The sequence below is a fragment of the Micromonospora orduensis genome (assembly GCF_006228125.1).
GTDB lineage: Bacteria > Actinomycetota > Actinomycetes > Mycobacteriales > Micromonosporaceae > Micromonospora > Micromonospora orduensis.
On sequence record NZ_VDFY01000172.1, the window covers coordinates 1 to 53,266 of the forward strand.

General features: G+C 72.2%; 52 protein-coding genes and 1 tRNA gene. 20 read left to right on the plus strand and 33 right to left on the minus strand.

The window, feature by feature from the left end:
- A partial coding sequence (locus tag FHG89_RS18270; protein WP_244295596.1) for a class F sortase occupies positions 1-794 on the plus strand: 794 nt, incomplete at its 5' end.
- 12 nt (positions 795-806) lie between these two features.
- Here FHG89_RS18270 and FHG89_RS18275 read toward each other — a convergent pair.
- Positions 807-1,343 (minus strand): HNH endonuclease, encoded by a 537-nt coding sequence (locus FHG89_RS18275; RefSeq protein WP_139585598.1) that lies wholly within the window; start codon positions 1,341-1,343, stop codon positions 807-809.
- Between the two features lie 283 nt (positions 1,344-1,626).
- On the opposite strand from FHG89_RS18275, the gene FHG89_RS18280 reads away from it, so the two are divergent.
- The 3 genes from FHG89_RS18280 to FHG89_RS18290 all read left to right on the plus strand — a co-directional run bounded on the left by FHG89_RS18280 (position 1,627) and on the right by FHG89_RS18290 (position 4,778).
- Positions 1,627-2,667 (plus strand): mechanosensitive ion channel family protein, encoded by a 1,041-nt coding sequence (locus FHG89_RS18280; protein ID WP_482809821.1) that lies wholly within the window; start codon positions 1,627-1,629, stop codon positions 2,665-2,667.
- A gap of 232 nt (positions 2,668-2,899) precedes the next feature.
- Positions 2,900-4,273: an MFS transporter gene (locus tag FHG89_RS18285; protein WP_139585644.1), complete on the plus strand. Its 1,374-nt coding sequence runs from the start codon at positions 2,900-2,902 to the stop codon at positions 4,271-4,273.
- A gap of 76 nt (positions 4,274-4,349) precedes the next feature.
- Positions 4,350-4,778 carry a globin gene (locus tag FHG89_RS18290; protein WP_139585599.1) on the plus strand — a complete coding sequence of 143 codons (429 nt, stop codon included), beginning with the start codon at positions 4,350-4,352 and terminating at the stop codon, positions 4,776-4,778.
- 34 nt (positions 4,779-4,812) lie between these two features.
- Here FHG89_RS18290 and FHG89_RS18295 read toward each other — a convergent pair whose 3' ends face one another.
- From FHG89_RS18295 to ettA, 4 genes are all read right to left on the minus strand, one after another.
- Positions 4,813-5,397, minus strand: coding sequence for a type III secretion system chaperone family protein (locus FHG89_RS18295; RefSeq protein ID WP_139585600.1), 585 nt, complete (start codon positions 5,395-5,397; stop codon positions 4,813-4,815).
- A gap of 131 nt (positions 5,398-5,528) precedes the next feature.
- Positions 5,529-6,260 carry a DUF8185 domain-containing protein gene (locus FHG89_RS18300; RefSeq protein WP_139585601.1) on the minus strand — a complete coding sequence of 244 codons (732 nt, stop codon included), beginning with the start codon at positions 6,258-6,260 and terminating at the stop codon, positions 5,529-5,531.
- Positions 6,257-6,703 (minus strand): acyl-CoA thioesterase, encoded by a 447-nt coding sequence (locus FHG89_RS18305; RefSeq protein WP_139585602.1) that lies wholly within the window; start codon positions 6,701-6,703, stop codon positions 6,257-6,259. Before FHG89_RS18305 ends, FHG89_RS18300 begins: the two co-directional genes overlap by 4 nt.
- A gap of 12 nt (positions 6,704-6,715) precedes the next feature.
- A complete protein-coding gene (ettA, locus tag FHG89_RS18310) occupies positions 6,716-8,392 on the minus strand; it encodes an energy-dependent translational throttle protein EttA (RefSeq protein ID WP_139585603.1) in 1,677 nt (558 codons plus the stop codon).
- Positions 8,393-8,723: 331 nt separating this feature from the next.
- Here ettA and FHG89_RS18315 point away from each other — a divergent pair, with 331 nt between their 5' ends.
- A complete protein-coding gene (locus tag FHG89_RS18315) occupies positions 8,724-10,124 on the plus strand; it encodes an alpha,alpha-trehalose-phosphate synthase (UDP-forming) (protein WP_139585604.1) in 1,401 nt (466 codons plus the stop codon).
- A gap of 41 nt (positions 10,125-10,165) precedes the next feature.
- Positions 10,166-12,727 (plus strand): trehalose-phosphatase, encoded by a 2,562-nt coding sequence (gene otsB, locus FHG89_RS18320; protein WP_139585645.1) that lies wholly within the window; start codon positions 10,166-10,168, stop codon positions 12,725-12,727.
- A gap of 65 nt (positions 12,728-12,792) precedes the next feature.
- Here otsB and FHG89_RS18325 read toward each other — a convergent pair whose 3' ends face one another.
- A complete protein-coding gene (locus FHG89_RS18325; protein WP_139585605.1) occupies positions 12,793-13,074 on the minus strand; it encodes a hypothetical protein in 282 nt (93 codons plus the stop codon).
- On the minus strand, positions 13,062-13,274 hold the full coding sequence (locus FHG89_RS18330; protein WP_139585606.1) for a hypothetical protein: 213 nt from the start codon (positions 13,272-13,274) through the stop codon (positions 13,062-13,064). Before FHG89_RS18330 ends, FHG89_RS18325 begins: the two co-directional genes overlap by 13 nt.
- A gap of 283 nt (positions 13,275-13,557) precedes the next feature.
- Here FHG89_RS18330 and FHG89_RS18340 point away from each other — a divergent pair, with 283 nt between their 5' ends.
- On the plus strand, positions 13,558-13,749 hold the full coding sequence (locus FHG89_RS18340) for a hypothetical protein (RefSeq protein WP_139585608.1): 192 nt from the start codon (positions 13,558-13,560) through the stop codon (positions 13,747-13,749).
- Between the two features lie 95 nt (positions 13,750-13,844).
- Here the strand turns inward: FHG89_RS18340 and cobA are convergent, their stop codons facing one another.
- The 3 genes from cobA to cobC are packed head-to-tail and all read right to left on the minus strand — an operon-like array spanning position 13,845 to position 17,346.
- On the minus strand, positions 13,845-15,095 hold the full coding sequence (gene cobA / locus FHG89_RS18345) for a uroporphyrinogen-III C-methyltransferase (protein WP_139585646.1): 1,251 nt from the start codon (positions 15,093-15,095) through the stop codon (positions 13,845-13,847).
- A gap of 35 nt (positions 15,096-15,130) precedes the next feature.
- Entirely contained in the window at positions 15,131-16,261 is a 1,131-nt protein-coding gene (gene cobT / locus FHG89_RS18350) for a nicotinate-nucleotide--dimethylbenzimidazole phosphoribosyltransferase (protein WP_139585609.1), read from the minus strand.
- Entirely contained in the window at positions 16,261-17,346 is a 1,086-nt protein-coding gene (gene cobC, locus FHG89_RS18355; RefSeq protein WP_139585610.1) for an Rv2231c family histidinol phosphate aminotransferase CobC, read from the minus strand. The genes cobT and cobC overlap by 1 nt, the downstream gene beginning before the upstream one ends.
- Positions 17,347-17,467: 121 nt before the next feature.
- On the opposite strand from cobC, the gene FHG89_RS18360 reads away from it, so the two are divergent.
- Positions 17,468-19,600: a transglycosylase domain-containing protein gene (locus FHG89_RS18360; protein ID WP_139585611.1), complete on the plus strand. Its 2,133-nt coding sequence runs from the start codon at positions 17,468-17,470 to the stop codon at positions 19,598-19,600.
- A 12-nt stretch (positions 19,601-19,612) separates the two neighbouring features.
- Here the strand turns inward: FHG89_RS18360 and FHG89_RS18365 are convergent, their stop codons facing one another.
- Positions 19,613-20,182: a GNAT family N-acetyltransferase gene (locus FHG89_RS18365; RefSeq protein ID WP_139585612.1), complete on the minus strand. Its 570-nt coding sequence runs from the start codon at positions 20,180-20,182 to the stop codon at positions 19,613-19,615.
- Positions 20,179-21,582 (minus strand): cobyrinic acid a,c-diamide synthase CobB, encoded by a 1,404-nt coding sequence (locus FHG89_RS18370; protein WP_139585613.1) that lies wholly within the window; start codon positions 21,580-21,582, stop codon positions 20,179-20,181. Before FHG89_RS18370 ends, FHG89_RS18365 begins: the two co-directional genes overlap by 4 nt.
- 173 nt (positions 21,583-21,755) lie before the next feature.
- On the opposite strand from FHG89_RS18370, the gene FHG89_RS18375 reads away from it, so the two are divergent.
- The gene (locus FHG89_RS18375) at positions 21,756-22,577 is read left to right on the plus strand and encodes an SURF1 family cytochrome oxidase biogenesis protein (protein WP_139585614.1); all 822 of its coding nucleotides are present in this window, start codon (positions 21,756-21,758) and stop codon (positions 22,575-22,577) included.
- 10 nt (positions 22,578-22,587) lie between these two features.
- On the opposite strand, the gene FHG89_RS18380 is transcribed toward FHG89_RS18375, so the two are convergent.
- The 5 genes from FHG89_RS18380 to FHG89_RS18400 form a co-directional block, all read right to left on the minus strand.
- On the minus strand, positions 22,588-24,180 hold the full coding sequence (locus FHG89_RS18380; RefSeq protein ID WP_208761012.1) for an ATP-dependent DNA ligase: 1,593 nt from the start codon (positions 24,178-24,180) through the stop codon (positions 22,588-22,590).
- Positions 24,181-24,263: 83 nt separating this feature from the next.
- Positions 24,264-24,470, minus strand: a complete 207-nt coding sequence (locus FHG89_RS18385; protein WP_139585616.1) for a hypothetical protein — start codon at positions 24,468-24,470, stop codon at positions 24,264-24,266.
- 71 nt (positions 24,471-24,541) lie between these two features.
- The gene (locus FHG89_RS18390) at positions 24,542-25,900 is read right to left on the minus strand and encodes a dipeptidase (RefSeq protein WP_139585617.1); all 1,359 of its coding nucleotides are present in this window, start codon (positions 25,898-25,900) and stop codon (positions 24,542-24,544) included.
- Between the two features lie 21 nt (positions 25,901-25,921).
- Positions 25,922-27,061 carry a M48 family metallopeptidase gene (locus FHG89_RS18395; RefSeq protein ID WP_139585618.1) on the minus strand — a complete coding sequence of 380 codons (1,140 nt, stop codon included), beginning with the start codon at positions 27,059-27,061 and terminating at the stop codon, positions 25,922-25,924.
- 68 nt (positions 27,062-27,129) lie between these two features.
- Complete coding sequence (locus FHG89_RS18400) at positions 27,130-27,789, minus strand: uridine kinase family protein (protein WP_244295604.1); 660 nt, start codon at positions 27,787-27,789, stop codon at positions 27,130-27,132.
- Between the two features lie 218 nt (positions 27,790-28,007).
- Between FHG89_RS18400 and FHG89_RS18405 the strand changes: the two genes are divergently transcribed.
- Positions 28,008-28,409 carry a rhodanese-like domain-containing protein gene (locus FHG89_RS18405; protein ID WP_139585648.1) on the plus strand — a complete coding sequence of 134 codons (402 nt, stop codon included), beginning with the start codon at positions 28,008-28,010 and terminating at the stop codon, positions 28,407-28,409.
- A gap of 125 nt (positions 28,410-28,534) precedes the next feature.
- Here the strand turns inward: FHG89_RS18405 and FHG89_RS18410 are convergent, their stop codons facing one another.
- From FHG89_RS18410 to FHG89_RS18420, 3 genes are all read right to left on the minus strand, one after another.
- On the minus strand, positions 28,535-30,076 hold the full coding sequence (locus FHG89_RS18410) for a cobyric acid synthase (protein WP_139585619.1): 1,542 nt from the start codon (positions 30,074-30,076) through the stop codon (positions 28,535-28,537).
- Entirely contained in the window at positions 30,073-31,101 is a 1,029-nt protein-coding gene (locus FHG89_RS18415) for a cobalamin biosynthesis protein (protein ID WP_139585620.1), read from the minus strand. Before FHG89_RS18415 ends, FHG89_RS18410 begins: the two co-directional genes overlap by 4 nt.
- A 233-nt stretch (positions 31,102-31,334) precedes the next feature.
- A complete protein-coding gene (locus FHG89_RS18420) occupies positions 31,335-32,108 on the minus strand; it encodes a single-stranded DNA-binding protein (RefSeq protein ID WP_139585621.1) in 774 nt (257 codons plus the stop codon).
- A 296-nt stretch (positions 32,109-32,404) separates the two neighbouring features.
- Here FHG89_RS18420 and FHG89_RS18425 point away from each other — a divergent pair, with 296 nt between their 5' ends.
- On the plus strand, positions 32,405-32,809 hold the full coding sequence (locus tag FHG89_RS18425; protein ID WP_139585622.1) for an HPF/RaiA family ribosome-associated protein: 405 nt from the start codon (positions 32,405-32,407) through the stop codon (positions 32,807-32,809).
- A 103-nt stretch (positions 32,810-32,912) separates the two neighbouring features.
- Entirely contained in the window at positions 32,913-33,977 is a 1,065-nt protein-coding gene (locus FHG89_RS18430) for an alpha/beta hydrolase (protein ID WP_139585623.1), read from the plus strand.
- 9 nt (positions 33,978-33,986) lie between these two features.
- On the opposite strand, the gene FHG89_RS18435 is transcribed toward FHG89_RS18430, so the two are convergent.
- Positions 33,987-34,682 carry a hypothetical protein gene (locus tag FHG89_RS18435; RefSeq protein ID WP_139585624.1) on the minus strand — a complete coding sequence of 232 codons (696 nt, stop codon included), beginning with the start codon at positions 34,680-34,682 and terminating at the stop codon, positions 33,987-33,989.
- A gap of 158 nt (positions 34,683-34,840) precedes the next feature.
- On the opposite strand from FHG89_RS18435, the gene FHG89_RS18440 reads away from it, so the two are divergent.
- Positions 34,841-34,913: transfer RNA gene (locus tag FHG89_RS18440), tRNA-Arg, on the plus strand.
- A 113-nt stretch (positions 34,914-35,026) separates the two neighbouring features.
- Here the strand turns inward: FHG89_RS18440 and FHG89_RS18445 are convergent.
- Both FHG89_RS18445 and FHG89_RS18455 read right to left on the minus strand, forming a co-directional pair.
- Complete coding sequence (locus FHG89_RS18445; protein WP_167517457.1) at positions 35,027-36,796, minus strand: NACHT domain-containing protein; 1,770 nt, start codon at positions 36,794-36,796, stop codon at positions 35,027-35,029.
- A gap of 824 nt (positions 36,797-37,620) precedes the next feature.
- A complete protein-coding gene (locus FHG89_RS18455; protein ID WP_167517458.1) occupies positions 37,621-38,613 on the minus strand; it encodes an SIR2 family protein in 993 nt (330 codons plus the stop codon).
- A 326-nt stretch (positions 38,614-38,939) separates the two neighbouring features.
- Between FHG89_RS18455 and FHG89_RS18460 the strand changes: the two genes are divergently transcribed.
- A complete protein-coding gene (locus FHG89_RS18460) occupies positions 38,940-39,452 on the plus strand; it encodes a hypothetical protein (protein ID WP_139585628.1) in 513 nt (170 codons plus the stop codon).
- 28 nt (positions 39,453-39,480) lie between these two features.
- Here FHG89_RS18460 and FHG89_RS18465 read toward each other — a convergent pair whose 3' ends face one another.
- Both FHG89_RS18465 and FHG89_RS18470 read right to left on the minus strand, forming a co-directional pair.
- Complete coding sequence (locus tag FHG89_RS18465; RefSeq protein WP_139585629.1) at positions 39,481-39,912, minus strand: VOC family protein; 432 nt, start codon at positions 39,910-39,912, stop codon at positions 39,481-39,483.
- Between the two features lie 45 nt (positions 39,913-39,957).
- On the minus strand, positions 39,958-40,971 hold the full coding sequence (locus FHG89_RS18470; RefSeq protein ID WP_139585630.1) for a hypothetical protein: 1,014 nt from the start codon (positions 40,969-40,971) through the stop codon (positions 39,958-39,960).
- Between the two features lie 109 nt (positions 40,972-41,080).
- Between FHG89_RS18470 and FHG89_RS18475 the strand changes: the two genes are divergently transcribed.
- From FHG89_RS18475 to FHG89_RS18495, 5 genes are all read left to right on the plus strand, one after another.
- Positions 41,081-41,476 (plus strand): VOC family protein, encoded by a 396-nt coding sequence (locus tag FHG89_RS18475; protein WP_139585631.1) that lies wholly within the window; start codon positions 41,081-41,083, stop codon positions 41,474-41,476.
- A 118-nt stretch (positions 41,477-41,594) separates the two neighbouring features.
- Positions 41,595-42,773 (plus strand): sensor histidine kinase, encoded by a 1,179-nt coding sequence (locus FHG89_RS18480; protein ID WP_139585649.1) that lies wholly within the window; start codon positions 41,595-41,597, stop codon positions 42,771-42,773.
- A gap of 31 nt (positions 42,774-42,804) precedes the next feature.
- Positions 42,805-43,959, plus strand: a complete 1,155-nt coding sequence (locus FHG89_RS18485; protein ID WP_139585650.1) for a hypothetical protein — start codon at positions 42,805-42,807, stop codon at positions 43,957-43,959.
- Entirely contained in the window at positions 43,932-44,645 is a 714-nt protein-coding gene (locus FHG89_RS18490; RefSeq protein WP_139585632.1) for a response regulator transcription factor, read from the plus strand. The genes FHG89_RS18485 and FHG89_RS18490 overlap by 28 nt, the downstream gene beginning before the upstream one ends.
- Positions 44,646-44,716: 71 nt before the next feature.
- Entirely contained in the window at positions 44,717-45,439 is a 723-nt protein-coding gene (locus tag FHG89_RS18495; protein WP_139585633.1) for a hypothetical protein, read from the plus strand.
- On the opposite strand, the gene FHG89_RS18500 is transcribed toward FHG89_RS18495, so the two are convergent.
- From FHG89_RS18500 to FHG89_RS18525, 6 genes are all read right to left on the minus strand, one after another.
- Positions 45,321-46,301, minus strand: coding sequence for a GlxA family transcriptional regulator (locus FHG89_RS18500; RefSeq protein ID WP_139585634.1), 981 nt, complete (start codon positions 46,299-46,301; stop codon positions 45,321-45,323). The two genes, FHG89_RS18495 and FHG89_RS18500, sit on opposite strands and share 119 nt — an antisense overlap.
- Positions 46,302-46,305: 4 nt before the next feature.
- Positions 46,306-46,914: an isochorismatase family protein gene (locus FHG89_RS18505; RefSeq protein WP_208761013.1), complete on the minus strand. Its 609-nt coding sequence runs from the start codon at positions 46,912-46,914 to the stop codon at positions 46,306-46,308.
- 84 nt (positions 46,915-46,998) lie between these two features.
- Complete coding sequence (locus tag FHG89_RS18510; protein WP_139585635.1) at positions 46,999-47,751, minus strand: lysophospholipid acyltransferase family protein; 753 nt, start codon at positions 47,749-47,751, stop codon at positions 46,999-47,001.
- A 94-nt stretch (positions 47,752-47,845) separates the two neighbouring features.
- A complete protein-coding gene (locus FHG89_RS18515) occupies positions 47,846-49,906 on the minus strand; it encodes an amylo-alpha-1,6-glucosidase (protein WP_139585636.1) in 2,061 nt (686 codons plus the stop codon).
- Complete coding sequence (locus tag FHG89_RS18520; RefSeq protein WP_139585637.1) at positions 49,906-50,277, minus strand: SCP2 sterol-binding domain-containing protein; 372 nt, start codon at positions 50,275-50,277, stop codon at positions 49,906-49,908. The genes FHG89_RS18515 and FHG89_RS18520 overlap by 1 nt, the downstream gene beginning before the upstream one ends.
- 204 nt (positions 50,278-50,481) lie before the next feature.
- A complete protein-coding gene (locus FHG89_RS18525; protein ID WP_139585638.1) occupies positions 50,482-50,898 on the minus strand; it encodes a CBS domain-containing protein in 417 nt (138 codons plus the stop codon).
- 175 nt (positions 50,899-51,073) lie between these two features.
- Here FHG89_RS18525 and FHG89_RS18530 point away from each other — a divergent pair, with 175 nt between their 5' ends.
- Positions 51,074-51,655, plus strand: a complete 582-nt coding sequence (locus tag FHG89_RS18530; RefSeq protein WP_167517459.1) for a nucleotidyltransferase family protein — start codon at positions 51,074-51,076, stop codon at positions 51,653-51,655.
- 9 nt (positions 51,656-51,664) lie between these two features.
- On the opposite strand, the gene FHG89_RS18535 is transcribed toward FHG89_RS18530, so the two are convergent.
- Both FHG89_RS18535 and FHG89_RS18540 read right to left on the minus strand, forming a co-directional pair.
- Positions 51,665-52,105 carry a PPOX class F420-dependent oxidoreductase gene (locus tag FHG89_RS18535; RefSeq protein WP_139585640.1) on the minus strand — a complete coding sequence of 147 codons (441 nt, stop codon included), beginning with the start codon at positions 52,103-52,105 and terminating at the stop codon, positions 51,665-51,667.
- Between the two features lie 114 nt (positions 52,106-52,219).
- Positions 52,220-53,245: an aspartate-semialdehyde dehydrogenase gene (locus tag FHG89_RS18540; RefSeq protein WP_139585641.1), complete on the minus strand. Its 1,026-nt coding sequence runs from the start codon at positions 53,243-53,245 to the stop codon at positions 52,220-52,222.
- Positions 53,246-53,266: the final 21 nt, after the last annotated feature.

The following is a 53,266-nucleotide window of genomic DNA, read 5'->3' on the forward strand; positions in this document are numbered from 1 at the left end:
GCGCCCGCTTCCGGGCCGGGGCGGCGCTGCGCGCGTCCGGCCGGCTGGTGGCCCGCGCCTCGCGCCGGCTGCGCCGGGTCGCCGGGCAGGCCGTCTCGGCCAGCGTCGCCACCACCGACCCGTCCGCCCGCCCGCTGCCGCCGAAGCGGATGGCCGCACCGCCGTTGATGCGCGGACGGTTCGGCACCGGACCGGGACTGCCGGTGCTGGCCATCGCAGGGCTGATGGTGCTGATCGTGGCGATGCTCGGCGTCGAGCAGGCCACCGGGGTGAGCATCCTGCCCGACCGGCTCAGCGCCGGCCTGCGGCCACCGCCGAAGAAGTTCCCGGTCCTGCCGGCCAGCCATCCGGTGAGCCTCACCATCGACACGATCGACCTGCGGGCGGCGGTGCACGACGTGGGCATCGCCGCCGACGGCACCATCGCCGTGCCGGACGCGGCCCGCGCCCAGGAGGCCGGCTGGTACGACCAGGGCCCCACACCCGGCCAGTACGGCCCAGCGGTGATCGTCGGCCACGTCGACACCACAAGCGGCCCGGCGGTGTTCCACCAACTGCGTGAGCTGCGCTCCGGCGACCAGATCGAGGTGACGCGCACCGACCACAGCGTGGCGGTCTTCGAGGTGGACTCGGTGCAGCGCTTCGACAAGGGGCAACTGCCGGTCGACGAGGTGTACGGCGACTTCAGCCGCCCGAGCCTGCGCCTGATCACCTGCGGCGGTCGCTGGGTCGGCGGCGAGACCGGCTACTCGGACAACGTGGTGGTATTCGCGTCCCTGGTCAAGGCGCGGTAGGGGGCGGCCGGGTCAGGCGGCGGCTTCGGGCTCCCGCAGGTCGAGCCAGTCTGCCCAGCGGGGGTCCGGTGCGCGGTGCCCGAGGACCCGCCACGCGGTCCCTTTCGGGGCGGCCGGCAGCGCGTGCAGTCGCCAGCCCAGCTCGGCCGGGGTCTTGTCGCCCTTGGTGTGGTTGCAGCGGGCGCACGCGGCCACCACGTTCTCCCAGGCGTGCCGGCCACCCCGGCTGCGCGGGAAGACGTGGTCGATGGTCTCGGCCGGGCCCCGGCAGTAGGCGCACCGCCAGCCGTCCCGGGCGAAGATCGCCCGACGGGACAGTCCGACGTGCGTGCGGTACGGGACCCGGACGAAACGGGTCAGCCGGACCACCGACGGCACCGGGAGCACGTCGCGGGCACTGTGCAGGATGCCGTCACCGTCGGCGACGCAGACCGCCTTCGCGGACAGGACGAGGATCGCGGCTCGACGCACCGACACGACACACAGCGGCTCGTAGGTGGCGTTGAGGACCAACGCGCCGGAGCCCACCGTGGGTCGTATGTCAGGCATCGCGCTCACCCTCCCGGTTCAGCGGCTGCTGCGTGCCGCCGTCGACCGGGGTCGGGCATGACGACCCACACGGTCGACGCCGGCCGATCACCGACGTCCGTTGCGCCAATAGTCCCTGATCGGACCCCGGATTGCACGCACTAATCCGGGGCCGGACATGAAGCTCTCTACCGCACCTGTCAGGATGGCCGGTTCGCCCCGCTCCGGCGTCGCGGTCGGCGGCACGTCACCCGGCCGGTGGGTCGGCGACGGGCGGTCCGGTTCGTTGCGGTACGAAGACAGGGTGAGTGCCGCCAGCATGATGCCCCTCGCCCTGTCCACCGCCGGGTCGGTGAACTGCCAGGGCAGTTCCTCCTGCGAGTTCATCTACGAGCTCACCCGGTCGGACTGGTTCGCCGAGGGCAGTTACTGGATCCTGCTCAAGCCGCTGCGGGTGCTGCTGATCCTGGTCGTGGCGATGGTGGCCCGCTGGGCGCTGCACCGGACGATCAACCGGCTGGTGCGGACCACCACCGACGGTGCGGTGCCGACCATGCTTCGGCCGCTGCGCGAGCGGGTGCCCACCGCCGCGGTCGACCCGGCCGAGTTCGTGCCGGAGCGACGGCGGCAGCGGGCCGAGGCGATCGGCTCGGTGCTGCGCAGCCTCACCACGGCGTTCGTCTTCGGGATCGCGCTGCTGATGATCCTGCGCGAGTTCAGCTTCGACCTGGCCCCGCTGCTGGCGAGCGCCGGGATCGTCGGCGTCGCGCTGGGCTTCGGCGCGCAGAGCCTGGTCAAGGACCTGATCGCCGGTCTGTTCATGCTCATCGAGGACCAGTACGGCGTGGGCGACAACGTCGACCTGGGCGAGGCGACGGGTGTGGTGGAGTCGGTCGGACTGCGGGTCACGACGGTCCGTGACGGTCGGGGCGTGCTCTGGTACATCCGCAACGGCGAGATCATCCGGGTGGGCAACAAGAGCCAGGGCTGGGCTCTGGTGGTGGTGGACCTGCCGATCGGGTTCAGCAGCACCGAGGAGGCCACTGCCGTCCTGCGGACCGCGGCCGCGTCGATCGCGATGGACCCGGAGCTGTCGCCGGAGATCGTCGAGGCGCCCGAGGTGCTGGGCGTCGAGCAGATGACGGTGGACGGCGCGGTGATCCGGACGGTGGTGAAGACGACCGCCGACGGGCAGTTCGCGGTGGGCCGGGAGCTGCGCCGACGGCTTGCCGAGGCGCTGGAGAACTCGGGGATCACCGCCCAGATAGCCGCTGCCCGCATCTATCCCGGCGTACCGAGCCGGTCCCTGCCCGAGGGCGAGACCGGTCAGGGCGGCGCCACCTGACCCGGACAGCCTGTCCGGTCGATACAGGGGTCGCGGTCCACCCGGCCCCTCAGGTATCGTCCGTTCGTTCAGTCGGGGATGCGACGAACGAGCCGTTCGCCCTAGCTAGTTGTCAGACGATCGGGCAGAATTCGGTGCACGCGTTCCCGCCGGAGCGTGGTCACATCCTCGCTGATCCGTAGATCTGACGAGTGTTCCCGGCCGGCTGCCACGAGCGGTGCGCCGGGAGCCGATGGAGGCGACGGTGCCCGACGAGCGACCTTCCGCGGAAGGCCCGGCCACATTTCGCGAAGTGTTCGCCCAGCGCGAGTTCCGGGCTGTCTTCGCGGCCGGTGCCCTCTCGTGGATCGGTGACTACGTGGCGAAGGCCGCCGTCACCCTTCTGGTCTACCAGCAGACCGAGTCCGTCGCGCTCTCCGCCGCCGCCTTCGCCGTGAGCTTCCTGCCGTGGCTGCTCGGTGGCCCCCTGCTCGCCGCGCTGGCCGAGCGATACCCGTACCGACGGGTGATGGTCGCGTGTGACGTGATCCGGATGGCGCTGATGCTGCTCATCGCCATCCCGAACCTGCCGGTCCAGGCGGTGCTGATGCTCATCTTCGCCGCCACGCTGGCCAACCCGCCGAGCCAGGCGGCGAAGTCGGCCCTGATGCCGCAGATCCTCACCGGCGACCGGCTGGTGGTCGGCCTGTCGCTGAACAGCAGCGTCGGGCAGGCCGCGCAGGTCCTCGGCTACCTGCTCGGCACCGCCGTCGCCGCGTTCAACCCGGCCCTCGCACTGCTGATCAACGCGGCGACGTTCGCCGCGTCGGCGCTGCTCGTGCGTTTCGGCGTCCGGGACCGGGCCCCCGTGATGACCAGCGCCCACCGCAGCCACCTGCTTCGGGAGACCACCCAGGGGTTCCAGATCGTGTTCGGCACGCCGGTGCTGCGGGCCATCGCGGTGCTGGTGTTCAGCGCGATGCTCTTCTCGATCGTTCCGGAGGGGCTGGCGGCGGGCTGGGCCAACCAGGACGGCGGCGACATGGACGAGGGCCTGGCACAGGCTCTGATCATGGCGGCCAACCCGGTGGGGTTCATCCTCGGCGGGCTGCTCGTGAGCCGGCTGCTCGGTCCGTCCCGACGGCTGGCCCTGATGCGGCCACTGGCCGTGCTCGCCCCGCTGGCGCTGGTGCCGGCACTGTTCAACCCGGCGCCACCGGTGGTGGCGCTGCTCGCCGCGCTCTGCGGGTTCGCGGTCGCCGGCATGCTGCCGATGGCCAACGGCCTGTTCGTCCAGGCCCTGCCCGCCGAGTTCCGGGCACGCGCGTTCGGTGTGATGGCCACCGGGGTCCAGGTCATCCAGGGGGTCGCGGTGCTGGCCACCGGGCTGCTCGCCGACCGGTTCTCCATCCCGCTGGTGGTCGGCGTGTGGAGCGCCGCCGGGGTGCTGCTGATGCTGGTGGCCTCGCTGCGCTGGCCGGACCGGCAGACGGTGGACAGCACGATCGCGGCGGCGGTTGCGGCCAACGCCGAGCAGGCGGCCAAACAGGGCGACCGGCCCTCCGGCGGCACCCCTGCCGCCGACCCACAGGCGGGCACGGGCCGCCGCCGGCACGCCCTGAGCTGACGTCCGCGGCGCGGCGTGATCCGACGCACGGCGTACGGGTCCGGCCGGTGCGGGGCGCACCTGGCAGGATGGAACGGTGAACCCCGCAGGTGAATCCGACCGTCCCGCTGCGTCGATGACCCTCTTCGAAGCGGTCGGCGGCGAGCCCACCTTCCGCAAGCTGGTGGACGAGTTCTACATCGGTGTCGCCACCGACCCCCTGCTGCGCCCCATGTATCCCGAGGAGGACCTGGGGCCGGCCGCGGACCGGCTGACCCTGTTCCTCATGCAGTACTGGGGTGGGCCGAACACGTACTCCGCCCAGCGGGGCCACCCGCGGCTGCGGATGCGGCACGCCCCGTTCCGGGTCGGCGTGGCCGAACGGGACGCCTGGCTGCTGCACATGCGCCGCGCCGTGGACCGGCTCGACCTGGAGCCGGAGATCGCCGGTGCGCTCTGGGCCTATCTGGAGCGGGCCGCGTACTTCATGGTCAACGTCGTGGACGACCCGGCCGAGCCCGCCTGACGGCCCCGGCCGGACACCCGGCCCGCGTGGCGCCTCAGAGCAGAGCGCCCTCGTCGTGCAGCCAGTCCACGAAGCTGGTGGCCACCGCCGCGCCGCAGTCGAGCATCTCGACCAGCAGCGCGTCGTGGGTGCCGGCGCCGAGCGGCACCTGAAGCTCGGCGTAGATCGGCAGCTGCCCGCGCTCGGTCGGGTCGCCGATGTACGCCTTGCAGAACCGGCGGGTGTGGTTCCACTCGTTGACCACCCGGTAGGCCCGGTCGGCCCAGTCGGGTGGGACCGTGGCGTGCGGGCGGGCCCGCATCACCAGGATCTCGTCCTCCGGCCCCTCCAGGGCGACCAGGACGGCGTGCCGCTCCCACATGGCCAACAGGTTGCCGTCGCCGTCGGCCAGGTACCGAACGTCGAGCAGGTCGAGCGCGTCGCAGACCCGACGCAGACTGACCGGCTCGACGGTGGCGGGCATCTCCGTCAGCACGGGCCGCTCATTGGACGGGCAGTCGTCCCCCGGCTGGCGGGGGCTGGGCGGTCCGACCCGGACCGCGCTCTCCACTGTGATCCCGCTTCGGGCTTCCGGATCGCCGCCGTCGGCGGGACCGGGGCGCCATGACCACCACGGCATCGCTCGCGCACCTCACTCCCCAGCGGATCCAGTCGCCTACGGTGCGTTGGATCCGAGGATGGACGGTACCCGGACAGCCGGGTTGAAGCACCCCCCCAACGACTGCCCCAGCCCAGAAGAACGAGCCGGGGTCATCCGTTCGGACGAGTCGCGAGGGGTGTTACGGCGAGGTCGGTGGCCTTCTGCAACCAGGTCGCTCCGTATGGTCCCACCAGACCGACCCAACGGCCGGCCACCCGCACCTGCACGGCCGGCTCGTCCGCGGCGGCGGCCGGGCCGGCGGCACCGAGGAAGCCCATCCGGACCAGCCCCTGCACCAGCCGCTGCGACACCTCCACCGGCGGCACCGGCGGCCCGTCGGGCGTGACCACCACCGCCACGTGGTCGAGCAGCGCGTCCCGCAGGGCACGCTGGCCGACCGCCCGGCCTGCCACACCCTGCTCGCTCGCCGTCCGCAGGGCGCCCGCCGCGGCGTCCGCGATCCGCCGCAGCTCGGCGGCGGGAAGCACCTCCACCGGTTGGCTGCGCGCCGGCGGGAGCGGCCACCGCCACTGCGCGTCCCGACGCGTCGGCAACCTCGTACCGCCCCGTTCCAGCTCGGCCAGCAGTTCGGCGGCGGCCACCGTGACGTCGTCGACGACGCCGTCCGCCGCGCCGCCGGCCACCGTCCGCACCACGAGCACCTGCCACGGCAGCCGCGCCCAGAGCGCGACGCGCCCGGCCGCGCCGGCCGGCCGCAGCCGGACCGGCGCGGCCGGGTCCAGTCGGACCAGCCGGGCCAGGAACGCGCCGGCGTCGACCACGCCGGTGAGGCCGTGCGCCGCCGACGCGACCCGGTCCGGTCCCGTACCCGGCCGGGTCACGCCCCGCCCCCCTGCGGGGCGTACGTCAGCAGGAAGTCCCGCTCCTCGGCGGTGATCCGCCGGGGCACCTGACGGGTCAGGTCGAACGGCACCAGCACCGAACGGGCCCGACTGGCGAGCACGTCGCCGTCGTACAGCTCGTAGGCGACGGTGAAGCGGGAAGCCTTGATCTCCTCGACCCACAGCTCGATCCGGACGGTGGGCGCCGCCTCCGCGGTGGCCCGACCCAGCGCGTAGTCGACCGGGCGCAGGTAGTCGACCTCGTGCCGGCGGATCACGACGCCGTCGGCGAACGAGCCCACCCCCCAGGCCCGGCCGCCGGCGAACATCAACGCCACCCGCGCCTCCTCGTACAGGGTGAGGAAGCGCGAGTTGTTGACGTGGCCGTACGCGTCCAGGTCGGACCAGCGCAGTGTGCAGTGGTAGACGAACCGGTCAGACACCGTCTCGGCCGGTCAGTCGCGGGTCAGCTTGCGGTACGTCACCCGGTGCGGCCGGGCGGCCTCCGCGCCGAGGCGGTCGATCTTGTTCTTCTCGTACGCCTCGAAGTTGCCCTCGAACCAGAACCACCTCGCCGGGTCCTGGTCGTCGCCCTCCCAGGCCAGGATGTGCGTGGCGACCCGGTCCAGGAACATCCGGTCGTGGGAGATGACCACGGCGCAGCCGGGGAACTCCAGCAGCGCGTTCTCCAGGCTGGAGAGCGTCTCCACGTCCAGGTCGTTCGTCGGCTCGTCGAGCAGGATGACGTTGCCGCCGATCTTCAGGGTCAGCGCCAGGTTGAGCCGGTTGCGCTCACCGCCGGAGAGCACCTTGGTCGGCTTCTGCTGGTCCGGTCCCTTGAAGCCGAACGCGGCGATGTACGCCCGCGACGGCATCTCGACCTTGCCCACCATCAGGTAGTCCAGCCCGTCGGAGACGACCTCCCAGACGGTCTTGTCGCCGTCGAGGCCCTGCCGGTTCTGGTCGACGTACGACAGCGAGACGGTCGGACCGACCCGCACCTCGCCGGCGGTCGGCTCCTCCAGCCCGACGATGGTCTTGAACAGCGTGGTCTTGCCGACGCCGTTCGGGCCGATGATGCCGACGATGCCGTTGCGGGGCAGCGAGAACGACAGGTTGTTGATCAGCAGCCGGTCACCGAAGCCCTTGCTGAGGCCCTGCGCCTCGATCACCGTGCTGCCCAGGCGCGGGCCCGGCGGGATCTGGATCTCCTCGAAGTCGAGCTTGCGGGTCTTCTCCGCCTCGGTGGCCATCTCGTCGTACCGGTCCAGGCGGGCCTTGGACTTGGTCTGGCGGGCCTTGGCGTTGGAGCGGACCCACTCCAGCTCCTCGGTGAGGCGCTTCTTCATCTTCGCGTCGCGGCGACCCTCGACGGCCAGGCGGGCGGCCTTCTTCTCCAGGTAGGTGGAGTAGTTGCCCTCGTAGCCGATGGCCCGCCCGCGGTCCAGCTCCAGGATCCAACCGGCCACCTTGTCCAGGAAGTACCGGTCGTGGGTGATCGCCATGACGGTGCCGGCGTACTTGGCCAGGTGCTGCTCCAGCCAGGAGACGCTCTCCGCGTCCAGGTGGTTGGTGGGCTCGTCGAGCAGCAGCAGGTCGGGCGCCTCCAGGAGCAGCTTGCAGAGCGCGACGCGGCGTCGCTCACCACCGGAGAGCTGGGTCACGTCGGCGTCCGGCGGCGGGCAGCGCAGCGCGTCCATGGCCAGTTCGAGCTTGGAGTCGATGTCCCACGCGTCGGCGTGGTCCAGCTCCTCCTGGAGCTTGCCCATCTCCTCCATCAGCTCGTCGGAGTAGTCGGTCGCCATCTGCTCGGCGATCTTGTTGAACCGCTCCAGCTTGGCCTTGGTCTCGGCGACCGCCTCCTCGACGTTGCCGAGGACGGTCTTGGCGTCGTTGAGCGGGGGCTCCTGGGCGAGCATGCCGACGGTGTAGCCGGGCATGAGCCGGGCCTCGCCATTGCTCGGCTTGTCCAGCCCTGCCATGATCTTGAGGAGGCTGGACTTACCGGCGCCGTTCGGGCCGACCACACCGATCTTGGCCCCCGGCAGGAAGCTCAGCGTCACGTTGTCGAGCACGACCTTGTCGCCGTGCGCCTTGCGCGCCTTTTCCAGGACGTAGATGTACTGGGCCACGGTGCGGGCTACCTCCGTCGGTTTGCTGTCGCCTGATCGGCGGCGCGGCGCGGGCTCGGACCTCACCCGCCGCCGCCGGCCGGGAGCCGGCCGCGCGCACGCCATCGTCAATCCTGACAGGTACGGCGCGCTTCGCCCACATCACCCCGCCCCAGGAGTACGCCGGCGAGCCGGATCGTCGGCCTCTGAACGATGGGCTGTCGACAAGATCACCCTTAGGATTCGCCCAGCCCGAGGCGGGTAGGAGACTCCGGCACGGGGGCCCAGACACCGCAGCTACGCTCAGTACGCTCATCGCGGTGGACCCGTCAGCACCCGGAGGTGGCCGATCGTGACCGTCCGTAGCTCCTTTGTCGTAGTGGCGAACCGTCTGCCGGTCGACGAGGTGAGCACACCAGAGGGACGGCAGTGGCGACGCAGCCCCGGAGGGCTGGTCACCGCGCTGCATCCCGTGCTCGCCGAACACCAGGGCACCTGGGTCGGCTGGGCCGGCGGCACCGGCGCCGCGCCCGAGCCGTTCGACCTGGAGGGGATCCGGCTGCACCCGGTCCCGTTGAGCGCCGAGGAGTTGGAGCGCTACTACGAGGGCCAGTCCAACGCGACGATCTGGCCGCTCTACCACGACGCCGTGGAGACGCCCGCCTACAAGCGCCGCTGGCGCGAGGCGTACCGCCTGGTCAACGCCCGGTTCGCGGAGGCCGCGGCGGACGTGGCGGCCGAGGGCGCGACGGTCTGGGTGCAGGACTACCAGCTCCAGCTTGTCCCGGCGATGCTGCGGGAGCTGCGACCGGACCTGCGGATCGGGTTCTTCCTGCACATCCCGTTCCCGCCGATCGAGCTGTTCATGCAGATGCCGTTCCGCACCGAGATCCTGCGGGGTCTGCTCGGCGCCGACCTGGTCGGCTTCCAGCAGCGGCTGGCCGCGCAGAACTTCGTCCGGCTGGCCCGGCACCTGCTCGGGCTGCGCTACGAGGGGCAGATGATCCAGGTCGACGGGCGGCAGGTGAAGGCGGGCGCCTTCCCCATCTCGATCGACACGCAGGAGATGGAGCGGATGGCGGCCGATCCGGCCGTCCAGGCCCGCGCCAAGCAGATCCGCGCCGAGCTGGGCGACCCGAAGACGATCATCCTGGGCGTGGACCGGCTGGACTACACCAAGGGCATCGAGTTGCGGCTCAAGGCCTTCCGCGAACTCCTGGCTGACGGAAAGTTGACAGTTCCGGACGCGGTTATGGTGCAGGTCGCCACGCCGAGCCGTGAGCGCGTCGAGCACTACCAGGCACTTCGAGTCAAGGTAGAGCGCGAGGTTGGTCGGATTAATGGCGAATTCGGCAGGGTCGGCGTGCCGGCGGTGCATTACCTGCATCAGTCGTACAGTCGCAGTGAACTGGCCGCGATGTACGTTGCTGCCGACGTGATGATGGTGACCCCGCTGCGAGACGGAATGAACCTGGTAGCCAAGGAGTACGTCGCATCGCGCGCCGACCAGGGCGGTGCGCTCGTGCTCAGTGAATTCGCTGGCGCCGCAACGGAGCTGCGCCAGGCCTTTCTGTGTAACCCGCACGATCCGGACGCGGTCAAGGACGCCCTGCTCCGGGCAGTGCACGTGGAGAAAACCGAGGCACGCCGCCGGATGCGGACAATGCAACGTCACCTGCGTACCCACGACGTGGGGCACTGGGCCAAGTCTTTCCTCTCCGAACTGGGAGTTTCCGAGGCGGAGGCCGAGTGAACACGTCCGTCAACGACGGAGCGCCGATCGTCACCGAGGTGATGGATCCCGAGCTGCGGTCCGCCATCGGCCGGATCGCCCGGGTTCCCCAGCTCCTGATCGCCTGCGACTACGACGGCACACTGGCGCCGATCGTGGAGGACCCGAGCACCGCCGTACCCCTGCCCGAGTCGGTGGCCGCGATCCGCGCGCTCGCCGCGCTCCCGCAGACCACCGTGGCTGTCGTCTCCGGCCGGGCGCTGCGCGACCTGGCCGCGCTCTCCCGCCTGCCCAGTGAGGTGCACCTCGTCGGCAGCCACGGCTCCGAGTTCGACATCGGCTTCGTCGAGCGACTCTCCCCCGAGCTGGTGGCGGTGCGCCAGCGGGTACGCAACGCGCTGCGCGAGATCGCCGCCGAGCACCCAGGGATCCGGCTGGAACGCAAGCCGGCAAGCGTCGCCATGCACACCCGTGGGGTCGACCCGCAGGTCGCCGCCGCCGCCATCGAGGCGGTCCGCAACGGCCCGGCCACCTTCGATGGGGTCACGGTCACCCAGGGCAAGGAGGTCATCGAACTCTCGGTGGTGGCCACCCACAAGGGCACCGCGATCGACCAGCTCCGGACCCAGCTCGCGGCCAGCGCGGTGCTGTTCATCGGCGACGACGTCACCGACGAGAACGCGTTCGGCAACCTGCACGGTCCTGACCTCGGCATCAAGATCGGCCCCGGCGAGACCCAGGCCGCCTACCGGGTGGCCGAGCCGCTCGACGCGGCCCGCACGCTCGGGCTGCTGCTGGAGACCCGCCGGCACTGGTTGTTCGGTGAGCGGGCGGTGCCCATCGAGCGGCACTCGATGCTCTCCAACGGCCGTACCGTCGCCCTGCTCACCCCCGAGGCCAAGGTCAGCTGGCTCTGCCACCCCAAGCCCGACTCGGCGGCGATCTTCGCCGACCTGGTCGGCGGCAGCCCGGCCGGTCACTTCAGCGTCGCCCCGGAACGCGGGGGCATCCCGCTGGGCCAGCGCTACCGCTCGGGCACGATGACCGTGGAGACCCGGTGGTCCGGGCTCACCGTCACCGACTGGCTGGACAAGCCGGCCCGCGAGACCACCCCCGACGGCCCAGCCGTCGTCACCGGCGACTCCACACTGGTCCGGGTGCTCACCGGCAACGGCAAGGCCCGGCTGGAGTTCGCCCCCCGGCCCGAGTTCGGTCAGGTCGCCGTGCAGTTGCAGCCACTCGGCGACGGCCTGCTGGTGCTCGGCTCCAACGAACCGATCGCCCTCTACTCCCCCGGCGTCGAGTGGCAGGTCAACAACGACGGCGGGTACGAGACCGCCAAGGCCGTCGTCGACCTCTCCGCCGCCGGTGGGCAGGTCGTGCTGGAGCTGCGCTTCGGCACGCACAGCCTGGAGCACCACCGGGTGCCGATCCACGAGCGGCAGGCCGCCGCCGAGCAGCCGTGGAAGGACTGGGTGGCCTCGCTGCGGCTGCCATCGACCTCCCGCGACCTGGTCGCCCGCAGCGCGCTCACCCTGCGCGGCCTCTGCCACGAGGCCACCGGTTCGATCCTGGCCGCGGCCACCACCTCGCTCCCCGAGGAACTGGGCGGCGTCCGCAACTGGGACTACCGCTACTGCTGGCTGCGCGACGCGGCGCTGACCGCCCGCGCGCTCGTCGACCTCGGCTCCATCGAGGAGGCCGAGGCGTTCCTGCGCTGGGTGGACGGCTGCATCGAACGCACCGGCGGCCACCCGGAGCGCCTGCACCCGCTGTACACCATCGACGGGTACGAGCTGGGCGCCGAGGCGGTCATCGACACGCTGCCCGGGTACGCCGGCTCCCGGCCGGTGCGGGTCGGCAACCTCGCCAACCACCAGCTCCAACTGGACGTCTTCGGCCCGATCGCCGACTTGATCGCGGCGGTCGCCGACGCCCGTGGTTCGGTCCGCGACGACGAGTGGCGGGTCCTGGAGAACATGGTCGAGGCGGTCCGCCGCCGCTGGCACGAGCCCGACCACGGCATCTGGGAGGCCCGGCTGCCACCACGGCACCACGTGTTCTCCAAGGTGATGTGCTGGATGACAGTCGACCGGGCGCTGCACGTGATGCGCCAGCACGGTGGCGAGGACCGACCCGAGTGGAAGGACCTGCGCGACCGGATCGGCGCCAACGTGCTGGAGCACGGCTGGCACTCCGAGGTCGAGGCGTACAGCGTCGCGTACGGCGACGAGGACATGGACGCGTCGTCGCTGTGGATCGGCCTGTCCGGTCTGCTCCCCGGGGACGACCCGCGCTTCCTGTCCACCGTGCTGAAGATCGAGGCGGACCTGCGCAGCGGCCCGGTCGTCTACCGGTACCACTGGGACGACGGCCTGCCCGGCCGTGAGGGCGGCTTCCACATCTGCACGGCGTGGCTGATCGAGGCGTACCTGCGCACCGGCCGCCGCACCGACGCCGAGGAACTGTTCGCGCAGATGGTGCTCACCGCCGGCCCCACCGGCCTGCTCCCCGAGCAGTACGACCCGCTCGCCGAGCGCGGCCTGGGCAACCACCCGCAGGCGTACAGCCACCTCGGGCTGATCCGCTGCGCCCTGCTGCTGGACAACATGCTCAAGCAGTAGTTCGACCGACAGACCACGACGGGCCGGAGCAGCGCTGCTCCGGCCCGTCGTCTGTGCCGGCACCTCTACGCGGTTTCGGGGACACCGACCCGCTTCCTTCGCGCCGATTTCCTCACCACGACGGGTGCCGGCGCGACACGCAGCCCGGCTTTCACGATGTAGAGTTCGCGCTTCTCCTTGGCCATCCCCCGTGCGTCAAGCACGTAGCCCGTAACCCATGTCCACCCGTTGTATGGGTCGACCTCGCCGAGGGACACCAGCCGCATCAACAGCGCGCGGTCTCCCGTGAACTGCACCGAGCAGGCCGGGCCGATGAACACGACGTCTCCCGGCTTCACGGCAGCCACCCGATGAACCTGCGCCGCAGCACGTCGGCCGGAGCCCAGCTCATGTCCTGACCGGCGGAGATCAGGCACAGATTCATGTAGTAGGCCAGGGATATCCGCTCGCACTCCCCCAGCAGCTCCGTACGACGTGTGGCACAGGGCCAGGGCCGGTCGCATGTCTCGCACAGCCACAGCGGCAGGACCGGTCCATGGTTGGTCATCAGTGCTCACCTGGCCAGTGACCTCTGTTCACGGGAATCTTGTGCCTGGTCCGGCACGGCAGCTCATTCCCGCATCCGCAGACGTTCCGCCACCTCGTCCACGACCACACCGGCTTATGTCGACGGACGAGGGTTAGCGCTACGGCGGCCAGATACCCCGCATAGGAGACCCGTCGTGTCATTCGTCCATGGCACCACAAAGGGTTGCCCTTGTACAACCCCCTGCGGAGTTGTCTTACCCGCTACACCCTGATGCAATCCCCTGGGGCCATACCGTCTGGTTGTGGAGCTGCTTGGGCTGGATGAGATCCGAGACTTGCTTGGCGGGATCAGCAAGCAGCGTGCCACGATCATCGTCGGCCGCAAGGGATTCCCTGACCCCCTCGCCACCCTCAGCATGGGCCGTGTCTGGGACGGCAAATCCGTGCGAGCCTGGATCGCCAAGAACCGCCCCGGCCCAGCCGACGAGGATTGACCGACCGCAGCATCCGCCAGTTACCAGGCCGCCGAACGGCAGACGGACCCGGTCAGGTCCACCGCCGGCCGAGTTCACCGCCGCGCTTCGTCGCCTCACCCGTCGAGGGCGTTGACCACGTCGCCCACCACGACGACGGCGGGCGGGCGTAGGTCGGCCGTGAGCGCGTCGGCGGCCACCGCGTCGAGGGTGGACCGCAGCACCCGCTGGGTGCCGGTGGTGGCCTCCTGGACGACGGCGGCCGGCGTCTGCGGCGACCGACCGTGGGCGATGAGGGTGGCCGTGATAGCGGCGAGGTTCTTCAGCCCCATCAGGATCACCAGCGTGCCGTGAAGACCGGCGAGGGCGTCCCAGCGCACCAGCGAAGCCGGCGAGTCGGGTGCCAGGTGCCCGGAGACCACTGTGAACTCGTGCGCCACCCCCCGATGGGTGACCGGGATGCCGGCCGCGGCGGGCGCGGCGATCGAGCTGGTCACCCCGGGCACCACGGTCACCGGCACACCGGCCGACGCGCAGGCCAGCAACTCCTCTCCGCCACGGCCGAAGACGTACGGGTCGCCGCCCTTGAGCCGCACCACCGAGGCGCCGGCCAGCGCGCGGTCGACCAGGATCTGGTTGATCTCCTCCTGGGCCCGGGACGGGCCGTAGGGGATCTTCGAAGCGTCCACCAGCTCGACGTCCGGGCGCAGCTCGTCCAGGAGCAGCCCGGGCACCAGCCGGTCGGCGACCACCACGTCCGCCTCGGTGAGCAGCCGCCAACCCTTCACGGTGATCAGCTCCGGGTCCCCCGGCCCGGCCCCGACCAGCGCCACCCGCCCGGTCTGCCGCCCACCGGTCGCCCCGGTCGCGGCGTCGGGACGACTTGGCGCCACGGCGATCCCGTCCGGTGCCAGGCGAACGGCGAGCAGGTCGCGGACGGCGTCGCGGACGGTCATCGCCCGTCGGGGGTCGCCGCCGCCGAGCACCGCCACGGTGACCGGGCCGTGCCGGGTCACCGCCGGGGTCCAGGCGGTGGCGGCCGTCCGGTCGTCGGCCCGGACGCAGAAGATCCGCCGCTCGGCGGCGACGGCGCTCACCGACGCCGCCGCCATCGGGTCGTCGATGGCGACCTGGACCAGCCACGCCCCGTCCAGGTCCTCGGGCTGGAACCGGCGCGGCACCCAGTGCAGCCGACCCGCGTCGGCCCGGGCCTGCAGCGCCGGAGTCAGCTCCGGCGCCACCAGCAGCACGTCCGCACCGGCGTCCAGCAGCGCGGGCACCCGCCGGGTGGCGACCGCGCCGCCACCCACGACGACCACCCGCCGCCCGTGCAGCCGCAGACCGAGGGGGTACGGGTTGGAGGTCACCCCGCCGGGGCGGACGGCTCGTTCGTCGCCGGTGGTCACTTCTCGGCCACCCCGGCGGAGTCGAAGGTGGCCACCTCGTGCAGCACCCGCACCGCGCCGGTGACCACTGGCAACGCCAGCAGCGCGCCGGTGCCCTCGCCGAGGCGCAGCCCCAGGTCGATCAGTGGGTCGAGGCCGAGGTGACGCAGCGCCACCGTGGCACCGGGCTCGGCCGAGCGGTGGCCGGCGACCATGGCGCAGACCGCCGCCGGGGCGAACGCGGCGGCGGCGAGCGCGGCCGAGACCGCGATCACGCCGTCCAGCAGCACCGGCGTCCGGCGCGCGGCGGCACCCAGGATCAGCCCGGCCAGGGCGGCGTGCTCCAGGCCACCGACGGCCGCCAGCACCCCCAGCGGGTCGGCCGGGTCGGGAGTGTGCCGGGCCAGCGCGGCCCGCACCACCGCCACCTTGCGCGCGTACGTCGGGTCGTCGACCCCGGTGCCCCGACCGGTGGCGTCGAGCGGGTCGGCGCCGGTGAACGCGGCGATCAGCGCGGCGGCGGGGGTGGTGTTGCCGATGCCCATGTCCCCGGTGAGCAGGATGCCGGCGCCGGCGTCGATCAGCTCGTCGGCGATCCGGATGCCGGTCTGCACCGCCGCCAGCGCCTCGTCCCGGGTCAGCGCCGCGGTCACCGTGAGGTCGCGGGTGCCCCGGCGGACCGACGCGACAACCAGCCGGGGCACGGCCGGGTCGAGCACGGCCGGGCCTGTGACCGCCGGGTCGAGCGCGGCCGGGTCGGAGCCGGCCGGCGCGGCGGCCGGGTCGGTGGGCAGCGGGGTGGCCACTCCGACGTCGACCACGGTGACCGACGCGCCCGCCTGCCGGGCGAACGCGTTGACGACCGCCCCGCCGGCCAGGAAGTTGCCGATCATCTGCCCGGTGACCTCCTGCGGCCACGGGGACACGCCCTGGGCGTGCACCCCGTGGTCACCCGCGAAGATCGCCACCGCGGCCGGCTCGGGCAGCGGCGGCGGGCAGGCCCCGGCCAGGCCGGCGAGGCGTACCGACAGCTCCTCCAGCAGGCCCAGCGAGCCCGCCGGCTTGGTCAGCCGGCCGTGCAGCTCCCGGGCGGCGGCCATGGCGGCTTCGTCCGCCGGGCGGATCGCCGCGATCGTGGTCTCCAGCATCATGCCTCCATGGTCTCGCGCAGCACGTCGATGAACGCGTCGGTGGTGTTGCGGTCGCGTACCGCCACCCGTAGCCAGTCCGGGCCGAGGCCGGGGAACGTGTCGCCCCGGCGCACCGCCCAGCCGCGCTCGCGCAGGGCGGCTCGTACCCGGCTCGCGCCGGGCAGGTGCAGCAGGACGAACGCGCTGGCGGGACGGCCGACGACGCGTACACCGGGCAGGTCGGCCAGGCGGGCGACCAGGTGGTCGCGGTCGGCGGCGAGACCGGCGGCGATCGCGCGTTCGGCCTGGACCGCGACGGACGTGGCGCAGGCCGACGCGGCGACCAGCGCCGGGGTGGAGACGGCCCACAGCGGCTGGACGGCGGCCAGCCGGGACAGCAGTTCCCGCGCGCCGAGCAGGTAGCCGATCCGCAACCCGGCCAGGCCCCACGTCTTGGTGAGGCTGCGCACCACGAGCAGGCCGGGCAGGTCGCGCCGCTCGGCCAGCGACTCCGGCTCACCGGGGCGCCCGGGGGCGATTGTGGTGTCGGCGAACGCCTCGTCGACCACCAGCACCCGGCCGGGGCGGGCCAGCGCGGCCACCGTCTCCGCCGGGTGCAGCACGGAGGTGGGATTCGTCGGGTTGCCGATCATCACCAGGTCGGCGTCGGCGGGCACCCGGGACGCGTCGAGCCGGAAGTCCTCGGCGGGGTCCAGCAGCACCCGCTCGACCTGGTGGCCGGCGGCCCGCAACGCCGCCTCCGGCTCGGTGAACTGGGGGTGCACCACCACCGGGCGGCGGACGCCGCGCAGCGCCTGGGCGATCAGCACGAAGCCCTCGGCGGCGCCGGCGGTGAGCAGCACCTCGTTCGGGTGACGGCGGTGCCGGGCGGCGACCGCCGCCCGGGCCGGCGCCGGGTCCGGATAGCGGGCCAGCTCGGTCAGGGTCGCGGCGATCGGGTCGGCCAGCCACTGCGGCAGGGGCGCCTGACGCACGTTGACGGCGAGGTCGACCAGGCCGGCGGTCGCCTCCGCGTCGCCGTGGTGTGCGAGGTCCGGCTCGGTCCCGCCGGACGGGGTCGGCGCGCTCGGCTGATCAGGCATGTCCGCGATCCTGCCGGGAAGGCGGCCGGTGGGACAGCCGATCTCGACGTAAGCCGCGTCACCACTCGCCGGTTTAAGAGTTTTTCTCATGTACGAATCGGAAATGTCATAACTTGACCCTGTGAGCAACCGACCCCTTGCTGCCGCTGGTCGACTCGTCCCTCTCCTGCGCGCCGGACTGATCGCCGGCATCGTGATCGCCGCCGCCGCGTACCCGTTGGTCGCCCTCACCGGGCTCGGCGCCAAGGCCACCGCGCACGCCGTGGAGCAGAAGACCAGGCTGCTGACCACCGCCCTGCCCGCCGAGACCTCGTACCTCTACGCGCCCGACGGCAAGACCGTGCTGACGATGTTCTACGAGGAGTACCGGCAGTACACCAAGCTGTCGGACATGTCGCCGAACATCCAACAGGCGATCGTCGCCGCCGAGGACTCCCGCTTCTACCAGCACCACGGCGTCGACCCCAAGGGTGTCGCCCGGGCCTTCGTGGCCAACGCCCACTCCAGCGGCGTCTCCCAGGGCGCCTCCACGCTCACCATGCAGTACGTCCGGATGGCCCTGCGGGACAGCGCGACCACGCCGAAGGAGGTCCAGGAAGCCACCCAGCAGACCAGCCTGCGCAAGGTCAAGGAAATGCGGATGGCCCTGGACCTGGAGAAGGAGATGAGCAAGGAAGACATCATGGAGCGGTACCTGAACTCGGCGTACTTCGGTCACCGGGCGTACGGCATCTACGCCGCCAGTGAGATCTTCTTCTCCAAGACCCCCAAGGACCTCACCCCCGTCGAGGCGGCCACCCTCGCCGGGCTGGTCAAGTCGCCGTCCGAGTACGACCCGGCCGACTCCGACCAGAAGGAGGCCACCGGACGCCGCAACTACGTCCTGGACCGAATGAGCCAGCTCGGCTACATGTCCCCCGACTCGGCCGCCGCCGCCAAGTCCGAACCAATCCGGCTGAAGCTCACCAACCCGCCGAACGACTGCGCCGCGATCCCGGAGAAGTACAACAGCTGGGGATTCGCCTGCGACTACCTGAAGAACTGGTGGAGCGCGCAGCCCGCGTTCGGCGCGAACCGGCTGGAGCGCATCGACAAGCTGCGCCGCGGCGGCTACCGGATCGTGCTCAGCATCGACCCCAAGATCCAGGAGGCGGCCGAGAAGAACGTCGGCGCCAAGGAGGGCACCGGCAGCCCGTTCGCCAACGGCATCGTGGTCTCCGAACCGGGCACCGGACGGGTGAAGGCCATGGCGGTCAACCGCACCTACTCACTGGACCTGGCCGAGAACCCGCAGAGCTCCAACCCCGAGGCCGGGCCGAACGTGAAGGCCAACTACCCGAACACCGTGGCCCCGCTGCTCGGCGGCGGCGACCTGCCCGGCTACCAGGCCGGATCGACGTTCAAGATGTTCCCGATGCTCGCCGCGCTGGACTCCGGCATGACACTCTCCACGTCCTTCAACGCCCCGTACCGCTACAAGTCGTCCGTGTACGACGGCTGGGCGCCCTCCAACGCCAGCGGCGCGATGACCGGCCAGCAGACCATGTGGTCCGGCTTCGGCAAGTCGGTGAACACCTACTTCGTCTGGCTGGAGGAGAGGGTCGGCGCGGACCGGGCCGTCCGGCTGGCCGAGCAGCTCGGGCTGCGGTGGCGCACCGACGTCGACCGGGAACAGGCGTCCCCCGGCAAGGCGAAGAAGTGGGGCGCGTTCACCCTGGGCGTCTCCGACGCCACCCCGCTGGAGATGGCGAACGCCTACGCGGCCATCGCCGCCGACGGCAGGTACTGCGAGGCGATCCCCGTGCAGGCGATCATGGACCGGGACGGCACACCCGCCACGTACGCCACCCCCGGTGGCATCCACCGTGAGGTCGCCAAGCCCCGCTGCCGGCAGGTGGTCAGCGCGGACGCCGCCCGGGCGGCCACCGACGCGGCCCGCTGCCCGACCGGGGACACCCCGGCACGCGGCGGCTGCGGCGGCTGGTCCACCGCCGACAGCGTGCGAGGGACGGTCGGTCGCCCGGTCGCCGGCAAGACCGGCACCACCGACAGCACCCGGTCCGCCTGGTTCGTCGGCTACACACCGGAACTGGCGGCGGCGAGTTTCATCTCCGACCCCGACAACCCGTTCAACGCGGTAGGTGACGGGCAGTCCCAGATCCCCATCGCGGCGGTCGCCGAGACGCTGCGGGACGGTCTGAAGGGACAACCCACCCGCCAGTTCACCCCACCGTCGGACGCCATCGTCGGCTGAGAGCGGCGAGGCTCAGCGCAGGTCGGCGGCCACGAACGACCACAGCTCCAGGTCAACCCGGCCACCGCGGACGAAGCCGGCGTTGCGCAGCAGGCCCTCGTAGCTGAAGCCCGCCTTCTCGGCGACCCGACGCGAGGCGAGGTTGCCGGGGGCGACCCGCAGCTCGACCCGCTGGAAGCCGTGCTCCAGGATCAACGCGATGGCCACCGCGTCCACCGCCTCGGCGGCCAGCCCGAAGCCACGCGCGTGCGGCGCCATCGCGTACGAGACCTCGGTGGCCCGGGCACCCCAGTCGGTACGCCGTGTCCAGAGCGCACCCACCACCAGGTCGTCCTCACGGCGGATCACCGAGTAATGGTCGCCGTCGCCGCTGTCGCGCCGCTGCCGGGCCAGATCCGTGCACCAGGCCTGCCCGTCGATCGGGCCGGAGTCGTCGGCCAGCGGCAGCCACCGCCGGGTCAGCTTGTCGGCGAAGATCTCCCCGGCCGCCGCCGCGTCCGCAGCGGTGACCCGCCGCACCTCCGTACGCGGGGTGGACACGGTCAGCTCCGGGAAGCGGCGTACCGCCACCTGACCGATCACGCCGGCACCCCACCGGGCTGCGCGGGCACCACCTCGTCCACCGGGTCGGCCGCCGCGGCGGCCACCAACCGGGCCGCGGTCGCCGGGTGACCCGCCCAGTGCAGGGTGAGCTGCGAGGCGTGCACGTTGCGCCACACGAAGCCCTCAGGCGTGCCGCCGTCCCAGCTCCAGGCCGGACGCTGACCGGCGCGCGGCGTCAGCACCGCCCGGTGCTCCTTGTGCCCCACCAGCACCGTGCCGGCCGTGGCGACCACGCTGTCCGTCTGGGCCGTCGCCTCCCGGTAGCCCACCACCAGGCCGTCCCGGCTGACACCGACCGCGTCGAGCACCCCGCACATGGGCAGCCCGTCCAGCTCCCGGGCCAGCCACAGCAGGCCCGCGCCCTCGGCAACCACCGGCTGGCCGGTACGCGCCAACTCGGCCACCGCGATGCAGAGCCGCCGGTTCGCCGACAACTGCTCGGCGTACGCCTCGGGCAGCGCGCCGCCGACGACCAGAGCGCGGGTGCCCACCGGCAGTGCCTCGTCGCGCAGCGGATCGACAGTTACCACCTCGGCGCCGGCGGCCCGCAGCAGCTCGGCGGTCTCCGGATGGCTGAAACTGCCACCCGGTCCACCGGCGAGCGCCACCAGCGGCCGGTGCGCCGGAACGGCAAACGCGCCGAGCGCCTCCTGCGGCGACCAGGCCGGCGCCGGAAGGGGCGGGGCGGACCGGGCCAACCCCAGCAGCCGTTCCAGATCGACAGTGGCGGCGACCGCCTCACCGAGTCGACGCACCGCACGGACCGCGTCGGCGGACGAGTCGACCACCGGCGCCACACCGTGCCGCCGGGACGGCAGCACCGCCGGCAGGTCCTGCCGGCGCAGCGCACCGTAGACGGGCACACCCACGTCGTCGAGCGCCTCGCGCAGCATCCCCTCGTGCCGGGACGACGCCACCCGGTTGAGGATCACCCCGCCGAGCCAGAGCTGCTCGTCGTACGAGCGGAAGCCGTGCACCAGGGCGGCCACCGACTGGCCCATCGCGGCGACGTCGACCACCAGCACCACCGGGCTGCGCAGCGCGGCGGCCGCGGCGGCCGTGGACTCCTGCTCGGGGCGGCCCCCGACCGAGTCGTACAGCCCCATGCTGCCCTGCACCACGGCGAGGCCGGCGCCCGCCGCGCCGTGCGCGACGAGTGGGGCGAGACGGTCGACACCGACCAGGCGGGGATCGATCACGCGGCCGGGCCGACCGGCGGCGAGGCCCAGGTACGCGGCATCGACGTGGTCCGGGCCGAGCTTGAACCCGGCGACGTCGACACCCCGCTCGGCCAGTGCGGCGAGCAGCCCGATCGCCAGCGCGTTCTTGCCGTGCCCGGAGGACGGCGCGCTGAGCACCAGGCGCGGCACCACGGTCATCATCGACTCCTCGCGGGCGGCGGCGGGTACGCGACGGACAACCGAGGGGGTCGATCCGTCGGCGTGACGATACCCGCCCGCCCCGACGCGCGAGCACCGCCAACCAGGGCTGCGCGCACCGTCCCGGCCCGGTCGCGGACAGTGGCCCCGGTCATACGAGTAGCCTCGGTGCCGTGTACCGGTTCCTGCTGAGCCCACGCTGGCTGGGCGCCCTCGCGTTGACCCTGGTCGCCGCCGCCGTGATGGTGTGGCTCGGCAACTGGCAGCTGGACCGCTACCGGGGGCGTACCGAGGTCAACGAACGGATCGACGCCGGCCAGCGGATGGCCCCGGTGCCGTTGACCGAGGCGCTGAGCGCACCCACCGGCGGCGCGGGCAAGGCCGGTCCGGCCCCCGCGGAGGAGAAGGTCTGGACCCGGGTCACGGTCACCGGCCGGTACGACCCCACGAACACGGTGCTGGTGCGGGGCCGGACGGTGGACAGCCGGGTGGGCTTCGAGGTGCTCACCCCGCTGGTGCTCTCCGACGGCACGGCGCTGCTGGTGGACCGGGGTTGGATCCCACCGGCCCCGGGTGGCGCGACCGCCCAGCCGCCGGTGCCCGCCGCCCCCACCGGCGACGTGACTGTCGTGGGTCGGGTGCACGACACCGAGAGCGGCGCCGGCACGGTCAGCCGGCGGGACGGGCGGCTGGAGACCCGACGGATCTCCGTACCGCGGCTCGCCGGTGAGCTGCCCTACCCGGTGTACGGCGCGTACCTGCTGCTCGACGAGCAGACACCGGCCGCCGACCCGGCGTTCAAGGCGGTGTCGGTCGGGCATGCCAACAACTGGCAGAACTTCGGCTACGTGGTGCAGTGGTGGCTCTTCGCCGTGATGGCCCTGTTCGGTTACGGCTGGGTGGCACGCCGGGAGGCCCGGCGGGCCGCCGGCCTCGACACCGAGCGCAGGCCCCTGGACCGGGCGGCCGAGCCGACGCCGACCGCGTCCGCCTGAGCGGACCCGCTCAGCCGCTCACCCGGCCGGCGTGGATGGCGCGGACCGCGTCGATGGTGTCCGCCTCGGCGGCGGACTTGTCGTCGCGGTAACGCAGCACCCGGGCGAACCGCAGCGCCATCCCGCCCGGATAGCGCGAACTCGTCTGCACCCCGTCGAAGGCGATCTCCACCACCTGCTCGGGGCGGACCCGGACCACCCAGTCGCCACGCTCCACGGCGAGGTCGAGGAACCGCTCGGTCTGCCAGCGCAGCAGCTCGTCGGTGAGCCCCTTGAACGTCTTGCCGAGCATCACGAAGTCGCCGGTACGCGGGTCGCGGGCGCCCAGATGAAGGTTGGACAGCCAGCCCTTGCGTCGACCACTGCCCCACTCGACGGCGAGCACCACCAGGTCGAGGGTGTGCCGAGGCTTGACCTTGACCCAGGCGGCGCCGCGCCGGCCGGCGTCGTACGGCGCCTCCGGGTCCTTGACCACCACGCCCTCCTGGCCGGCGTCGACCGCGGCGGCGTACACGGCGCCGGCCTGCTCCGGGTCGTCCACCTCGACCCGCCCCACCAGCAGTGACGCGTCCACCGCGCCGGCGAGCGCCGCCCACCGCTCCCGGCCGGGCAGGTCGATCAGATCCTCCCCGTCGAGGTGCAGCAGGTCGAAGAAGTACGGGGTGAGCACCCTCGTGCCGGTGCTGGCGGCGGCCGCGAGCACCGCCGGGGCGACCGGGGCACGCCCGGTGGTGCTGGGCGTGGTGCGTCGGGCCGCCTGGCTGGAGGTCTGCTGGAACGGCAGCGGACGGCCGGACTCGTCCAGGCCGATCGCCTCGCCGTCGAGCACCAACTCCCGGCCGGGCATGGCCCGGACCGCGGCGACGACCTCGGGCACCCGGGTGGTGATCTCGTCGAGGCTGCGGGTGAAGACGGCGATGTCGGCGCCGGACCGGTGCACCTGGATGCGGATGCCGTCGAGCTTCACGTCGACCACCGCCGGCGTGCCGGTCGCCGCGAGCGCCTCGTCGACCGAGGGGGCGCTCTGCGCGAGCATCGGTGCCAGCGGCCGGCCGACCCGAAGGCCGAACCCGGCCAGCTCGGCGGCGCCACCGGAGAGCGCGGCCACCGCCACCGCCCGCAGGTCACCGGCGAGCAGCAGGGCGCGACGCACCATCGCCACCGGCACGTCGGCGGCTCGGGCCACCGCGTCGGCGAGCAGCCCCGCCTGGGCGCCCTGACGCAGCTCGCCACTGAACAGCGCGGTGAGCAGGCGTTGCTCGTCGGCGGTCGCCGCGCCGTAGAGGGCGCCGAGCAGCGCCCGCCGCCGGCCCTGCGAACCAGTGCCCCGCACCGCGGCGAGCTGCTCCATGGCGGCGTCGACGGCGGCCACCGTCAACGTCGCCTCGGCAGCCGGGGGCGGCAAGTCACGCAGACTCGCGTACCCCACCCCGGTCTGCCGCTGGCGTAGCTCGCCGGCGAGGTAGCCGGCACCGGCCTCCACCTCGGCCGGGTCGAGCCGACGCAGCGCGTCCGCCAGCAACTCCACCTTGGCCCGACGGCCGTTGGTGGCGGTGACGGCGGCGGAGGTGGCTGCGAGATCGAGGAACCGCACGACGCCCATCCTGCCAGTCGCCTCCGACACCGCCCGGGCATTGCCGTGCCCGGGCGGTGCCGGCGTGGTGCCGCCCACGAGAGGCGGCGGGATCAGGCGGAGACGGGCTCCTCGATGCGCAGCCCCCGCGCGCGGACCTCGCCGGCGACCCGGGCGAGCACCGAGTCGAGGGCGACCAGTGCGGCGGAGAGATCACCGAGCTGTTCGTTGAGCGTGTCCTCGGACCACGCGGAGACGTCGACGTCCCCCAGCGCGCTGACGGCGGCCCCCAACCGGGCCATCACCTCGTTCGTACTCATGTTCGAAAGGCTATAACAACCCGGTCGGCGACACGCCGTAAACAGGCAGATCAGACGCGAACTTGCCGTTCTCAGGCGGCGGCCGCGGCCACCCTGGCGAGCAGCAGGGCCTCGGCGAGGCAGACCCGGGCGAACTCCCCCAGGTGCAGGCTCTCGTTCGGGCCGTGCGCGCGGGCGTGCGGATCCTCCACACCGGTCACCAGGATCGCCGCCTTCGGGAACATCTCCTGGAACGTCGCGATGAACGGGATCGAACCACCGATGCCGATGTCCACCGGCTCGGTGCCGTCCCAGGCGGCCCGGAACGCCGACCGGGCCGCGTCGAACATCGGCCCGGACGCGTCGATCACACACGGGTCGCCGTCGTGCTCGAAGCTGACCGTCACCCGCGCGCCCCACGGCGCGTGCTTCTCCAGGTGTGCGCGCACCGCCTCGTACGCCCGCTTGGGGTCGTCGCCCGGGGCGAGGCGGACGCTGAGCTTCGCCTTCGCGGCCGGCACCAGGGCGTTCGGCGCCTCGCCCGTGGACGGCGCGTCGATGCCGAGCACGGCCAGCGCCGGCTTGGTCCAGATCCGGTCGGTGATCCGGCCGGTGCCGATCAGGCGCACGCCCTCGGCCAGCCCCGCCTCGGCCCGGAACCGGTCCTCCGGGTAGTCGACTGTCGCGCCGACCCGGCCGACCAGCCCCTCCACCGCCACGTCACCGGCGTCGTCGTGCAGCGTGGCCAACAGCCGGACCAGCGTGGTGAGCGCGTCCGGCACGGCGCCGCCGAACATGCCGCTGTGCACGGCGTGGTCCAGCGTGCGCACCTCGACGAAACAGTTCACGATCCCGCGCAGCGAGGTCGTCAACGCCGGTACGCCGATGTCCCAGTTGGCGGAGTCGGCGATCACGATGACGTCCGAGGCGATCTCGTCGCGGTGCTCGACGAGCAGCCGCTCCAGCGAATCGGAGCCGAACTCCTCCTCGCCCTCGATGAAGAGCACCACGCCGACCGGCAACGCGTCCCCGTACGCGCGCAGCGCCGCGATGTGCGCCATGATGCCGGCCTTGTCGTCGGCCGCGCCCCGGCCGTAGAGCCGACCGTCCCGCTCGACCGGCTCGAACGGGTCGGACTCCCACAGCGACCGGTCGCCGACCGGCTGCACGTCGTGGTGGGCGTAGAGCAGCACGGTGGGCGCACCGGGCGGGGCAGCCCGACGCCCGATCACGGCGGGCTGGCCGCCGGAACGCACGATCTCGACGTTCAGGCCGCAGCCGCGCAGCAGTTCGGCGACCGCCTCGGCGGACCGTTCCACGTGCGAGTGGTCGAAACCGTCGAAGGCGATGCCGGGGATGCGGACGAGGCGTTCCAGGTCGGCCCGTACGCCGGGCATCTCCCGCTCGACGGCGGCCCGCACCTCGGACTCGGACAGGATCGGTGAGGTCATGACCGGAATCGTATGCCGGCCTTACCGTGGCGTGTCGGCGGAGCCCGTACCGTCGCCGCCGGACGGGCCGGAAGCCGCCCGCGCGCCGGCGGTCCGGCTGGCGCGCTGCGCGCGGCCGGCGGCCTCGGTGGCGGCATCCATCCAGGACCGGGCCCGGCCGGCGGTGCCGCCCACCCACTCGCCGACGTCACTGGCCCCGTCGCCGAGGCGGCGCAGCAGACCGACAAGCGGGTCGGTGGACCTGCTGAACTCCTCCCGGTACGACTCGGCAGCCGCCTTGATCTCCTCCGACACGCTTGTCGAGCTGTCGTCCTCGCGGCGCGGATAGTCCCCCGCCAGCACCCGCCCGTACGCCCCGGAGTCGATCCACTGCCGCAGCTGCGCCGCCCGCGCCACCGGCACCGGGTGGGTGCTCCACGCCGTCATCCGGATCTTGTGCAGGCTGTCGCGCAGGTCGCCGCCGCCGGCGTACTCGGCCGCCTGCTCCAGGAACGCGGTCGTGTCGATCTGGGACAGGTCACCGCCACCGGCGAGCTTCATCAGCAACCGCAGCGCGGCGGCCGGGTCCTGCCCGGCGAGCAGACCGGCCCGGTCGGCGGAGAGTTCCGCCTTGCGCCACCACTCCAGCATCGCCGCGATGATCGCCCGCAGCGCGAACGCGCCCACCGGCAGCCAGCTCAGGTTGGCCGCCCACCGGGTGAGGATCATGAGCATGGTCTTGTAGACCGCGTGCCCGCTGCCCACGTGCCCCAGTTCGTGGCCGAGCAGGCAGCGCAGCTCGTCCTCGTCGAGTTGCTGCACGCAGGCGGAGTTCAGCACGATGAACGGCCGCTCCAGCCCGACCGCCTCGGCGCCCAGCCACGGCGACTGGGTCACGTACAGCTCGGGCAGTTCGGCCACGTCGAGCGCCGCCGCCGCCTCGGTGTAGCGCTGCCACACCGCCGGATACTGGCGGTGGTCGACCCGGATGCCGGACGCCAGCACGGACAGCCGGAAACCGCGCTCGTTCCACATCCCGAAGAACGCCCGCACCACGTCGTCGAACCCGCGCAGCTCCCGCAACGCGACGAGAGCGCCCCGGTCGGCCGGATGCTCCCAGGCCCGGGAACTGATGCCGGTGAGGGTGATCCGACGCCGCGCTGGCGCGTCCGCTGCCGTCATGGTGGGCTCCCCGTTTCGCCGTAGCTCCTCGCATCGTGCCCCAGCCGATGGCCGACGTCCATGCCCGCTCAGCGGACCCGCACGTAGTACCGGTCCCCGTCGAGCGGCAGGGCCGGCGCCCCGTCGACCACCAGATCGGCCTGGGCGGCGGTGTCGTCGGCCTCGAAGTGCGCCCGCTCCCCCACGTGCCACCGACGCAACTCGGGCAGGATCTCCGGGCCGTCCCGCCACACCGCGCGCGCCAGCCGCAACGACGCGGGCGCCGTCACGAACACCGCAAGCGTCACCTCCGGCCGGACCACCGCACGGGCGGCGCTGACCCCCTCCAGCAGCAGCACCGGCGTCACCGGTACGGACACCGGGCGGGGCAGGAAAGCTCGCCGCACCCAGCTGTAGCGGCGGTAGGCACCCGCTCTCCCCTCGCGCAGCGGGGCCAGCACCTCCTCGTCGAGCCGGGACCAGAAGGTGAGCTGATCGTCCCAACCGTCGAGCAGGTCGTCGGTGTGCACCACCGGCGGCCGTCCACCGGGCAGCGCCGCCAGAGCCTCCGCGAGGCGCGCGGCGAACCGGCTCTTGCCCGCGCCGCTCGGCCCGTCCACCGCCACCAGCCGGGTCCGCCCCAACCGCGCCGGGCCCGCGAGCACCCGACGCGCCAACTCGGCGTACGCCTCGACGACTGCCACGGGCAGCCTCCCGGTCCCGCCGTGGGCCGTCACCTCGTCCGGCACCGAGCCACCGCGCTGCGCGGCGGGTGGGCTGGCGGGTTCGGACACGATCGCAGTATGCCGTCGCCGCCGCGAGCGGCGGGCTGACACGTCCGGTTGACCGTCCTGGTCGGCCACCCGTCACGTCCGGGGGAATTGGGGCTACGGCGGGTGATGCCCGACCCGTTCGCCGTCGGGGGTGGCATCGGAATCGGCATCATCGGGTGGTGCTCCGAGACGTGATGAGCCCCGGCATCGACGCCCTGCTCGAACAGGCCCGAGCCGGGCTGCACCGACTGACTCCGCAACAGACCGTCGAGGCGGTCCGGGGCGGGGCCCTGCTGGTCGACACCCGCACCGAGACGCAGCGCCGCGAACAGGGCGACCTGCCCGGAGCGATCGTCATCGACCGGACCGTGCTGGAGTGGCGCCTCGACCCGGCCAGCGCCTGGCGCATCCCGGAGGCCACCGGCTACGACCGGGAGATCGTCCTGGTGTGCCGGCAGGGGTACAGCTCCAGCCTGGCCGCCGCCAGCCTCCAGACGCTCGGCCTGCGCCGGGCCACCGACATGATCGGCGGCGTCGACGCCTGGCTCGCCGCCGGCCTGCCCACCACCGACCGCCCCGCCGACATCCGCCCCTGAATCCCACCGACGTCCGCCCGCGCCTGCCCGGCTCCGCGCCCCGCCTGCCGACGGGCCGGCGCCGCGCCTCGCTCCCCGGGTCCGCGCCGCGCCTGCCCGGCTCCGGCCGCGTCCGGGGCGGTCGGTCAGGAGGGTGGGGGGCCGGGCGGGATGAAGGGGAGGCCGGCCGGTGGGCCGGACTCGACGAGGCGCCAGAGGGCGTCGGTGTCGAGGTGCTCCTCGACCAGGTCGCCGAGCAGGTCGAGTGAGCGTTCCCGGGCCGCGGCGAAACTGGTGTCCGGTGCGACCTGGAAGCCGGTACGCCCGGCCAGCCGGGCCGCCTCGGTGAGGAACCAGCGGCGGAACTGGTCGGACTCGAACGCACCGTGCCAGTGCGTGCCGTGCACCGCCCCGAGCACGGCGCCCTCACCGGCACCGTCGGCGCCGGTCAGCAGGGGGGCCAGGGTGGGGTCGGCGTGCGAGACGTACCCGTGGTGGATCTCGTAGCCGCGCACCGGGAGGCCACCGTGGGCGGTGCCCACCGACTGCCGGACGGTCTTGCGCGGATCGAAGGTGATCTCGATGGGCAGCATTCCGAGCCCCGGCACGCTGCCCTGCCGGCTCTCCACCGGGTCGTGGATGGCGCGGCCGAGCATCTGGAAGCCGCCGCAGAGGCCGAGCAGAGGCTTACCGGCGGCCACGTGTGCGGCAACCGCGTCGGCGAGCCCGGTCTCGCGTAGCCAGGCAAGGTCCGCGACTGTCGACTTGGAGCCGGGCAGGACGACGAGGTCGGCGGCGGCCAGTTCGGCTGGTTCGACGGTGAGGCGTACGCGGACACCCGGCTCGGTGGCCAGCGCCTCCACGTCTGTGGCGTTGCTGATCCGGGGCAGCCGGACGACGGCCACGTCCAGCCATTCGGTGCCGCGCGGGGCGGCCGGCCGGCCGAGCACCCGGCCGTAGGCGAGGGAGTCCTCCGCGTCGAGCCACAGGTCGAGCGCCCAGGGCACCACCCCGTAGGTGGGGCGGCCGGTGACGTGTCGCAGCATGTCCAGTCCGGGTTGGAGCAGGCCGAGATCGCCCCGGAACTTGTTGATCACGAAGCCGGCGATCAGCGCCTGGTCCTCGGGGTCGAGCAGGGCCACCGTGCCGAACATCGAGGCGAAGACACCACCCCGGTCGATGTCGCCGACCACGATGGTGGGCAGGTTGGCGTGTCGGGCCAGCCCCATGTTGACGTAGTCGCCGGCCCGCAGGTTGATCTCCGCGGGACTGCCGGCACCCTCGCAGACGACCACGTCGTACGTGGCGCGCAGCTCCGCCAACGCCGCGTACGCGGTCTCGGCGAGCCGGGGACGCAACTGCCGGAACGTGCCGGCGGTGATCGTGTCGACGGCCTCGCCGAGCAGCACCACCTGGCTGGCCAGGTCACTGCCCGGCTTGAGCAGCACCGGGTTGAACCGCAGGTCGGGGGCCAACCCGCAGGCGGCGGCCTGCATGGCCTGCGCCCGGCCGATCTCACCGCCCCGCCCGTCCGGCCCGACGACGACAGCCGAGTTGTTCGACATGTTCTGCGCCTTGAAGGGCGCCACCCGCACGCCCTTGCGGTGCAGCCAGCGGCAGATGCCGGCGGTGAGGACGCTCTTGCCGGCGTCGGAGGTCGTGCCGGCGACGAGCAGTCCGCCGCTCACCGCCCGCTCCCCCGCCCGGCGGCGCCGAACCCACGGCGAGCCGCGCCACCGAGCCCACGGCGACCCACGGCGGCGACCAGACGGCCGACGGTCACCGGGTACGCGGCGGCCAGGCCCAGCGTGGCCAGGCCGACCGCGTCGGAGATCCGGGCGGCCCGCTTGAGGTGCCGCGCCTCGGGGCGGGGGCCGTCGCCGAGGAAGGGACGCACCTCGGAGCGGCTGAAGTAGACGTTCCGACCGCCGAGACGGACCCCGAGCGCACCGGCCATCGCCGCCTCGCACTGCCCGGCGTTGGGGCTCGGGTGGTCGTTGCGGTCACGCCGCCACACCCGCCAGGCCCGCTCCCGGTCACCGTTCGCCACCGGCGCGACGGCGACGGTGAGCAGCCCGGTGAGCCTCGACGGCACCAGGTTGAGCAGGTCGTCCAGCCGGGCGGCCGGGGTGCCGAAGCGTTCGTAGCGCGCCGACCGGTGCCCGACCATCGCGTCGAGTGTGTTCGCCGCCCGGTAGCCCAGCAGGCCGGACAGGCCGGCGACCGCACCCCAGACCAGCGGGGCGACGACCGCGTCGGAGGTGTTCTCGGCGACCGACTCGACTGTGGCGCGCGCCAACTCCGGCTCGTCCAGCATCGACGGGTCCCGGCCGCAGAGGTGACCGAGGCGTCGTCGCGCGGCGGGGAGGTCGCCGGCGCGCAGCGTACGACCCATGACGGTCGCCTCGTGCCGCAGCGTACGACCACCCAGCACGGCCCAGGTGCCCGCTGCCACGAGCACCGCCCGGGTCACCGGCCGGTGCCGGGTGGCTGCCGTGGCGACCGCCCCGAGCACCACCGGCCCGCCCACGGCCAGCGCGGTGAACGCCGTCCCCGCCGTCCGGTCCGGCCGGTAGAGGCGGCGCTCCAGCGCTCCGGCTGCCTGCCCGAAGCCGGCCACCGGGTGCCACCGGCGCGGGTCGCCGATGAGCCTGTCCAGCGCGTACCCGGCCAACAGCCCCACCGCGTTCGCCACCGGTGCTGTCCGTCGCACGCGCACCACCTCCGGCCGGCCAGCCTAGACGAGTGCCCGGTGCGCCAGCCGGGGCGACCGCGCGCCGCAGGACCGCACGACGGCCCGCCGACCGGTACGCGGCGGGCTGAACGGTGGCCCACGCGGGGTGACGACGCCTGCCGCGCCGCCACCCCGCCCCCGTCGTGTCACAGCGCCGGAGCACCACCAGCGACGTCAGCCGGCCGCTTTGCCGCTCGGCCCGCACCGATCGGTCACGCCGGCTGGGGAACCCGGCCGCGTCGCCGCCGACCGGCCGGTGCGGTCTCCGGCTCACCTTCGTCCGGGACCGGACCCAACTCGTCGTCCGTGTCGTCGGTCGGGTCGCCGTCGGGCGCCCCGGGTGGCACGTCCAGTTCGTCGTCGTCGAGCCCGGTCGGGTCGTCGGCCCGCTGACCCGGCCCGTCAGCGCCGAACGAGCCGCCGTCGAACGGGCCGCCGTCGGCCAGGCTGGCACCGACCGGGCCGGTACGGGAGGCCCCGAAGTCGGACAGCTCGAAGTCGTCGTCCAGCGGTCGGTCATCGGGCAGCACCGGGGCCTCGCCGGCGGGCACCGGCTCGGTGGACTCGCCGTGCACCCGGCTCTCGGCCTCCGCGTCGTCGACGGTGCTTGTGGTCATGCTCGGGCGGTTGCGCAGGAAGCGGGCTCGACCCCGGGACAGGTCGTGGCCGACGGCGACCGCCTCCAGCTCGTAGAGGGTGCGGTGGTTGCCGGCGTCGTCGGTCCAGTCGCGGGTGTAGAGCCGGCCGCAGACAACCACCGGGTCGCCGACCATCACCGAGGCGGCCACGCCTTCGGCGAGCTTGCGCCAGCAGTTGACGCGTACGCGAAGGGAGTTTCCGTCGACCCAGCGACCGCTGTCGCGGTCGAGGCGGCGGGCGGTGGAGGCGACCTTGAAGTTGGCCACCAGGGTGTTGCTCTGGGTGGTACGACGCCACTCGGGCGCGGTCAGCACATTGCCGACAATCGTGACGTACGTGTCGAACATCGTCCCTCCAGGGGATCGGGAAGCCTGCCAGCGCGAGTCGACTCGCCACCGAGCCTGGCCGTCGGCGGCGGACGTCGCCAGCACGATCTCTGGGCCTGTGGACGACGAGGCCGCCTGTGGACAACGCCCTGATCACGCCCGGATGTGGTACGGCCGACCAACCGTCGGCGGTTTCCGGGGCCGACCGAACTGGGTAAGGACTTGATCAACGCACCACCGACAGCACCACGTCGACGAGAGGTCAGCGTCATGATGATCACCACCATCGGCACCGCACCCGCTACCGAGGCGCAGCGATGAGCGCCGTGGCGAACCCGGCGACCGTTGCCGAGTGCCTGCGGGTGGGCGCCGGGTTCTCGCAGGGCGACCGCAACTGGATCGCGGAGCAGTTCGCCACCCTCGACGCCCGGCTGGCCGGCTTCCACGCCGACGCCACCGAACTGGAGGTGTCGGTGAAGGACCGCGAGGCCCGGGGGCAGAAGGTCACCCTGGAGTGCTGGATCGCCGGCCGGCAGAAGATCGTCACCACCTCCGCCGAGGAGGATCTGCACGCCGCCCTCAACGACGTCCGCGACGACCTGCGCCGCCGGCTCAACGACGCCAAGACCCGCCAGGAGCCCCGGCACAACAAGCACCTGCGCGACATCCCGCAGCCTCAGGACGAGGTCGACGAGCCCCGCGCCGACGCCGAAACGGCCTGACCCCCGCCCCCGCGATCTTGCACTCTCGTACACCGGAAAAGTGCAAGATCGCGGGGACCACGCGGGCTACCGCTCGGTAGGTTTGCGGCGTAGCGTCGCGGTCGTGGAACCGGACGTGTTGGGGCCGCCGTACGAGCGGCAGACGATCGACCTGGGCACCGACGACGAGGGGCCCGTCGTCGCGACCCTGGTCCGGCGGCGGGCCGAGCGCCCCACCGGACGGGCCGTGCTCTACGTGCACGGCTTCGTCGACTACTTCTTCCAGACCCACCTGGCCGACTTCTTCGCCGAGCGTGGCTGGGATTTCTACGCCCTCGACCTGCGCAAGTACGGCCGTAGCCTGCTCCCGGGCCAGACCCCGAACTTCTGCCGCGACATCAGCGACTACTTCCCCGAGCTGGACGCCGCCGCCGAGATCATCCGGTCGGAGGACGGGCACGACACGCTCCTGGCGATGGGTCACTCCACCGGCGGCCTGATCATCTCGCTCTGGGCGGACGCCCGCCGCGACTCCGGCACCGTCGACGGCCTGGTGCTCAACAGCCCCTTCTTCGACATCAACGCACCCTGGGCGGTGCGCAGACCCCTCGCGGCCGCCGTCTCCCGGCTGGGCCGCCGGGCGCCGCACCGCATCCTGCCGTTCGGGCTCGGCACGGTGTACGGCGAGAGCCTGCACGCCGACCACCGCGGCGAGTGGACCTACGACCTGGCGTGGAAGCCGCTGGCCGGGTTCCCCGTCCGGGCCGGCTGGCTGAACGCGATCCGCACCGGTCAACGTCGGCTGCGCGCCGGGCTGGACATCCAGGTGCCGGTGCTGCTGGCCTGCTCCACCCGATCCTTCCGGGGCACCAGGTGGCACGACAACGCCACAGTGGCCGACGCCGTGCTGGACGTCGAGCACATGGTCCGCTACGCGCCCCGCCTCGGTCGCCACGTCACAGTGGCCCGCTTCGACGGCGGGCTGCACGACCTCACGCTCTCCGGCCCCGCCGTTCGGAAGAAGGTCTTCGACGAGGTGGGCCGGTGGGCCGAGGCGTTTTTGGCGGCCGGCCCCACCGCCCCGGCCGACGAGCCCGCCGACACCATCCCGGACGGCGGCGAGCCCCGAATTCCGGCGGGTCGGCAGCCGACGGCCGAGCCGGCCGACGCGACGACGCCCAGCGGCTGACCGGCCGGCTCAGGCGTCGCCGGGCGTAGCCGGCAGGACGGCGTCGATCCGGTCGAAGGTCGCCACCGGGTGACCGTCGACGCCGGGCAGGACCAGGCCCAGGCAGTACAGCGACACCTCACCGGCGGCGTCGGCCTGCACGACGAAGACGGGCGCCCCGACGTACCCCGTCGGCAGCTCGTCGGTGATCCGGACGTCTTCCCCGTCGCGGACCACCCGTTCGATCGCGACCTCCAGCGGGCGCGACCCGTCCTCGCGTACCCCATGGGCCAGCACGAAAGCGGAACTCACGTCGACGCCGAGGCGCGCGACGGCCTCCGGCCCGGCGGCGATCGCGGCCGGCACCGGCTGCACCCGCCACCGCCAGCCGCCGTCGCCGGCGTGCCGGTGCAGCCCGGCGGTCGGCAGCACCGCCACCCCGTCGCCCGGATAGCGGGACCAGCCGGGCACGATCTCGACGTCGGAGAGCGCGTCGGGGGCGACCCCGTCCGGCTCGGTGACGCTCCCCCGCAGACCCAGCTCACCATCCGGGAAACCGACCAGGTCGGCCGCCGTCACCAGCGCCTCCCCCACCGGGTCGTCACCGCTGCGGAAGAAGAACGCGGTGCCGAAGCCCGCCGACGTACGGTACGGAAGAATGGCACGGCCGACGACCTGGCACAGCTCGTAGGCGACGCCGCTCTCGGCGTCCGGATCCAGCAACACCAGCCGAGGGTACGGTCCGGCGCCGGGCCGGCCTGCGGGAACCCGGATGCCAGCCGCCCCGCCTCCGTGAGACCCTGCTCGGCAACGTGGACGCGGCCACCCGTTGGCCCGACGCGCCGTGGGTTGGCGGTACCCTTCTGGCGCGACATCCACGCCGCGCGCCCGTAGCTCAGCGGATAGAGCAGGGGACTTCTAATCCCAAGGTCGTAGGTTCGAACCCTACCGGGCGCACAGGTACCTCTCCCGACCCGACGGCTCCCGTGGAGACATCGAGCCGTGGTCGGCCCATGGGAGGCGTCAACGTCCAGCGCGGCATGGTCATGGAGACCTCGGGAACACTTGCGTCAGCCAACCAACTCGCCGTTCTCGTCGACGTAGCGTCGCCGATGCGAGCGACCGGCCTCCTCGAGTGTCTTTACGAGGTTGTCCCGCAACAGATCCGACGGGTTGTCGATTAGCAGCGGGAGTAATCTGGACTGCACGAACTCCTCGGTGGCCAGTCGGGCCAGCGGCGACGGATGGAACCCGTGGGGCTGCACCTCCATTTGCGCGACGAGCCAATCCACGGACGAACGGCTAAGCGACTCAAGCGTCACCCCGGTCATGTGGGGCAAGATCAATTCGGCGGTCAGCGCGCGCAACGACGGCATGGTGTTGAAGCACTCGACGATCCGCGCCTGCGTCGCCTCGTTCGTACTGCGGGCCAGAAACTCGCCGAGTTTCCACGCGGCCCCATCCAGTCGCACCGACTGCCGTGCCTCCTGAAGCCACTCCAGCCACCACACGACGTCCCCGAGTTCGACCCCGAGGCCATCGGTACGGCCTCCCGGATGCGGCAGGATCGCACCAGCGAGGCGCAGGTCTCGGCGTCGCAGGAGACTGACCAGTAGGTCAACGTGACCCTGCCAGTCGGTGTCGAGAAACTCCAACGCCTCCACCGCGTCGCGCGGATAGTGCGGCCCATCCTCCGCAACCGTCTTCAGCAGGCGGAAGAACCCGTTTGGATCGCCGCCCAGGTACGCAGCCACGGCTGCCCAGAACGGGCTGTCGCCCGGGATTGCCTGCAGCTCGACCACGAGGTCGGGGAACGCCTGGATCAGCTGCCTGAGCACCGGGACCGCCCACTTGGCTTGGCGGCCCTCACACATCGCGGACGTCAGCGACGCCACGAGGCCTGCGGGTGGGACGGGGAGCGGCGCACCCTTGGGCCGTCCAAATTTAAGCTGGAAGTACAGGTGGACGATCGCGAAGTCGCCACCGTCGAGGATGCACTGCTCGACAAACTGAAGGGCCCGGGGTTCGCGGTTGCTGTTCAGGGCGCGACTGGCGATTACCTTCACAAGCGGAGACGACGTCGTACGACCGAATTCAAGAATGGCACCCACTGACAGCTGACTGAGAATCCCCGCAGCACCGTTAATCAGACCGACCAATTCGTCGATCTCGTCACCCCGCCACAAACGAGCTGCCAAGTCCTCATCGAGGGGAAACACTTCGAGGCGCTCGACGACCTCGCGCGCTTCATCAGCCGATACGTCGGTAAGCGACTCTGCCAACCGGGCGAGGAAGTTGTACCCACGGGACGGATCACACACGAGATCCAAGACGTGCCGCCGGTGGCTCCCTCCCAACGTCCCCAGCAATCCCGCTGCATGGCCGCCAACATTTTCGCCAACCTCGACCAACGCGAGCAGGTCCGGTGCCAGTTCTTCAACGACCCTGAGCCGCGACAAAGCCCAACTAATTTTAATGTCCTGGTCGAGCACGGTGGTCGGTTTCGCCAAAAACCGCAGCGCTTTACGGGTCCACTCCCACCTGCGGTCTTCTAGGTAATCCAGGGCACCGAGCGCCATATTGGCACCGACACGCAGCATCTGTTCAAAAACCTCGTCGGCCTTGTCCGCCTCAAGGTAGTCGAGCGCCAGCATCAGTACCTGATCGAAGTCGTGGCGACCGAGACAGTGACGGATCACCGAGCTGTCCACCGGGACTAGCCTGGCCAGATGGCCTGCGGCGAAGTACTCCGCGACCGAGTGATGGAAGAACGCCAGCTTCCGCATGGGCGTGGCGACGAGCGTGCCGGCCGCGATGAGGGAGTTGACGAAGTCGGCCACGTGCGACGCGGTCCCGCAGGACCGCGCGCAGTTCGGCGTGCACCTGCGCGAGCGACGCGGAGAGCTCTCCAGCGTCGATCATGCTGTAAGCAATGCGGCTGAACAGGCCGTCGAGGTGGAGGTCGCCGAGCTCGAAACGCTCGCGAACGTCGCGCTCGATGCCGTCAACGAGCTGCGAATAAATCTCGTGAACCGTAGTCACGTGGGTGACCTCGATCCGATCGCTCTTCCACGCTTCGAAGTAGAGCGGTCGCTCGAGCAGCCGCAAGGTGTTGGGATTGATCATGTCCGGGTTCAGCCCCGCGCGGCGCACCTCTGACCGAACGTAGTCAGAAGAGACGCTGTCTAGTTTGTAGGCGGGTAATCCAAGATCGTCCAGTTCATTGCCGAACCTTGTGGCAAGTACCACCGTGTTGTCGCCGGCCAGTTGCATGAACGATGCCAGATCAGACTGGAGGTGGTTGTCCTCGTAGCTTTCGGACGGCGCCTCGTTCACTCCATCCAGAAAGAACACCCCTGCACCCGCCGCGAGCAGATCCGCCAGCTGAACGTCGAGCGGTAGCGCCTTTTCCACCATTTCGACAATGCTGCCATCGTAATCGCGGCACTCGATGATCACCGGCACGCGGAGATCGTTGAGTTCGACGTCCGGCTCGCTCAGGCAAGCGTTCTCAAGTACTCGAGCAATCGAGCGGACCGCCTGCCGAACGGCGAAACTCTTGCCGGAACCCGGCGGTCCCTCGACCACCATCCGACCCCGGAAGGCAGCCAGGGCATCCGCCGCAGTCCTGCCGATGCTCCACAGAAACCTGTCAAGCCCGCCGTCAGGACGGCTGGTGAACTCCAGACCAATCGGAATCGGATCCGCTGCCTCGCCAATTTGGCTCATCAACCTTCGCGCATGCCTGGCGAGCGCCAGGATCATATTGCCGGTGTCTCGCGGGATGGCGGAAGCGGTACGTCTCGGGTCGACGGGAACGGCTGCGGCGATCTCCTTGATCAAACCGAGCACCGGGCGGTGCCGCTCCGGAACCGGAGGCCGCTTGATCGGTCGCATACGGGATGATTCGGATGCCGTAGCTCCGGTTCCAGTAGTCAACCTCCGCCGGAGGAACGTCGGGCATCAGCGCATAATGCCCGGCCGGGTTCGCCCCGAATGTCAACGAGATCAGGTCACGCACCAGCAGGAAGTCGGGATCGCGCAGGCCGAAGCCGACGAACAGAACCGGCCGGCTCACCAACAAGGTCCGCATAGCCTCCAGTACGTTGCGGCGGGCACCCTGCATCTCCCGGTAATCCTCGCGGGTGAGCACTATGGAGTCGCAGCTGCTGATGTCGCCGTGAGGCTTGAAAACAAAGCCCTCGGACTTCGCCTGCACGACGGTGGCGATCTCGATCTGCTGCAACGGGGTCACGACGTCGAAGTACTCGCCCGGGCGGTGCTCACGCAGGGCGCGCTCCAACAGTCCGTCGTAGTTCGTCGTGATGAAGCAGCGCGCTCCAAGGCCAACGATCGCACGGTGCAGCTCTGCCGGCTCTACCAGCGGGGCATGGCAGTGTCGACGCAGAAATTCGCATCGCTCGTTCCTGTTGAGCTGATGGAAGCCGAAGCTGGCGGCCAGCAGCAGGTCGTTGTTGGCTAGTTCCCGCTCGACGAGCATGGCGGACCGGCCGTTCTCGACCAGGAACTCCGCGAGCCGCTGCAGCAGCTCCCGCCAGGTTGGCAGGCCCGACCAGTTCGAAACTCCGGCGCCGACGAAGACGATGGTGTCGGGTCGGCTTATAAGCTCGCCAAGCCGACGCGCTTCTGCGAACAAAGATGAGGTCCTATCAGGGAGATGGCAGCTCCGACCACGATACGAGGTCATCCCCCCGGTCAACCAGATCGAGAACCACTCATTCCTGTAGCCCACGGCCGAACAGCGGCTCGTGGGCGATAAGCCGAAGCGAGAAGGCGGTAGGCGGGCGACCTGCCCGCGTCGAGTTCCTCGTAGGCACGACGTGCGCTCGGATTCGTGCCTGATGCCGTTGGCGTCGAAGCTCGGCCTGCCCCGTGCCGGCGTCACCCCCGGCCCGGCACGCCCCACGGCGATGTGGTGGCCGGCGCGGGCGGCAGGTTGCGCCCGCGTCGGAGGATGTGCCGGTGACGAAACGACGGCGCGGCTCCCCGGCACCGACCCCGGCTGGTATGCGCCCGCGAATGCGGGTCCTGCTGACCGCGTTGGCCATGCTGCTGCCGGGGCTGGGCCTGGCCGTTGGCGCTCTGGCGTACCGGTGGCACGTGTCGTCGGAGGCGGACCGGCTGCGGGCCGGCGGCGTGCCGGTCACGGCCTACGTGTCCGACCGGGCAGGGGGCGGTGGCCGGGGCAGCGGCATCGACCGGATCGAGGTCTCCTACCTGTACGGGTCGAAGCAGTACAGCACCTGGATCCCCTGCGCCGGTGGGACCGGCTGTCACCGGACTCCCGGACCGAAGATGGCCGTGTGGGTGGACCCGGCGGCCCCGGAGAAGTTCGTGGCGGCGAACGGGCACACCAACGGCTCGTTGTCGTTCCTGATGTCCTGGACGGCCATCCCGGCCGGGCTGGTGTTCGCCGTCCTCGGCGGCGTCGGGGTGGTGCTGGTCATCCGCACCAGAGACGACCAGTGGGCGTAGCGCCACCGGCGGGGCGATCGGCGGCCCGTCAGGCCGCGGTTGCGGCGACGCAGAACTCGTTGCCCTCGGGGTCGGCCATCACCACGTGGTGCCTGTCGACCTCCTCCAGGACGAGCCCACCCGCCTCGACCAGGCGGTGGGCTTCCGCCATGATCCGCGCCCACCGCTCGTCGGGCGTGCCGCTGCCCTCCACCCGGATGTCGATGTGGAGGCGGTTCTTGGCCGTCTTGGGCTCGGGGACGTCGAGAATGGAGAGGTGCGGCCCGATTCCGTCGGGATCGCACAGCCACGCCCCGTCCGCCGGGTCGTCCTCCGGCAGGTCGAACTGGGCGAGCCACTCCGCCCGGGTCGCGAAGGGCGGTGGCGGCGGTTCGTCGATGTAGCCCAGGGCCGTCCTCCAGAACGCGGCGAGCACCTGCGCGTTTGTGGAGTCGAGGGTGAGGTCGATTCTGGCTGGCATGGTCGGACCGTACGGCACCCCTGCGACATTCACGCCGGTGCCGACTCAGAGGGGACCGAGCAGGCCGGCGAGCACGCTGTCGCCCTGACCGAGCCCCGCCCCGCCGGCCTGCGACACGACCAGGAAGCGTCGGCAGCCGTCGAGCTCCACGTACCGGTCGGGGCCGCCGGTGCCGTCCAGCGGTCGCAGCACGGCGAAGCGGGACGCCGGGGTGGCACAGTCGACCACCGCTCGGCGGTTGCCCAGTGCCCGCAGCACGCCCGCCTGGCGGTCGGCCGGGAGTGGCCCGCCGTACACGAAGTCGCCCGCCGGTTTGCCGCCGCCCTGCTCGGACGCGGGCACCTGGTAGACGCAGAGGCGCAGCGGCCCGTCGGTGGGCGCTGCGGGCGGCCCGGGTGGTCCGGGGCGGCCGCTGGTCGTCTCCACCCACACCATGTCCGCCCACCGTTGGGCGCAGCCGGCGGCGTCGGCCTCCGGCGATTCGACAGGCCCGACGGTACGGGTGTCCACGGTGGTCAGCCGCAGTTCGTCGAGCGCGGTGCGCACCTCGGCGCGCGGTTTGCCGCAGGCGTCGGTGGGCAGGTACGGGCGCAGCCAGCGGCCCCGTTCGTCGAGCAGGGCGAGCCACGGCGGGACGATCATGTCGAGGGTGCAGGCGAACTCCCCCTTCGGCCGCTGCTGGTCGGGCAGGCGCAGCGCCTCGATGAGCGCGTCGATCTCGTCGGCGTGGCGCTCGGTGGCCACCTGCTCCTGCCCGCCGCCGGGACGCGGCCGGATCTCCCGGCCGCAGAGCACTGCGGAAACCGGGGTGAACGAGGGATCGACCCGCCCGATCTCCGGCCCGTTCCGCGCGGGAGCCGCCGGTTCCGGCGACACGGTGGCGGCCGGCGGTACCGGTAACTCCGCGCCCGCCTGCGGCGCCGCCTCGGCGCAGGAGGTCCACGACTCGACGATCTCGGCCGGGCCGGGTTCGTCGACCGGCCCGCCAACCGTCTCCCCGCAGCCGCTCAGGGCCACCCCGAGCAGCGCCACCACCAGGACGTTCCGACCCTTCGGCATGTTGGTTCGACGGCCGCGGACCGGGCCCGGTTCCGCGGGCGGCGTGACGCCTCCAACCATTGCTGACGCCGCCGGCCCGGTCCGCAGCGGCCGTGGGCATGATGACCCGATGGCACATCTGGGACTTGTCGCGTTGCTGGTCGGGGAGTACGACGAGGCGATCGACTTCTACGTCGGGAGCCTCGGCTTCGAGCTGGTGGAGGACACTCCCCGACCGGACGGCTCACGCTGGGTGGTGGTGCGCCCGTCGGGTGCCCGGGAGACGGCGTTGCTGCTGGCCCGGGCGACCGGTCCGGAGCAGCGGGCGCGGGTGGGCGACCAGACGGGTGGCCGGGTCGGCCTGTTCCTCCACACCGAGGACTTCGCCAGGGACCACGCGCGGATGGTGGCGGCCGGGGTGCGCTTCCTGGAGGAGCCGCGGCACGAGCCGTACGGCTCGGTGGCGGTCTTCGCCGATCTCTACGGAAACCGGTGGGATCTGCTCCAGCCTCGCGGCACAGAGTGACACATTGGCGACAGTCCGCGCACAATGAGTGATCGACAGCGACCGACCGTGCTATTCTCCGATGTCGATCTCTGCCGCGCGGACCCGGACCGGGTCGTTGTCGGAAGGGCACTTCCCGATGCCGGCCGTTGCCGCCCCGAGCGTGCCGCCGCCCGTGCTGGACAATCCGGCCGGCGGCGTGCTGAACCTCATCTTCACCACGACTCCGGCGCTGCTGCGACTGACCTGCGGGTTGGTCAGTGCGGCGGTGGCGCTGTCGGTGCGTACCCCACCTGTCGAAACGGCCCTGCTGCTGCCGGTCGTGGCAGCGCTGACCGGCTGGTCGCTCTGGTACGCGATCCGCGCGCTGCGGCACGGATTCACCCCGGCCCTGACCGCCGCTGACGTCGCGATAACCGCGGTGGTCTGCCTGCTCATCCCCGTGCTGGTGGCGCCGGGGGTGCTTCCCGGCGAGGGCAGCTGGATCGCGGTGCTCGCCAGCACCACGGTGATCAACGCACAGGCCACCGGCACGCCACGCTTGTCGGTTCCGGCCGGGCTGCTGGTCACCGCCACGTACGCGGTGGGCACGTACTCCGCCGGCAACCCCACCGAGGCGCGCGCGCACGCGGCCACGCTGCTGGTGCAGACCGGCTGCACGGCGATGATGACCACGGTGATGCGCCGGCGGATCGGCCGCGCCGACCGGGCGTTCGCCGAGCATCAGCGGCTGACCAGGGAGGCGCTTGTCGCCCGCGCCGCCCGGGAGGCCGAACGACAGCAGAACCGCGACCTGCACGACACCGTCCTCGGCACGCTGACCATGGTGGGGCTCGGCGCGGTGGCCGGGCCGTCGCCCGCGTTCCGCGAACGGTGCGCGTCCGACCTGCGTACCCTCGTCGCGGTGGCCGACGTCGGCCCGGTGCCCGGCGACGGCCCGGTGCCGCTGGACGGTCGGCTGCGCACGGTGCCCGACCGGCTGCCCGAGCTACCGGTGAGCGTGGAGCTGGCGCCCTGCGCGGTGCCCGCCGGGGTGGCCGACGCGATCACCGAGAGCACCTACGCGGCGCTGTCCAACGTGGTCAGGCACGCCCCGGGGGCGCGGGCCTCGCTACGACTCACCCGCGACGCGATCGCCGTCGTGGTCGAGGTCGCCGACGACGGCCCCGGTTTCGACCCCGCCACCGTCCCCGCGCACCGGTACGGGCTGCGCGAGTCGATCCGCGGCCGGATGGCGACCGTCGGCGGACGGGCCGAGGTGGTCTCAGCGCCCGGTCAGGGCACCCGGATCCGGCTGGAGTGGCCCGGTGTCGGCTGACCTCGACGCCACGGCGGCGGTACCGGCACCCATCCGGTTCGACGTGCCGGCGCCCCGCGAGTCGGCCTCCACGGAGGCTCTCGCCGCGCCGGCCGCGGTGGCCCACGCGTCCGACCGGGGTGCCCGGATCGTGGCCGTCGCCATCGCGCTCGCCTGGCACCTCGCCATCGGGCTGCCGGCGGTGTTGGCGGCCCGCGCGGAGTTCGCCGCGCCGGTGGTGGTGATCGGCGGCTGGGTGCTGGTCCTCGCGGCCGGTACGACAGCCGGGGTGCTCCTGCTGCGGGACACACCGCTGCCACCGTGGCCACTGGCCGGGCTGCTGGTCGTCGTCGACGCGGCGGTCTTCGCCGCCGCCGGCGAGCGACAGCTGTTCACGGCCGCCAACTGGGTGTGGGGCACGCTCGGCTGGTTCTTCCTGCTGGCGCTGTGGGGGCGGCGGGTCGCCGGGCTGGTGGCGCTGCTGACCGCGCACGCGGTGATCGCGCTGGTCGCCGTCCTCGGACACGGCATCGACGAAGCCGACCTGGCCCGCTACGTCATGTACGTGTACGGCACGTTCTCGCTCCCGGTGGCGATCTTCGTGGGCAGCACGATGATCGTCGGGTTGGGTCGGGACCGGGCCGCCGCCGCGGCCGCCATGCACACGATGGCCGCGGAACGGGACGCCGCCGAACGGGGTCTGCGGGAACGCCGCGACCGGCTCGCGCTGGTCGGGGCGACGGCCGGGCGGGTCCTCGGCGAGTTGGCCGCCGGACAGGCCGACCCGGACGACCCGGAGGTGCAGCGGCGGTGCGTGCTGGCCGCCGCCCGACTGCGCCGCCTGATCGCCGAGTCCGACGACGTGCCCGACCCCCTGCTGCACGAGCTGCGGGCAGCCGCCGACCTGGCCGAACGCAACGGGCTGCCGATCGACCTGGTCACCATCGGCAGTCCGCCGCCGCTGCCGGTGGAGATCCGCCGCCAGTTGGCCGACCCGCTCACCGCCCTCCTCGCGGGCGCCCGCGACTGGGCCCGGCTGACAGTGGTGTCCGGCCCGGACGAGGTGGTGGTCAGCCTCGTCACGCCGGACCGGCCGGGGCCGGAGGCGACCGGCCCACCGCCCGGGGAGTACGACGACGGGCCGGTGCAGCACCTCTACGAACGGGACGGGGACATCAGATGGGCGCAGACCCGGTGGCGGAGATGACCGGCGGGCGGCCGGTCGGTGTGGCGATCGTCGACGACCACCCGGTGGTCGTCGACGGCGTCCGCGCGTGGCTCGCCACGGAGGCGCGACTGACCGTGCTGGCCACCGGGGACGACCCGGACGAGGTGCTGCGCGCCGCCCCGCACGCCGACGTGGTCCTGCTCGACCTGCGGCTGCACGGCAGGATGGCGCTGGACAAGCTGGCCGAGCTGAGCGCCGCCGGGCGGCGGGTGGTGGTCTACTCGGAACACACCGACCCGGACACGATGCTCGCGGCGCTGGACGCGGGGGCGGTGGCCTTCCTGGCCAAGCACGAGGGCCGGGAGCACTGCGTGGCGACCGTGCTGGCCGCCGCGAGCGACCGCCCGTACGTGCCGCCGGCGCTGGCCGGCGCGATGGTCGGCGACCCACGACCGGACCGGCCGATGCTGTCCGACAAGGAACGGGAGGCGCTGCTGCTCTGGTTCCAGTCGATGTCCAAGGCGTCGGTGGCCCGGCGGATGCAGATCAGCGAACACACGGTCAAGCAGTACGTGGACCGTGCGCGGATCAAGTACACCCGGGCGGGGCGTCCGGCTGCCACAAAGGCGGCGTTGCTCGCCCGGGCGATCGAGGACGGCCTCGTCCGCCCGGAGGAGATTGGCATCTACCGGTCACAGGCGACGCACGACCGGCCGACCCCCTAACGGGCGTCATGACAGCGGCTGTCGCGTCCGCCAGGCTTTGACGACAGCCAGCTGACCGGAAGGTCGTGACGATGCACTGCGACGCGTCTCCCTTCTTCATCGGGCCGCACCGGTTCGACGCCTTGGACGACGACGTGGGGCCGGTCCTGGACCGCCGGTACGACCTGCGTCCCATGCCCGGTGAGCGGGTGCTCGACCGGTACAAGATGCTTGTCTCCGGCTACCTGCTCGGGCCGACGGAGGCGCGGCGGGGCTGGAACCTGCCCGGGCCGGTCTCGGTGACCGTCACCGACCAGCGGGTCTGCTGGGTGGGCACCGGTTCGCAACTCTCCCTGGTCGCCGACGACACGCCCCGCACCCGGGTCGCCGGTCGACTGCCGGGGCTGATGAGCGGGCAAATCCGCTGGCAGTGGCCGTCCCGTCTGGAGCTGCCGCCGGCCGCCGGGCACACCCCGGCGCAACTGCTGATCGTCTGCGACGCGCTGCGCACCATCCAGCAGCCGGCGTTGGCCCTCGGCGGGCCGGTCGCCGAAGTCACCGCGCTGGCCCAGCAGGTACGCCGCGCGGTGGCGATGTTCCGGCTCACCCGGCCGCAACTGGTCGACCTGTCGGCGCAGGAACGCGACGTGCTGCTGCTGCGGGCCGGCCCCGGCCTGCTCGCCGGGGACACGCGGGTCACGCTGCCCGGCTCACTGCCTGTGGAGTTCCGTTCCCGCGACGACTACTACCGGTCCGGGCCGGAGCCGACCTCGTGGACCGGGCTCGCAGGCGGCGCAGCATCCGGGCATCGGTGAAGCCGACTGTTCGGGCGGCCGACTCCACTGTCGTACCGTGGCCGATGAGGTGCTCGGCGCGTTCCACCCGCAGCAGCTGCTGGTAGCCGAGCGGGGTCAGCCCGGTGGCGGCACGGAACAGCCGGGTCAGCGTCCGCTCGGCGACGCCACCGGCGGCGGCCAGCTCGGCCAGCGGCAGCGGCTCGGCGTACCGACCGTCGATCAGATCCTGCACCCGGTGCACCGCCTCGGACAGGTGCGAACGGTGCCGCATCATCGCGCTGGCCTGGGGCTCGTGCCCGTTGCGCCGGGCGTAGACGACAAGCGTGCGGGCGATCCGGGCGGCGGTCGACGGGCCGTGCCGGGTGGCCACCAGGTGCAGCGCCACGTCGATGCCGCTGGCGATGCCGGCGGAGGTGACCACCCGGTCGTCGACGACGTACAGCACGTCACGGGTCACCCGCGCCGCCGGGTGACGACGAGCCAGGTCGTCCTGCACCTCGTGGTGGGTGGTGCAGCGGCGGCCGTCGAGCAGGCCGGCCCGGCCGAGGGCGTACGCGCCGGCGCAGACGCTGGCCACGGTGCCGCCGGCGGCATGGTGCTCGGCGAGTCTGCGCAGGTCCGCCGGCGACACCGGGCCCTGCGGGCCGTGCGCCGACGGCCGCCAGCCCGGCACCAGCACCAGGTCGTCCGGGGTCAGCTCGGGCCACCGGGTGTCGGCCACCAGGGGTACGCCCTGCACTGTCGACACCTGCTCCCGCTCGGCGACGTAGTGCAGCCGGTAGTCGTGGCCGAGGTCGGCGGCGCTGGAGAAGACCTGGGCCGGCCCGGCGAGGTCCAGCAGGTGCAGCTGCGGGACCAGCAGGAAGACGACCCGGGCCATCGGCTCAGCCCCGGGTGCCGGCGAGGGTCGCGCCGGTCACCTCGTCCACGGTCCGGATGGTCGCGAAACGGCCGGCGAGCGCGTACTCGGTGCGGGTCACGATCTCCTCGTTGCCCAGGGTGCGCGGGTCGGCCAGGATCTCCGCGACCGTGGCGGTCTCCGGCAGGTCCCGGTGCGGGATGGGGAAGGTCAGTGTGGCGTCGGTGACGAAGGTCATCCGGTAGCCGAGGTCCGCGCCGACCCGGGCGGTCGTCTCCACGCACTGCTCGGTCCGGATGCCGCACACGGTGACGTCGGCGATGCCGGCCAGCGTGAGAACCTGCTGAAGATTCGTGGTGGTGAACGCGTTGTGCGCGGTCTTCACAAGCGTCGGCTCACCCTCACCCGGGGCCAGCCCGTCGATCAGGCGCACGAACCCGCGGGCCGGATCGAACAACCCGCCCGTGCCGGGCTCGGAGTGCAGGACCCAGACCACCAGGTCACCGCGCTCCCGGGCGGCGGAGACCAACCGCTGCACCTGCCCGACCAGATCCGGGTTGGAGCCGTACGCCCAGATCGGGCGCTGCCGGAACGATTCCTGAACGTCGATCACGACGAGTGCCGCTCTGCTCATGACGTCGATCCTGGCCGGTCGCCGACCGCGACGGCAGACACCATCGCGCCCGGATGCGGAACGATCCGGTCACCGGCCCGCCGCTCAGACGCTGGGGCTGCGCTGCTCCCCGGCGGCGTCCATGGCGGCGGCCTCCTCGGGCGTCGGGGCGCTGCCGCCCAGGTGCGCGGGCAGCCACCAGGTGTCGTCCGGGCCGGCGGGGGCGTCCGGGTACTCCCGCTGGGCCCGCTCGACGAGCGCCGTGAGCCGGGTCGTCAGCTCGGCGGCCAGCACGTTCGGGTCCGGGAAGTCGGCGGGGTGGATCGGCTCGCCCACCAGGATCGTGATGGGCGTGTGCCGGCGGGTCAGGGTGCGCGGGCGGCCCTTCGTCCAGAGTCGCTGCGTGCCCCACAGAGCGACCGGCAGCACCGGCACCTTCGCCGAGCGGGCCATCCGGACCGTGCCGCTCTTGAGTTCCTTCACCGTGAACGACCGGCTGATCGTCGCCTCCGGGAAGACACCGACCACCTCGCCGTTCTTGAGCGCGGCCACCGCCGCGCGGAACGACGCCGCGCCCGCGCCGCGGTCCACCGGAATGTGCTTCATCCCGCGCATCAACGGTCCGCCGATCCGATGCTCGAAGACCGAGTGCTTGGCCATGAAGCGGACCAGCCGGCCCGAGGGGTTCGCGCCGAGGCCGGCGAAGATGAAGTCGAGGTAGCTCACGTGGTTGCTGGCCAACACGGCCCCGCCGGTGCGGGGTACGTGATGCGCGCCCTCGATATTGATCTTCAGGTCGAGGACCCGGAACATCGTCTTGGCGGCGGCGATAACGGGCGGGTACACGAGCTCCGGCATTGGCAGAATCTACCCTGCCCCGCTGGGGATCGCCTGGGTGCCGACCGGCGGCGACGTGGGTGCGCGTCGCCGCCGGTCGGCCCGGCCCGTCCGGTCAGTCGGCGAGGTTGTCCAGGTTTACCCGGCCCCGGGCGAACGCGTCCACCCGACCCCAGCGACCCGGAATGTCCAGCACCTCGATCCGCCCCATCCCCACCGGCAGCCGCGGCTCGACCGCCAGGTGACCCTCGTGTGGTTCCAGGCCCAGCATGGTGCGCAGCAGCAGCAGCGGAGTACCCGTCGACCAAGCCTGCGGGCTGCACGCCGTCGGGTACTCCACCGGGAACTTGGTCAGCTCCCGGGGGTAACCGCCGAACGCCTCCGGCAGCCGCCCGTCGAAGTAGGTGGCCGCGTCCAGGATGCCGTTGGCGATGCAGGCCGCCTCCTCGGCGAAGCCGTACCGGCGCAGACCCCAGGCGATGAAGGAGTTGTCGAACGGCCAGACCGTGCCGTTGTGGTAGCCGATCGGGTTGTACCGGGCCTCGCCCTCGGCAAGCGTGCGTACCCCCCAGCCGGAGAAGAGCCGCGGCCCCACCAGGTGCGCCGCGAGCTTCTCCGCCCGCTCCGGTTCGGCGATCCCGCTCCACAACAGGTGACCGATGTTGGAGCTGAGGACGTCGCACTGGCGGCCCTCCGGGTCCAGGGCCAGGGCGTAGTACTCGCCGTCGGCCACCCACCAGTCCCGGTTGAACCGCTCCTTCAGCTCCGCGGCCTCGCGCTCCAACTGGTCGGCGAACTGCGGGTCACCCCAGAACTCGCGGGCCAGTCGCGCGGCGCGGACCTTCGCGTCGTACGCGTAGCCCTGCACCTCGCAGGTCGCCCTCGGGAACGGCGGCAGGGTGCCGTCGGCGTAGGAGATCGAGTCCCAGGAGTCCTTCCAGCACTGGTTCTCCAGGCCGGTATCGGTGTTGCGCCGCTCGTACCAGATGTAGCCGTTGCCGACCAGGTCGGCGTAGCTGTCGATCCACCTCAGTGCGGCCCGGGACTCCTGCTCCAGCTCCTTGACCAGCGCGACGTCCCCGGTCCACCGCTCGTACTCGTCGAGCAGCACGACGAACAGCGGGGTCGCGTCCACCGAGCCGTAGTACGGCGAGTGCGGCTGCTCCTCGAACGCGGCCGTCTCGCCGTACCGCATCTCGTGCAGGATCCGACCGGGGTCCTCGTCCCGGAAGTCGTCGAACCGGCTGCCCTGGAGCGACGCCAGGATGCGCAGCGTGGTCTTCGACAGCTGCGGGGTGAACGGCAGCGTCTGCAGGCAGGTGAGGATGCTGTCCCGGCCGAACATGGTCATGAACCAGGGCAGGCCGGCTGCGGGCAGCGTGGCGCCGCCGAGCGACAGCGGCGAGAAGCGCAGCGCCGCCAGGTCGATGAGACTGCGCCGGTACGTGCTGGCGACCCGACCGTGCTCACTGTTGACCTTCGGGGCGTCGGCGATCCACTGCTCCAGGTCGTGCTGGAGGGCGAGTCGCTCGGTGCCGTGCACCCGGACCCCCATCCGCAGGTCCCGGCCCCCGGGCCCGAGCGCGTGGGTCTGTACGTCGATCGCGGTGTTCCACTGCTCGTTGGGTTCCAGATGGACTGTGTACGCGAAACCCCTGCTGTCGTATCGGGCCTCGATCGACGAGGAGATCACCGTCTCCCGCCGGAAGTTGCCCCGGCGGTAGCCCAACCGCAGCCTGTCCGGCTCGACCTCGGAGTAGTTCTCGCCCTTCTTGTTCAGGATCTCGTCCTTGACCTGGAACAGGTCGGCGAAGTCCGACGCCGCCTCCATCCGGATCTCCAGGTCGACCGGCTTCTCGTCGTGGTTGAGGATGGTGAGCTGCTCCCGGAAGCTGCCGCCCACCGCGCGCTCCCGGATGATCGACAACTTGGCGTCCACGTAGTGCGTGGCCATGCCCGGCACCAGGAAGAACCGGGACTCGAAGTACTGCAGGTCGTCGAAGGAGAGCGAGTTGAGCCGCTCGCCGTTCACGGTGAGCACCCAGGTGGACAGGAACCGGGTGTCCAGCGAGAACAGCCCGGTCGGCTCGCTCGGAGTCGCCTCGATGTCGCCGGTGTCCTCGGAGACGACGAACGTGCTGCCGTCGAGGATCCGGACCGTGTTGCTTTGCCCCATCAGTGCACCTCCTGGGTGAAGCGCCGACGCGGCCCACGGGCGTCCGGGGAACCCGGGAAGATCCGTTCGACCTGCACCACGAGCCGTGCGTCACCGGACACCGTCATGTCCCCGCGCAGCAGGGCGGCCAGGCCGTGTTCACGGCCGCTGGCGATGTCCTCGAAGAGGGCCGGGCTCGCCCCGATGACGGTGTCGGCCTCCTGGTCCTCCTGACTCACCTCCAGCCGGCCGTGGTCGATGGCCAGCAGCCAGTGCCGGGTCTGCGCGCCTTCGTGCAGGTCGATGCGCAGCGTTCCGGAGGCCTTCGCCAGCAGGGGCTCGTACCCCCGCCGATCCAGGTCCTCGAAGAACCTCGTGGTCGCGTCCACCATCGGGTCCACTCCTTCCAGTTCGCCGGGCCCGGGATCCCACCCGGCGCGCTCGCGTCGCGCGCACGGCCGGCTTGGCACGTCCCCGCACGGGTCCCCGCCGGGTACGCCGTCAACCTCGCCCGGATCGGGTGAGCCGCGCGGGGCCCCGGACGCGCGACGCCGGCCCTCCCGCGAGGGGAGGGCCGGCGTGTCCGCGGCGGACTGTCAGTTGTTCGGGTCGTCGGCGCTGATGTCGGCCAGGACCGACTGCGGTTCGCGCTCGACCGCGAGGTCACCCATCGAGACCAGGCCCACCAGGCGTCCGTCGTCGATCACCGGCAGCCGGCGTACGGCGTAGGTGCGCATCAGGTCCGCGGCGGCCACCGCGTCGTCGTACTGGCTCACCGTGACCACGTCACGGGTGGTGATCTGGTTCAGCCGGGTCGACCCCGGGTCCATGTTCTCCGCGACACCCCGAACGGTGATGTCCCGGTCCGTGACGATGCCGACCACGTTGTCGCCGTCGGTCACCACCACGTCACCAATCGCGCTGTCCCGCATCTCCTGCGCGGCCGCGATGAGTGTGTCGTTGCCGTCCATCGTCACCAACCGGGTCGTCATGAACTCTCCGACCGTTGTCACGGTGCTCCCCTCTCGGTGTCGGCACGGCCCGTCTACCCGCCGCTCGGCAGGGGCTAACGCCAACCCTTCCCCGATGTCCCGCGACGTCGGCGCGGCAGGCCGGTATAACCGCCGGTCCACGTGACGTCCGCCCGTCGGGGCGGCGCGCCCCGGTTTGGCCGCCTACGGTGGGCCGGTGACGGCGGACGAGCGGGAGCTACGGGAGCTGGTCAGGGGCAACCGGTGGTTGACCCGGGCGCTGACCGTGGTGCGCGACTCGGGTCTGCCGGACGCCTGGATCGGCGCGGGCGCCCTGCGCGACCTGGTCTGGGGCGAGCGGTACGGCGACGGGTTCGACCCGGCGACGGTCCGGGACGTGGACGTGGTCTTCTTCGACCCGACCCGGCTGACCCGCGAGGACGACGACCGGGCCACCGCCCGGCTCGCGGCGGCGTGGCCGCAGCCGCCGTGGGAGGCGCGCAACCAGGCGGCGGTGCACACCTGGTACGCGGCGAAGTTCGGCGGCGGGCCGATCGCCCCGTACCGCGACGTGGCCGAGGCGGTCGCCACCTGGCCGGAGTACGCGACGGCGGTCGCCGTCCGCCTGGACGGGGCCGACCGGCTGGAGGTCTGCGCGCCGTACGGCCTCGCGGATCTGCTGGGCGGGGTGTGGCGGCACAACCCAGCCCGGGTGGATGTGGCCCTGTCCCGGCGACGGCTGGCCCGGCACCGGCCGGCGCAACGCTGGCCCGGTGTGACGGTGATCGAGCCGGGTTGAGCGGCCGGGTCAGCCCCGGGGCGGTATCCCGTAGACGCGCTCGGCGTGCAGGCGCAGCACCAGCCGCCGGTCGTCGACCATGGCCTGGCGGTATTCGTCCCAGTCCGGGTGCTCGCCGCTGAGCTCCCGGTAGAGATCCACCAGCTCCTGCACCGTCGCGTCGCCGGGCTCGGCGGCGGTCGGGGTCAGCTCGGCGCGGCCCTCGACGACCGCGTACGCCCAGCCGTCCTCGCTGCTGACGTGGAAGCTGGCCCGCGGGTCCCGACGCAGGTTGGCGGTCTTGGCCCGCCCCTCGGTGACGGAGACCCGGATCAGCCCGGCGTCCCTGTCGAACGAGTAGACCACTGTGGACAGCTGCGGCCGTCCGTCCCGCTTGATCGTCGCGAGCACGCCCATCGAGCGGCCGGCGATCAGGTCGGTCAACGCCTGCTGGCTGCTGTCGTCCGGCACGGTTTCCTCCAGGGGACGTCGGCTTCGTCCATCCAAGCACGCCCGGCCGACCGCCGCCCGGAACGCGACCGAGCCCCCGCCGGCGACCGGCGGGGGCTCGGGGTGACGCGATCGTCAGCGGCGCTCGGCGGCGACCAGCTCGGCGAGCTGCACCGCGTTGAGCGCGGCGCCCTTGCGCAGGTTGTCGTTGGAGCAGAACAGGGCCAGCCCGTACTCCACGGTCTCGTCGGCGCGGATCCGGCCCACGTAGGTCGGGTCCTGACCGGCGGCCTGCAACGGCGTCGGTACGGCGGTCAGCGCGACCCCGGGGGCGTCGGCGAGCAGCTCGTGGGCCCGCTGCGGGGTGAGCGGCCGGGCGAAGCGGGCGTTGATCTGGAGCGAGTGGCCGGTGAAGACGGGCACCCGCACGCAGGTGCCGGAGACCTTGAGGTCGGGGATCTCCAGGATCTTGCGGCTCTCGTTGCGGAGCTTCTGCTCCTCGTCGGTCTCGAACGAGCCGTCGTCGACGATCGAGCCGGCCAGCGGGAGCACGTTGAACGCGATCGGCTCGGCGAACGACCGCGGCGCGGGGAACTCCACCGCCGAACCGTCGAAGGCGAGCCCCGCGGCGTGCTCGGCGACCTTGCGGACCTGCTCGTCCAGCTCGGCGACGCCGGCCAGCCCGGCGCCGGAGACCGCCTGGTACGTCGACACGACCAGGCCGACCAGGCCGGCTTCGGCGTGCAGCGGGCGCAGTACCGGCATCGCGGCCATCGTGGTGCAGTTGGGGTTGGCGATGATGCCCTTCGGGCGGTAGGCGGCGGCGTGCGGGTTGACCTCGGCGACCACAAGCGGGACCTGCGGGTCCATCCGGAACGCCGAGGAGTTGTCGATCACGACGGCGCCGGCCTCGGCGACCCGGGGGGCCAGCTCCCGGGCGGTGCCCTTACCGGCCGAGAAGAGCACGATGTCCAGCCCGGAGTAGTCGGCGCTCGCCGCGTCCTCGACGATCACCTCGCCGTCGCGCCACGGCAGCGCACGCCCGGCGGACCGCGCCGAGGCGAACAACCGCACCTGCTCCGCCGGGAACTCCCGCTCCGCCAGCACCTGCCGCATAACGCCACCGACCTGGCCGGTGGCCCCCACAATGCCGATCCTCATGCCCGCGAGGCTACCCAGCCC

What these genes read in the sequence shown, in the direction of transcription:
- FHG89_RS18515 (WP_139585636.1), bottom strand. Translation starts at nt 49,906, where the DNA reads ATGGGGCAAAGCAACACGGTCCGGATCCTCGACGGCAGCACGTTCGTC.
- FHG89_RS18470 (WP_139585630.1), bottom strand. Translation starts at nt 40,971, where the DNA reads ATGCCGAAGGGTCGGAACGTCCTGGTGGTGGCGCTGCTCGGGGTGGCC.
- FHG89_RS18405 (WP_139585648.1), top strand. Translation starts at nt 28,008, where the DNA reads ATGAGCCCCGGCATCGACGCCCTGCTCGAACAGGCCCGAGCCGGGCTG.
- cobT (WP_139585609.1), bottom strand. Translation starts at nt 16,261, where the DNA reads ATGCTGGAGACCACGATCGCGGCGATCCGCCCGGCGGACGAAGCCGCC.
- FHG89_RS18475 (WP_139585631.1), top strand. Translation starts at nt 41,081, where the DNA reads ATGGCACATCTGGGACTTGTCGCGTTGCTGGTCGGGGAGTACGACGAG.
- FHG89_RS18330 (WP_139585606.1), bottom strand. Translation starts at nt 13,274, where the DNA reads ATGACCAACCATGGACCGGTCCTGCCGCTGTGGCTGTGCGAGACATGC.
- FHG89_RS18540 (WP_139585641.1), bottom strand. Translation starts at nt 53,245, where the DNA reads ATGAGGATCGGCATTGTGGGGGCCACCGGCCAGGTCGGTGGCGTTATG.
- FHG89_RS18275 (WP_139585598.1), bottom strand. Translation starts at nt 1,343, where the DNA reads ATGCCTGACATACGACCCACGGTGGGCTCCGGCGCGTTGGTCCTCAAC.
- cobC (WP_139585610.1), bottom strand. Translation starts at nt 17,346, where the DNA reads ATGCCTGATCAGCCGAGCGCGCCGACCCCGTCCGGCGGGACCGAGCCG.
- FHG89_RS18490 (WP_139585632.1), top strand. Translation starts at nt 43,932, where the DNA reads ATGGGCGCAGACCCGGTGGCGGAGATGACCGGCGGGCGGCCGGTCGGT.
- FHG89_RS18385 (WP_139585616.1), bottom strand. Translation starts at nt 24,470, where the DNA reads ATGAGTACGAACGAGGTGATGGCCCGGTTGGGGGCCGCCGTCAGCGCG.
- FHG89_RS18285 (WP_139585644.1), top strand. Translation starts at nt 2,900, where the DNA reads ATGGAGGCGACGGTGCCCGACGAGCGACCTTCCGCGGAAGGCCCGGCC.
- FHG89_RS18420 (WP_139585621.1), bottom strand. Translation starts at nt 32,108, where the DNA reads ATGTTCGACACGTACGTCACGATTGTCGGCAATGTGCTGACCGCGCCC.
- otsB (WP_139585645.1), top strand. Translation starts at nt 10,166, where the DNA reads ATGGATCCCGAGCTGCGGTCCGCCATCGGCCGGATCGCCCGGGTTCCC.
- FHG89_RS18510 (WP_139585635.1), bottom strand. Translation starts at nt 47,751, where the DNA reads ATGCCGGAGCTCGTGTACCCGCCCGTTATCGCCGCCGCCAAGACGATG.
- FHG89_RS18390 (WP_139585617.1), bottom strand. Translation starts at nt 25,900, where the DNA reads ATGACCTCACCGATCCTGTCCGAGTCCGAGGTGCGGGCCGCCGTCGAG.
- FHG89_RS18505 (WP_208761013.1), bottom strand. Translation starts at nt 46,914, where the DNA reads ATGAGCAGAGCGGCACTCGTCGTGATCGACGTTCAGGAATCGTTCCGG.
- FHG89_RS18495 (WP_139585633.1), top strand. Translation starts at nt 44,717, where the DNA reads ATGCACTGCGACGCGTCTCCCTTCTTCATCGGGCCGCACCGGTTCGAC.
- FHG89_RS18520 (WP_139585637.1), bottom strand. Translation starts at nt 50,277, where the DNA reads ATGGTGGACGCGACCACGAGGTTCTTCGAGGACCTGGATCGGCGGGGG.
- FHG89_RS18395 (WP_139585618.1), bottom strand. Translation starts at nt 27,061, where the DNA reads ATGACGGCAGCGGACGCGCCAGCGCGGCGTCGGATCACCCTCACCGGC.
- FHG89_RS18380 (WP_208761012.1), bottom strand. Translation starts at nt 24,180, where the DNA reads ATGGGCGTCGTGCGGTTCCTCGATCTCGCAGCCACCTCCGCCGCCGTC.
- FHG89_RS18480 (WP_139585649.1), top strand. Translation starts at nt 41,595, where the DNA reads ATGCCGGCCGTTGCCGCCCCGAGCGTGCCGCCGCCCGTGCTGGACAAT.
- FHG89_RS18370 (WP_139585613.1), bottom strand. Translation starts at nt 21,582, where the DNA reads ATGACCGTGGTGCCGCGCCTGGTGCTCAGCGCGCCGTCCTCCGGGCAC.
- FHG89_RS18500 (WP_139585634.1), bottom strand. Translation starts at nt 46,301, where the DNA reads ATGGCCCGGGTCGTCTTCCTGCTGGTCCCGCAGCTGCACCTGCTGGAC.
- FHG89_RS18465 (WP_139585629.1), bottom strand. Translation starts at nt 39,912, where the DNA reads ATGCCAGCCAGAATCGACCTCACCCTCGACTCCACAAACGCGCAGGTG.
- FHG89_RS18295 (WP_139585600.1), bottom strand. Translation starts at nt 5,397, where the DNA reads ATGCCGTGGTGGTCATGGCGCCCCGGTCCCGCCGACGGCGGCGATCCG.
- FHG89_RS18425 (WP_139585622.1), top strand. Translation starts at nt 32,405, where the DNA reads ATGAGCGCCGTGGCGAACCCGGCGACCGTTGCCGAGTGCCTGCGGGTG.